The organism is Pseudomonas sp. GW456-L13, assembly GCF_017350115.1.
In the GTDB taxonomy this organism is placed as follows: Bacteria; Pseudomonadota; Gammaproteobacteria; order Pseudomonadales; family Pseudomonadaceae; genus Aquipseudomonas; species Aquipseudomonas jessenii.
Genome location: NZ_JACNAS010000001.1, coordinates 1,638,260 through 1,695,930 on the forward strand (window position 1 = coordinate 1,638,260; position 57,671 = coordinate 1,695,930).

Genomic DNA, 57,671 nt, shown 5'->3' on the forward strand with positions numbered 1-57,671 from the left:
TATAGAGGTGAATCTTGAGGCGCAATGGACCGGCACTGGACTGAATGGCATTCTCGATCAGATTGAGGATCGCACCGACCAGGGTGTCGCGATTGCACAGCAACTCCCCCGAATGACTGTCGCACTGCCAGCGGATCGGCAGATCCTGTACGTGGGTCAGTGCCGCCGCTTGCAACGATTGCATCAACTGAGCGGGCGTCACGCGATCGGTCAGCGGCAACTCGCCCCGGGCGAAAACCAGCATGTCGCGCACCTGGTGCTCCAGCTCGTGCAGGCGCTCCTTGAGGCGCCCGGCAAAGCGCTGCTGGGTAGCGACCGGCAGCTCTTGCTCGGTCAAATGACTGGCATACAGCAACGCGGCGGACAACGGCGTGCGTATCTGATGAGCCAACGAAGCGACCATGCGCCCCAACGACGACAGCCGCTCATGACGGGCCAGTTGATCCTGCAGGTGACGGGTTTCAGTCAGGTCGTTGAGCAACACCAACTGGCCAGGCTCGGCGTCCAGCGAGCGCGTGGCGATCGACAGGCGCCGACCATCCTTGAGGGAGACTTCATGACCATCGTCTTCGCGCGGCGCAAAACAGCGGGCAATGACGTGGCGCCACAATTCACCTTCCAGCGGCAACCCCAGCAACTCGCACGCCGCCGGATTGGCTTCGCGCACGATGCCCTGGGCGTCAATGACGATGACGCCGCCGGGCAAGAGATCAAGGAGGTTTTGCAGGCGGTTGGCCAGGCGTTCTTTTTCCGCCAGCTCCTGCATGCGCTGAGCACTGACCACTGCCAATTCACCCTTGAGCTCGGTTACCCGGGCTTCAAGCATGCTGTAGGAATCGGTCAACTGACTGGACATCTGGTTGAACAGCGCAAATGCCTGCTCAAGGCCAAGCCGGCTCGCCAGCTCTACGGACGACGGTTGTCCCGAAGCGTCAAGGACAGGAGACATCTGGGCGGCTTGGGGCATCGTGCTCTCTCGCTTGGCTGACCGTCAGTGAAACGGAACGTTGCGAGGGACGTAGCAATACCCGTGCCTAAAAAAAACTTCTTATAAATGAACGAGTTGAAAATCAGGCGTCAATCATCCGCCTGCTCGTCTCCATCACGACGGCTCATGCCGTACTTGCGCATCTTTTCCACCAGCGTGGTACGACGAATACGCAGGCGCTCGGCCGCGCGCGCCACAATGCCGTTGGCATCATCCAGCGCCTGCTGGATCAGCCCCTGCTCCAGACCACCGAGGTAGTCCTTCAGGTCCAGACCTTCCGGAGGCAACATGGCATTGGCGGTAAAGTCCTGGGTATGGCCGTTGATGGCCACGCGCTCTTCCAGATCGCTGCGCAGGCTGTCGACCATTTGCTCGTCTTCATCGTCGACGTAGCGGAATTTCTTCGGCAACTCGACCACGCCGATCACGCCGTATGGGTGCATGATCGCCATGCGCTCCACCAGGTTGGCCAATTCGCGGACGTTGCCCGGCCAGCCATGACGACACAGCGACATGATGGCCGCCGAGTTGAAACGGATCGAACCGCGCTTCTCGTGTTCCATGCGCGAGATCAGCTCGTTCATCAGCAGGGGAATGTCTTCGACGCGCTCACGCAGCGGCGCCATCTCGATCGGGAACACATTCAGGCGGTAGTACAAATCTTCGCGGAAGGTGCCGATCTCGATCATGCTTTCGAGATTCTTGTGGGTCGCCGCAATGATGCGCACGTCGACGCTCTGGGTCTTGTTGCTGCCCACGCGCTCGAAGGTGCGCTCCTGCAACACGCGCAGCAACTTGACCTGCATCGGCAGCGGCATGTCGCCGATTTCATCGAGGAACAGGGTGCCGCCGTTGGCCAGTTCGAATCGACCGGCGCGGCTGGTGATCGCCCCGGTGAAGGCGCCCTTCTCATGGCCGAACAATTCGCTTTCCAGCAACTCGGCCGGAATCGCCCCGCAGTTGACCGGCACGAACGGCGCTTCGCGGCGCTTGGAATGGTAATGCAGGTTGCGCGCAACCACTTCCTTGCCGGTGCCGGACTCACCGAGGATCAGCACGCTGGCATCGGTGTCGGCGACCTGCTGCATCATCTGGCGGACGTGTTGAATCGCCCGGCTGGTGCCGACAAGGCTGCGGAAAAGATTGGGTTCGCGATGACGACCGCGCTCGCGGGCCTGGTCGTACATCTCGCGATAGACCTGGGCACGGTGCAGCGAATCGAGCAATTTGCTGTAGCTGGGCGGCATTTCGAGGGTCGAAAGCACTCGCCGACGCTGGTCTTCCGGCAAGTCAATGGAAGAATTATCGCCCATTAACAAAACCGGAAGGAACTCATCCCATGTCGACAGTGTCTTAAGCAAGCCCAGAAGTGCACCAGGAGCATTGACCGTCCCGATGAGGACACAGATCACTTCACGACTTGACGACAAAGAGCCGACAGCCTGCTGCCAGTCATGGCTTCCGCAGGGTAAATTTTCTTCGCCGAGAAAATTCAAAATCACCGCCAGGTCGCGGCGGCGGACGCTATCGTCATCAATCAGCAGAATTTTGGTTTCACGCCACATGCAATAGCAACTTCCCTAGTCAACTCAATGCCCAAAATGCTGGGGCAAGCTAAACGCTTGCAGGCCTTGTATGCCTGAAGACGACTGAAATCTGGAACCAGCCACTAGTTAAGTCAAAAATCCGTGCACAGTCAAATTTATGGCGCACTTGTTTGGATTAACCGGGTTTTATTATCCAAACAGATGGTAAACCTTTGCCGCGTTCCGCGCTTGCTGGATCTGAGACATTTCATCGACTATCGCCTGCCTTTCACCCATCGCGACCTCAAGCAGCTGCTTGTAGACATACAGCAGCTCCTCAAGATTGCTGCGCAAAACCTCTTCATCCAGCGAAGCCTCGCTCATGACATCTTCCATGCAGGAACGGCAATCCAGGTCCAATTGACCGATGGCCTCCCAGTCACGCTCGGCCAAAGCACCGACCAGCGCTTCACGAGTTTGCTCTATCCGCTGCAATACAAGACTCATGGCGATCTCCCTTAGAACTGCGGACCTGGCTCAGCAATGCCGTCCCAGCCTTCTTTCACCGTGCGCAACAAGCTCGCGACCTCATCGAGAATCTCCGGATCGCTGCTGATGTTCGCCTCGGCCAGGCGCTTCATCATGTAGAGGTAAAGGCTGTCGAGTTCACCCACGGCATCGGCGCAGTTTTCAAGATCCAGGCCTTCACGCAAACCACCGATGATGCCGATCGCCTTGCTGATCGACACACACTTGCCGGGAATGTCCTTGCGGTCCAGGGCGCCTTTGGCCTGGGCAATACGGTCCAGGCCACCCCCCATGAGCATCTGCACCAAACGATGCGGACTTGCTTCTGACGTCTGGGCGTGCGCACCCACTTTCTGATACTGCCGAAGGGCTAACATTGGATTCATGTTCTACCTCATTACCACAAAGACTCGTATGACCAGTGTATCGTCCGCGAGCCAGAGAACTTTAGATCAAAAGACAAAAACCCGGCACACGCGAAAATGCGTAGCCGGGTTTTTATCGTCAGTTCATGACTAGCTGTTGGACTTCTGGGCGTTCAAGGAAGTGAAGAACGAGGTGATGTTACTCGCCGTCGCTTTCATCTGCCCGACCAAAAGGTCCATTGCGTTGTACTTGGCGGTCAACGTCTTGGTCATGTTGGCGACACGCAAGTCCAGCGCAGTCTGCTGATTTGAAAGGTTCTTGCTCACGGTCTGCAGGCTGGTATTGCGCTGGTCAAGCAACCCGCCCGTCTGCACATAAGGCTTGATTACAGTGCCCATGCGCGCCAGCAGGCCGTTGGTAGCATTGCTACCGTTGAACAACTGCTGCACCTGGCCGCTCATGCCGTTGATGGCCATCGTCTTGTTGAACGCCGTTGTATCGAACGCCAGGTTGCCAGTTTTCTCATTCGTCAGCACGCCGATCTGCGACAGAACGGCCAATGGACCGCCCGCCCCGGGAGCGGTCAGCACGCTGCGGATATCGGAGATCAGTGTGCGCGACATCGAATCACCGGTAAACGCCGCCTGAACAGTCAGGTTGCCATCGGCATCCGCTGTCGCCTTGGACAGGGAGTTGATGGTGTTCATCAGGGTGTTGTAGGAATCAACGAACGACTGGATCGACGTCTGCAAACCGGCGGTGTTGTTCGCGACGGTGACGGTCGCCGCAGCCGGCGGCGTACCCGGGCTCACGGATGTCAGGTTCAGGGTCAGGCCACTGACCGCGCCGGTAACCGTATTGCTCTTGCTGGTCACTGCCAGTCCATCGATGGTCAGCGATGCATCCACCGCAATCCCGTTGACAGCTCCTGAACTGGAGGCCGAAGGGTTGGTGCCCATCGGTTGGGTGCCGTCGATTTCAAGGCCGGCGATACCGCTGACCGTCAGGTCGGAACCCGCGCCGGTCTTGGTGGAGCTGATCACCAGACGCGATGCACCCGTGCTGTCGGTCACGATGTTGGCAGAAATACCATTACTCGCCTGTGCAGAGTTGATGGCGTCCCGGGTGCTCTGCAAGGTCGCATTGGCTGGAATCGTGACATCGTAATCAGTGCCATTCTGACTGATTTTCAAAGTACCACTCGGAATGGCACTGGCGGCACCGCCGGCAAAAGAAGCACTGGCTACTTTCGAGCTGGTGGCCAGCTTATTCACAACAACGCTGTAAGTACCGGCAACGGCGGTATTGTCGGAAGTTGCACCCAGGATCGACGGGGTACCCGAAGTTGCGGTATAGCCCGCAAACGCAGGATTGGTCTTGCTACCGAGATTGGTCAGCGCCGTCTGAAAGGCCGTCAGTGCGCTTTTCAAGGAACCGACACCGGAAATCTTCAGCGTGTTGGTTTTGGTCTGGGTATCGATCTGCGTCTGTTTCGCCGATTTGTCGGCGTTGACCAGCGCAGTAACGATCGCACCGATATCCAGGCCAGAGCCCAGGCCCGTACCCGGTAAAATTGGACTTGCCATTTTGCGTCTCCCTTCAGGTTGCTGCCACTCTTTTGACCTTTATCAGCGCCCAAAGAACGTACAAACACTATTCATGCCAGCTATCAAACTTTGGCATCGAACAATACATGGCTCGCATTGCTCAGGCTTTCCGCCAATTTGAGGGCCTCGGCGGAGGGGATCTGTCGCACGACTTCGCCCGTTTCGCTTGCAATCACTTTGACGACGACCTTTCCGGATTGCTCGTCTATCGAGAACTCCAGATTGCGCTTGATCGACTGTACAAACTTTTCGATCTGCTGCACCGCCTGCTTCAAGTGGGTGTCATCCGTATCCAGCTTCTTTTGCGCCACGGGAGTCTCGCTGGCGACTTTAGGCTTTTCCGGCGCTTTATCCGAAACGGTGCTCGCTGGCTGGGGAGCCGGATAAGACACGCCAAGCTTTACGCTCATCTCCATGCCCATCACCTCTTAACGTAAAAAGCGAGAGAGCGTGACAAGCACACTCCCCCGCCCAAACTCTTGCCGAAATTACTGAAGCAGCTTCAGTACAGCGGAAGGCAGTTGGTTGGCTTGAGCCAGAACCGAGGTAGAAGCCTGTTGCAGGGTTTGCTGCTTGGTCAGGTTCGCGGTTTCTGCGGCGAAGTCGGTGTCTTGTACACGGCCTTGTGCAGCAGTGGTGTTTTCCACGATGTTCTGCAGGTTGGAGATGGTGCTGGTCAGACGGTTCTGCGAAGCACCCAGGTTTGCGCGGGTGGCGTTGATCGATGCCAGAGCAGCGTCGATCGCGGTGATCGCGTTGTCGATGTTGGCAGACAGGGTAGCGGAAGTTGCACCAGTCAGAACAACAGTACCGCTGCCTACGGACAGGGATACGGCGTCGAACTTGGAGCTCAGTACCAGGTCGATGCGGTTAGCCGAACCAGTGTTGGCGCCAACTTGCAGTTGCATGGTACCAGCGGTACCGTCCAGCAGGTTTTTGCCGTTCAGATTGGTGGAAGCAGAGATACGAGTGATCTCGTCAGACATCTGAGCGAATTCGGAGTTGGTAGCGGTCTGGTCAGCAGTGCTGTTGGTGCCGTTACGTGCTTTAACAGCCAGTTCACGCATACGCTGCAGAATGTCGGTCGAAGCTTGCAGCGCGCCTTCAGCGGTCTGGGCAACGGAGATACCGTCGTTGGCGTTCTGCACTGCCTGATTGCCACCACGAATCTGTGCAGCCATGCGAGTTGCGATCTGCAGGCCAGCGGCGTCGTCTTTAGCGCTGTTGATTTTCAGGCCGGAAGACAGGCGAGCCATCGAAGTCGACAGAGCGTCGGTAGCACGGTTCAGGTTTTTCTGAACGTTCAGCGACGTGGTGTTGGTGTTTACTGTTAAAGCCATGACGAATTCCTCGTTGGTTGGGTACTGCGGCTTCCGGCCCTGGCAACCGCCGGGTATGGCCTAGAGAACCTTCGTATTAGTTATCGTCGGGTTGGCAGGTTGCTTGAGGGCTTTTTTTAAAAAAAATGCCATCACCCTGCCACCCCCGAGAAAACAAGGGCTTAGCGCCCCTCAACCGCGAAAAAATGACGCCATAAAACTGTCCGGCCCGAAAACGCCCGTGCCAAAGCTGTTGTTGCCCTCAGGCCGGCATGTTTTCGAGCAATTCGATCAACTCATATTCCATGAAATCGGCGAGCCCCAGCCAATCCTGGCGCTCCTGGCAGGCGAGCATTTGCCTGAGCAACGATGCCCACGCCTGTTGCACGTCCTGCGGCGCCTGCAAAAACAGGCGCTGCGCCTCATCGAACAGATCGACCATGTTCAACGCCGCTTCGACATCACGCCCCAAGCGAAACAAACCGGCGCATTGCCGGTATTCCTCGATACCTATCGCCTGATGCTTCATCGCACGAAATCCTGATTGAACTGCGTCCCGGCAATCATTGCCCCCGCCCGACTGCTGTTGAGGAAAAGGACCTGGGGATGCCTGGCAATGTAACGCTCCAGCTCGCACAGATAGCCGCGAAAATTCAACTGCGTCTTGACCTTCTGGCCATGACCATCGTGCACCCAGTATCTGGCCTGACTCACCGGCGGCCCCAGGTCACCATCGTTCCAGCCGGTGTGGGTCCGGTTCATTGGAAAGGCAAAGTCGGCACCGAAAAGCGTGATGCGCTGCGCGCCCATCTTCACCGCCAGATCCACGGCCGGGTGAATCACGCTGCCGCCCACGTTCAGCAGTGCACGGGGATGCTGTTCGCGCAACGAGGCGTAGATCGGGCTTGCGGAGTAACCACCGTAACGCTTGCCTTTCCAGGCATTGAGCATTTGTGGATCGCTCAATGGCAAGTACACCAGCGCAATATCCTCGGACGCATCACCGGGCAAGTGCAGCACGCTGATGCGCTGGTCGATGCTCACGACCAGGTCAGGCTTGATTCCGTGCTCGCGAAGGGGCTTGTAGGCCGTGTCCACACAGATGAACAGAGGTCGCGGGGATTGGTTGCGCACCGCTGCCAAGCGCTCGAAATTCCCTTCCAGGCTCGGCCCGGTGGCAATCACATAAACCTCGCGCCCGGGACAAGTGCCAAAGAGCCGAGCCACATCGTCATCGGCAAGCAGTAGTCCAAGGGTGTCCTGCAAGCGCTGCAGAATGACCGGCGACTGCGGGTCGAAATCACGATTGTTGAAACTCAAGTGCACTTCGCTGACCAGCCGATCACGAATCTTCGCACTGTGGTCATCGGCCAGCAGCATTTCGGCGGGCAAGGCAAAAAACGGCGTGAAGATGTCGGACAGATCGCCGGCGTAGAGCAATTGCACGCGCGGATCACCCAGCCATTGGCGTTGATCGATCAGCTCCAGCACCAACAGGAAAAGCGCGCCGTTGAGAATGTGGACATAGAGTTTTTCAAGCCCGGCGCGTTCCAGCAAAACCGCAGGCAAATCGCCGAAGCCGGTGCCGTAAACGTGCAGCTGTGGCTTGTCGAGCGGGAGACTGGCGGCCTGCAGGCGGGCCTCGCGCAGACGACCATGACGGCTGGTGAGCTGGATGCCACCCACACACAGCGTCGAGTCCCGCCCCTCGATCAGGTCGACCTCGACGGCCAGGCGGTCTTCCGTTTTCAATCGCGCATACAGCGACGGCCAGCGACGCTGGATAACCTGAGCATTGTCTTCAAAGCATTCGCTCATGCTACCTCGCATTCCTTACAAGCAAAAAAGCGCTCAAGGTTAACCCTTGAGCGCTTTTTTGTACCGGCCTTTTTATTAAAAGACGTTCACTCAAGGACGATAGATAATCGCCGAACCCCATGACAGCCCCACTCCGAAACCGCTGAGCGCAACGCGCTTCCATTCGGAATCGAGAATATGCTTTTCCAGCAGCAATGGAATGCTCGACGACACCGTGTTACCGGTCTCGACCATGTCCTTGATGAACTTCTGCGGGCACTCTTCGAAGCGCCGCGCAACTGCGTCGACAATCGCCGCGCTGCCTTGGTGAATGCAGAACGCATCGATGTCGTCAGCGCTCAATTGCGATTCGCCCAGCAACTCATGCAAATGCGCCGGCACCTTGAGCAGTGCGAAATTGAACACCTGGCGACCGTTCATGAAGAACACGCCGTCGGTGACTTTCAAATGTGGGGCGCCGGAACCATCGGTGCCGAACTTGGCCTTGCCCAGTGCCCAGGTCGGGTTCTCACCCATCCAGGTAGCCGTGGCCGCATCGCCGAACAGCATGGTGGTGTTGCGGTCTTCCGGGTCGACGATCTTCGAATACGGGTCGGCAGTGATCAGCAGGCCGTTCTTCAGGCCAGCGGCCTCCATGAAGCCCTTGATCGCATAAATGCCGTAGACGTAACCGGAACAACCCAGGGAAATATCGAACGCAGCGACGTTGGTCGGCAGGCCGAGTTTGTCCTGCACGATGGCCGCGGTATGCGGCAGGCCTTCTTCGTCACCGTTCTGGGTGACGACGATCAACGCATCGATGGACTCGCGTTTCAAATCGGGGTTGCTGGCAAACAGCGCATTGGCCGCTTCAACGCACAGATCGGAAGTTTCCTGATCAACGCCCTTGCGCGGCAGGAAAGCCGAACCAATCTTGCCCAGGATGAATTCTTCATCCTTCTCGAATTTTGCACCTTGTGCGTAATTGTCCACGCCGGCTACAGGAACGTAGCTCGCAATGCTCTTTATGCCAATCATTACGGCTTCCCAATAATAAACAGCCCAATACCACCACTCGCAGGAATCGAGGGGCGCCGACAAACCTGGATTTGCGTCGCCCCAAGGCGACGGCCGGGAAGCGTAGAGGGCCATCACTGAACCCGATAAAGGGTCAGGCGCCATCTTCCCGGTCAATACAATACAGTGAAGATGCCCGTTATGACTCGCAGGTCACGCTATTTTGCCGAATCAGCCCGGCAACGGGTCATTCGACCAACGACCAATCCAGTGCTGTTCCACGCTTGATGGCCTGACGGGCACGGCGTCCCAGGAGACTTTGCGCGTGTTTGGGCGCCAGCCCGAGACCCGGACGGATGGCTCTCAGATTTGTCCCGTCGAAGGGCTCGCCGGCCGCCATATCCCGGGTTACATACAACGATCTACGGTACACCAGGGATTGGCGCTCAGCCTCGGTGACACCGTAATGCACCTGCCCCATGGCTTGCCAGGCGCGCTCGGTTTCAATCACCAGGCTGGCCAGTTCGGAAGGCTCCAGCGAGAAACTGGCGTCGACGCCACCGGCCGCACGGTCGAGGGTGAAATGCTTTTCCACCACCGTTGCCCCCAATGCCACCGCCGCCACGGACACACCGACCCCCATGGAGTGATCGGACAGCCCCACCTGGCAATCGAACAACTCGCGCAAATGCGCGATCGTGCGCAGGTTGCTGTTCGCGGGTGATGCCGGATAGGTGCTGGTGCATTTGAGCAGCACCAGATCCTTGCACCCGGCCTCGCGGGCGGCGCGCACGGTTTCATCGAGCTCGGCGATGCTGGCCATGCCGGTGGAAATGATCAGCGGCTTGCCCGTCGCGGCCACCCGGCGTATCAGCGGCAGGTCGGTGTTTTCGAAACTGGCGATCTTGTAGGCCGGCACGTCGAGGCTTTCGAGGAAGTCCACGGCGCTCTCATCGAATGGCGTAGAGAACGCCAGCAGGCCCAGCTCCCTGGCGCGAGCGAAAATCGGCGCATGCCATTCCCAGGGCGTGTATGCCTTCTCGTACAGCGCGTACAACGAACTACCGGCCCACAGGCTGTTGGGGTCCTTGATGAAAAACTCACCCTCGGCCAGGTCCAGGGTCATGGTGTCGGCGGTGTAGGTCTGCAGTTTCAACGCATGGGCACCGGCCTTGGCCGCGGCCTCGACGATTTGCAGCGCCACGTCCAGGGACTGGTTATGGTTGCCGCTCATCTCGGCAATGATCAATGGCGGCGCATCGGCACCGATCAGGCGCTCGCCAATCTTGAAGCTAGTCATCTGCGTGATCCTTCAATACGCGCGTGAACGCGCAGGCACTCTGGGTAAAACCGGCTTCGCGAAAGACATTCAGCGACGGCTGGTTAGCGGGTAATACCTGGGCGGTGAGCGACTCAAGTTCTGGCCAGCGGGCCTTCACAAAGGCTTCTCCACGGTCCAGCAGCGCCCTGCCCCAGCCCAGGCCGAACCGGCCTTCGAACAGATAAATCGACACTTCGGCGGTAAAGCCACGCACGTCATAACGCAGCACACCGACCGGACCGTCATCGGCCTCGGCTATCAGCAGCAGCCGCCGGGGATTGCTCAGGGTCGCCGTCAGCCAGTTTTGATGCGCGGGCCACTCGATCACTCCGGTCTCCAGCGACCAGTGGCGCACGGCCTCGGTGTTGCGCCCGTCGAACAACAGCTGCGCATCACCCAGGGTCGCCGGACGTACCCTCAGCACCGCGCCGGCCAGCGCAGCCGCCACTCGCTGCGCCCCCCGGCCATCGACCAGTTGTCGCGATTGCCGCGCCAGGCTCTGGCGCAGACCCTGATTACCCGCGACAAAGCCGATGGCCAGGCGCAATTGCTCGACACTGACCTGCTCGCGCGCCCCCATGAACACATGGGCGCCCGCGGCCGCCATGACCTCGCCGTTGACCTGCTGGTTGTTCGATACGGCAATGCAAATCGTCGGCAGCCCCATGGCCGCCCGCTCCCAACTGGTGCCGCCACCCGCCCCGACAAACAGGTCGGCCTCGGTCATCAATCGATAAAAGTCACTGACAAAACTGTGCAGGCGCCAATGCGGGCGACTCACCGCCAACGCCTGCATCTGCGCCCAGGCCGGATTATCTGCTCCGGCGACAAAATCGACTTCCAGCTCAGCAAAGTCTGCCAGCGCCAGCATCGCATGATGGGTCTGCATTGCCGCGTCGAAACCGCCGAAATTTACCAGCACACGCCGGGCCTGAGGCTTGATTTCGATGGCCGGGCAACGGAACTCGTCGCGCAGCATGGCAAACCTTGGGCCGAACAAGGTCCGGCAGCCTGGCGCCAGCAGCGACGCATAAGCCTCTGGCGTTCCCGAGAGGTTCTGGTTCAGCAGCAAGTCGGCGCTGTAGGTCCGCGTGGCGAGGTCATCGACCACGGCGATCCGTGGCGCAAAGCGCCGGGCGGCCGTCTGCCAGCGATGATCGAGGCCGTAGTGGTCGACAATGATCCAGTCAAACGCCGGCTGGTGCTCCAGCAGCGGCTCGAGCGCGGCGATGTCCGTCTGCCATGGCAGCATGGACTCGATGGCTTGCTGCGGGTCTTCATCGCTGTAGCGCTCGGGCAGCGCGAAGGTTTCGAAACCTTCGGCCCGCAGTGCCTCCAGTCGATGCCCCGGTAACAGGCGACAGGCGAACGCCACATGACTGCCCTGCCTGCGCATCACTCGGGCCAGGCACAGGCAGCGCGCGATGTGGCCGCTGCCGATGGTTGGCGAGGCGTCAGAGCGAATCAGCACTCTCATTGCAGCTCACCCCCGGCCTTCAGCGCGGCATACAGGTATTCGGCGCGTTTCCAGTCCTGCGGTGTGTCGATGTCCTGCACCAGATGACGCGGCAGGATGACCGGCAGGCTGTACGGCGAATACAACACCTCGCCACGCAGCCAGGCATCGCTGCGGCCCCAGTAGAACTGTCCGGCATCCTGATAGGCGATCGACAAATCCTGGGAGCGGGTATCACGATACTGCGGATACAGCGCCGTTAATGCCCCCTGATCATCAAGGGTCAGGGCTCGCTGGACCGGGAATCCGAAGTCGCACACCGAGAAGGCGAATGACTTGTCGGGATGCTGTTCCAGCAGGCTCAGCCCCTGGGCAAGAAATCGCGATTGCAACAAAGGCGCGGTCGCGTAGATACAACAGGCGCGATCAAACTCGTCCCCTTGTTCGCGCAAGGCTTGCAGGGCATGGGCGATCACCGCCGCAGTGCCCGTGAAGTCGTCGGCCAGTGCCGCCGGGCGCATGAAGGGCACCTGGGCGCCGCAGTCCCGCGCCAGCCCGGCGATTTCCTCGTCGTCGGTGCTGACCACCACCCGGGAAAACAACCCGGATTCCAGAGCGACCTGAATCGATCGGGCAATCATCGGCACACCGGCAAACGGCTTGAGGTTCTTGCGGGGTATGCGTTTGCTGCCACCGCGGGCCGGAATAATGGCGACGTTGTTCAACGGCATTTTTCCAGGACAAACCAGGTGATGTCATCCACCGGGAATTGCCGATCGCGGTGGTAACCAAAACCGTAATCAACCAGTTGCAGGTCGTCATAGCGATCGAGCATTTCACCGGCGAAATCGCGTTTGAACAACTTGCCGCTGTTGCCGCGATACGGGACCTCGACCGGCGCCGGGTTGTAGTACTCGGCGATCAGTATGTAGCGCTGGCTCAGCTCATACAGTTGCGCGTACGCGACCGGCAGCAACTCCGGCGCCAGGTGAATCAGCACACCTTTGCTCAGGGTCAGGTCGAAGGTGCGTTCCCGTGGGAAGTCGAACAGCGAACCCTGCCAGATGTGTGCGATACCCAACGCCCGGGCCGCGGCACAAGCGCTGGCATTGATTTCCACGCCGAACAACTCGCAGCGCGGCAACAGCTGGTGCAGTGCCTGCAGGTTGTTGCCGGCATTGGTGCCCAGTTCTACCAGGCTGTCGATGTGCCCGACCCGTGTCAGTGCCTTGGCGAACAACGCCAGGTTGGCCGCCACCAGCGGCTGCCCGACATTGCGCTCAACATACTGGTTGCCGAATTCACCCTGCCAGAAGGTTTCCTGCTCGGTCAGTTCATGCATCACACATTTCCCACCCGCCGCAATGGCTGGATTATTTCGATCAGCTGCCGCATCTGCTCGACCACGTAGTCCTGTTGTTCATCACTGAGCAACGGATATAACGGCAGGCTGATGGCTTCGGCGTAGTAACGTTCTGCCTGCGGAAAATCACCTTCGACGAACCCTAGATCACGATAGTAAGGCTGCAAATGCACGGGAATGTAGTGCAGGTTCACACCGACCCCGGCCTCTCGCAACCCCTCGAACACCTCACGATGAGTGAGACCGATCTGATCGAGTTGCAGCCGCACCACATACAGATGCCATGACGACTCGGCCTCGGGTTGCGCACCAGGCAAGGTCAGCGGCAAATACGCCAGCAAGCGGTCATAACGAGCCGCCAGTTCACGCCGGCGCTCGATGAACTCATCCAGTTTGTTCAACTGCGACAAACCAAGGGCCGCTTGCAGGTCGGTAATGCGGTAATTGAAGCCCAGCTCCACCTGTTCGTAGTACCAAGGGCCGTGGCTGGGCCCGGTCATCTGCTGCGGATCCCGGGTCATGCCGTGGCTGCGCAAGCGTTGCAGACGCTCGGCCAGTTCCGGGCTGTTGGTCATCACCATGCCACCTTCGGCGCTGGTGATGATCTTCACCGGATGAAAACTGAACACGGTCATCGCGGCAAACTCGCCACAACCCACCGGCCGCCCGGCGTAGGACGCACCAGCGGCATGGGCCGCGTCTTCGATCACAGTAACGCCATATCGCCTGGCCAGTGCGGCAATCCTGCGCATGTCGCAGCTCTGCCCGGAGAACGCCACCGCCACCAGCACTTTCGGCAGCCGGCCTTCACGCTCGGCCCGCTCCAGCTTGACGGCCAGCGCAGCGGCATCGAGATTCCAGGTCAGCGGGTCGATGTCGACAAAATCCACCTCGGCACCGCAGTAGCGACCACAGTTGGCCGAGGCGAGAAAGGTGTTCGGTGTCGTCCACAGCCAATCGCCCGGGCCGAGCCCTGCCGCCAGGCAAGCGATGTGCAGGGCCGCCGTGGCATTGCACACCGCCACGGCAAAACCTGCCTCGCAGCGTTCGGCCATCGCTCGCTCAAAGCGCTCGATGGTCGGCCCCTGGGTCAGCCAGTCAGACTGCAATACACCGACCACGGCATCGATGTCCGCCTGATCAAGGCTTTGCCTAGCGTAAGGAATCATGCTGGCAACCAGACACGCACCAGCGCGTCCCGAATGATCCGACACCCGAACGAACCGGTCCCGCCTGCGATGAAAATCGATTTTCCGTTGAACATGCCTTGAATCCTTATACCTGTTCGCCAGGCCTAGCCGAGCATCTGCGCCCAGTTCACCGAAGCACTTTCGCCCAGGGCAAAGCCTTTGCCGCTCAAGGCCAGATTGGCGTTATAGGCCTGGTCCTGAGCAAAGGCTGGGGCCCACTTGTCACGCAGTGCATCGAGGGCTTGCGGCGCTTTTGGTACTTCACCCGAATGAATCACCTGTACCAGCGGCGTCCACACGGTGAGGTAACCGGCCTGACCGGCCCGCAGGCACAGGTCGACGTCGCTCAAGCCGTCGGCGAAGGTCACGCTGTCCAGACCGTCCAGCTCGTCGAACAACGCTTTACGCACCATCAGGCATACCATCGACACCGCCGAGTAGTTCTGCTCCAGCGCCAACCGGTGCAAGTAACCTTCGGCGTCGTGTTTTTCACCAACAAAGGCTGAACCCACACCACCGTTCATGCCGAGAATCAGACCGGCCTGAGTGACCTTGCCGTCGCGGTCGATCAACTTGGGACCGACCACGCCGACTTCCGGACGCTGGGCGTGATTGAGCAGCGACTCAAGCCAGTTCGGGTTGACCACTTCACTGTCGGCGGCCAACAGTATCAGGTACTCGCCCTGCGCCTGCTGGCTGGCCGCGTTGTACAACGCCGCATCGCTCATACGCTGATCGGTGCGCAGGACGCTGACTTTCGGATGCTGATAAGTACCGAGCCAGTCATTGACCTCGGCCGACTGATACTGGTTGATCGCAACCAACACTTCGTACTGGATGTAGCGGGTTCGCAGCAAGACCGCTTGCAGGCACTGCTGCAGGGCCGAAAGATTGTCCCCGGCCGGCACGATGATCGACACCAGCGGGCGTTCGGTGTGGCGGTAATCGATCTGCCAGGTGCCAGGTGCCGTCGAAGTGATCTTGGCCTTGTAGCCGCGATTGCCCAGGTGGCGCAACAACGCCAGGCGCTCATCGGCGTTTTCTTCCAGTACCGGCGCCCGGGCAATCACCAGCGGCTCATCCAGGTGGGCCAGCCCGTTGAGGCCACCCTGCTCGATGATGCGCAGCAGCAGGTCGAACTCAAGGGCCTTGCTGAAGTCAGGCTGGTAGCCACCGACTTCAAGGAACACTTCCCGACGGATCAGCCAGTGACGCGCCATCAAGGCCGGCAGGCTTTGCAGCAGATCAAGATTGAAGCCAGGACGGAATACGTCCACCAGTGCGCCTTCGCTGGTGCGCTGGATTTCGTCGGTGGCGACGGCGCGGCAATCCGCGGCAGACAACAGTTCCAAGCTGGCGCGCAACAGCCCGCCGGCAGTGAACTCGTCGCCGGCTTCGGCCAGCATCAACCAGTCGCAAGGCGACTGACGAGCACCCTGGTTCAGCTTGTCGACGTAGTTGCTTTGGGTAACCCGGACAAAGTGCAGAGTGTTCTGCGCCGTGGTCGCGGCCGGTGCTTCACCGGTGGTGAAGACCACAATCCTGAACGCCTTGCTGTGACCTTCGAGCAGGCTGTCGAGAGAGACTTGCAGCTTGTCGATATCGTTATCCAGGTCGAGCAGGAAAATCCCGAACTGAGGACCACCGTCGTTGGCCGCAAGGTGTCGGGCGATCGACTCAGCCTCTTGTTCATCAGGCTGGCGGGGGGAGAGCCATTTGAGCAGTCGACCGGAGAGCATCTTGTCGAACGTCGCACGATTACCCTCAACCGACACCGCCTCCAGACGTGCAGCCCAATCGCCCAGGGTCTGCGCTTCTTCGTCCTCACCCAACAGTTCCAGCTGGGCCACCAGACGCTTGACCACCGCGCGGTTGAAGATGTTGCTGTCGTGGGCTTGCCACAAACGGTCGACCACACTTTCCGGCGTGTCATTGTTGCGCGCCAGCATCAGGCTTTGCTGACGGGTCCAGATACCCTCCAGGCCTGCCAACTGAACGCGACCGGCCGGCATGGCGTGCAACAGGAACTCGAACTGGGTCAACTGATCGAAAAACGCCTGGTTGTAGAACGGCATTTCGACGTATTGCTTGGGGCCGAAACGGCGCACAGGGCCTTTCTCGACGCTCGTCCAGGCGGACTCGATAATCAGCTCGGTGGTCAGTGCGCGACCGGTGCGCAAGCTATCGGCCAAGGCCTCAAAGCTTTGCAGCGCGAACTGCCGGCCTTGCTCCGGGTCCTCGCTTTGAACTTGGGTCGGCAAGCCGAAGAGGAAAGCGGCAAAGGCTTCACGCTCGGCGACCGTCCTGGCATCCGTATGAGCCAGCGTGTGGAAGATTTCAGTGTTGTGATCCGAGTACCCGTAGTTCATTTCACGCACGACATACGGGATCGGCAGAATCCGCGCCTTGCCCCGCGCCAGCATGTAATAGGTGTGACCGATTTCCTGCCATTGGAAGGACGTATCCTGAGGCATCACCTGATACCAGTCACGTACCAGGTCGGTGCGCTGTACGGCATAGAAAGGCGGCAGGTACTGGTGCATGTAATCGAGCACACGCTCCTCGGCGTGCTCGGACGAATAGTCTTCACAGACCTTCTTGTCCCGCCGGAAGTAGCTGACGCTGTTGGGTTGCGACAGGTACATCATGCTGTAGCCGTGGCACAGGCCGTAATCGGGATTGGCCTGCATGAATGCCACGGCTGCGCGCAGGGCGTCGTGCACATGGAAGTCATCGTCGGCGGCGAACACCATGAACGGCGTGGTCACTTGTTCCACGCCAAAGGCCAGCTTGGCACGGACTCCCCAGTAGCCAAACTGCGGAACATGCTGGTAATCCACATTTTCAAACTGCCCGGCCAGGCTTGGCTGACCTTCAGTCGAAGAATCCAGCACCAGAATCCTGCAAGGCAAGCCGCTGTAGAAACGTGCGGCCCGGCGCAAAAATGCCGGCCGCTCGTGAGACATCAGCACCACGGTCAACTGTTCGTTGAGTGCCAACCCGTGTTCAGAATTGTTCTTGCCTTGCATACATTTCCCCACAACGGCGAATCGCCGAAAAAACCCAACGATGTCTTGTCGATTACCGCACGCGACGCAGATAGCCATCCGGCGCGACGGTGATCAGCAGCTTGCTGTGAATGGCCTGATCGATTTCAAAACCGTCGTTTTCTTCCAGGTAAGCCCATACCGCGGTCTTCGGGTTGTCGCCCTTGCCCCACGGACGGTCCGGGAACGCGTCTTCGGGCATGTCTTCAACCACGGTATCCATCACCACGCAGTAGCTGCCCACCGAGGTCATCGGCGCATAGGCCCGCAGCTCTTCCAGGACGTGCTCGTGGGTATGGTTGGAGTCCAGCACCACCAGCACTTTCTTGCCTTCGACGCGCTGACGGACCTGCTCGACGATTGCCGGATCAATGCTCGAACCCTGGATCATCTGGATCCGCTTGCTCATCGGGTGCGCTTCGATCGCCTCACGGTTGTGCTGGCGGATATCGATGTCGACGCCCAGCACTTCGCCATGGCCGATCAGTTCGAGCATCGAGGCGTAAAACACCAGCGAGCCGCCGTGGGCAATACCGGTCTCGACAATGATGTCCGGCCGCAGCGCCCAGATGATCTCCTGCATGGCGACCATGTCCTGGGGAAACTGAATGATCGGGCGGCCCATCCAGCTGAAGTTGTAGGTGTATTTATGCTTGGCGGTCGTGCCAACCCAGTCCAGCGACGTGGCTTGCAACGCTTTGTCCTGTTGCAGGCCTTCGATGTTCTCTTTTACTTCTTCACGAAACTGCTCATGAGGATTCATTACAGACTCTCCGGAAATTGGTGCGGTGGTTAATTGAAAACCCGACCGTCTTGAAAGGAAGCAGGATTGGTCTTGATGGTCCTGGCGGGACTGCCCACCACAACCGCATAGTCTGGAACGTCTTTGGTCACCACGGCGCCTGCACCGATGGTGACCCAACGACCGATGCGCAATCGCGGCAGGATCGTGGCGTTGGTGCCGATGAAGGTGCCGTCGCCGATCTCGACGCAACCGGCAATGCAGACACCCGGCGCCATGAATACCGAATGGCCGATCTGTCCCTCATGCCCGACGACGCTGCCGGCGCTGATGCTGGTGTTATCACCGAGGCTGACTTGCGCCTGCATGATCACGCCCTCTTGCAGATAAGTGCCGACGCCCATGGTGATCATCGTCAGATCGATGCCCGGGTGGATGAAGTTGCCCAGGGTGCCGCCGGCCTCGACGATTTCGCAGGTGGTCCGGTAACGCAGCGCCGTGGTGCCAGTGATCAGATTGACAAAGCGTGTATCGGGGCCTTTCAGCTCGGCCACCTTGTCGGTACCACCCACCACCGGCACGCCATAAAACAGCGTGCCTTGCTTCGCCGGATCGTTATCGAGAAAGGCGAACTGCACGTCCGGCTGGCTGCGTTGCAGGGTGTGGATCATCCGTACCGCTTCAGGATTGGCCGCTCCCAGCAGGTAAACCTTCATAGCCGCGTCCTTTTGAGTACCAGCGCGCGCAGCACCTCGATGACCCGTTGCTGATCGTCATCGGTCATGTCGTGATAACTCGGCAGATTGATCGCGCGCTCCGGCAGCGCATGCGCCACGGGCGAGTCAGCCGTCAGTTCGCTGAACATCGGCAAGGACGACAGCGGCCAGAAGAACACCCGCGCATCGATATCGGCGGCCTGGAAGGCTGCAATCAACATGTCCCGCGTGATCCCCAGCTCGCGGTCAAAGACGACGGTGGGCATCCAGTAACCGTTGCGTGCGTGTTCGGGCTCAGGGTTCATGGACAGGCCCGGCAGCAGGGCCAGCGCCTGGGCATAGTTGGCGAAGATCGCGCGCTTGCGTTCGATCAGCTCGTCGATACGTTCAACCTGCGCGCAACCGACGGCCGCTTGCAGGTTGCTCATTTTGTATTTGAAGCCCAGGAAATCCGGCCAGAACTGTTTGCTGCTGCCCGCTACCCGACCATGGTTGGACAGGGTCAATACCCGGTCATACAGGGCCTTGTCCGACGTCACGAAGATCCCGCCTTCGCCGGTGGTCATGGTCTTGGTGCCGTGAAAGGAAAACGCACCGAACGCGCCCAGTGAACCCGCCGCCTGACCGCGCCACTGCGAGCCGATCGCCTCGGCGGCGTCTTCGATGACCGGCAGGCCAAACTCGCGACCGATGGCCAGCAGCGCATCCATGTCGCAGAGATTGCCGTAGAGGTGCACCGCCAGAATCGCCTTGGTCCGTGGGGTAATTGCCCGGCGAACCTGCTGCGGGTCAAGGCACCAACTGTCGGCCAGCACGTCGACGAACACCGGTGTCGCACCCAGATAGGTGATGGGCGCAGCCGAGGCGATCCAGTTGGTATCGGCGAGGATCACCTCATCGCCGGCACCGATGCCCAGCGCCGCCATGCCCATGTGCAGTGCGCCGGTGCAACTGGACGTTGCAATCGCGTAGGTCGCACCCACGTGCTCGGCAAAGGACTTTTCGAAGCGGGTCAGGTACTCGTAGCAGCGCTCTCCCCAACCATGGCGGACGGCATCGAGTACGTAGTCGGCTTCCAGTTCACCGACACTGGGTTTGGTGTAATGAATTCGGCTCATCGAATGATCAACTCGGGAATGGCAATGACAAAACGACCGTCCCATGCACGAATGCCGGCAAAGGCCTGGGTGATCTCATCCAGCAGGTTCCACGGCAGCACCAGCACGTAGTCCGGTTTTTCGATGTCGATCTGTGCCGGCGACACGATCGGAATTCGGCTACCGGGCAGGTACTTGCCTTGCTTGTGCGGGTTGGCATCGGCCACCCAGGCCAGCAGGTCCGGCTTGACCCCGGCGTAGTTGAGCAGGGTGTTGCCCTTGGCGGCGGCGCCGTAGCCAACCACGCGCTTCCCATCGGCCTTGGCCTGCAACAGGAAGCGCAGCAGGTCATGCTTGATGCGCTCGGCGGCGGGCGCCAGGGTCGCGTAGTACTCAGGGGTTTTCACCCCGGCGGCGAGTTCAGCCTGCAGCTGTTGCCGAACCGTCGGTTGCACTTCGCGACGCTCGCCGTCCAGCCGCTGGACGAAGACCCGCAGCGAGCCGCCATGGGTCGGGAGCTGACTGACGTCGAACACTTGCAGGCCATTGCGCTCGCACAAGGTCTGCACAGCGGTCAGCGAGAGGTAGGAATAATGCTCGTGGTACAGCGTGTCGAACTGCTGGCCGGCCATCAGGGTCAGCAACTGCGGGAATTCGAAAGTCGCCACACCCGTCGGCTTGAGCAAGGTCGCAAAGCCGCCGAGGAAATCGTTGATATCCGGGACGTGGGCCAACACGTTGTTGGCGGCCATCAGGTCGGCGCCCCAGCCTTCGTTTTTCAATTGCGCGGCGGTGTCGCGACCGAAAAACAGCTCACGAATCTCCAAGCCTTTTTCCCGCGCCGCTTGCGCGGTGCTGCGGGTCGGCTCGACGCCCAGGCAAGGGATGCCGCGCCCGGCCACGTACTGCAACAGGTAACCGTCGTTGGCCGCGACTTCCACCACACGGCTGTCGGCGCTCAGGCCGAAGCGTTCGACCATCTCGGCCACATAACGCTCGGCATGGGCCAACCAGGTGCTGGAGAACGAACTGAAATAGGCGTACTCGGCATCGAACAGGCTGTCGGCGCTGGTGTAATCCTCGGTTTGCACCAGCCAGCACTGCTGGCACACGGCAACCTTCAACGGCACCCATTGTTCGGCCTGCTCCAGCTGATCGGCACGCACGTAAGCGTTGGACGGCGGCGAGGTGCCCAGGTCAATCAGCGGCAGGGCCAGCGCAGCGGCGCAACCACGGCAGTTCATAGACGCACTCCGGCAAAGTGTTCATCGAGCGCCGGATGGCTCGCATCGCGCACCGACAGATTATTGACAGGCAACGGCCAGGCAATCGCCAGCCGTGGATCGAGCACCGACAACCCGCCTTCATGTTCCGGCGTGTAGTCGTTGCTGTGCAGGTAAAGCAGCTCGGCATCGGCACACAGGGTCTGGAAGCCATGGGCGAACCCGGCAGGAATCAACAGGCTGCGGCCATCGCCGGCACGCAGGTGTTCGGCGTGCCAGTGCAGGAAAGTCTCGGAGTCGGGACGCAGATCCACCGCGACATCCCAGACTTCACCACGCAGGCAGGTGATCAATTTGGCTTCCGGTGCACGGGCATTCTGGTAATGCAGGCCACGCACGCTGCCGCGTTCGCGGGTGCAGGAGTGATTGATCTGGCGGATATGAAACGCCTGGCCAAACGCACCGAGGCTGCCTTCGCAAAACAACCGGGAAAAGTGCCCGCGCTCGTCCTCGAAACGTTTGTGCTGCACGCTGAACAATCCGTTCAGCGGCAACGTCTTCAGCAGAAATTCACTCACAGCGTGCCTCGGTACAGGTTCAATTGCGCCAGGCTGACGGCGCGCATGTCATCGCCGTTCTGCCACGCCAAATGCCAATCCAGGGTCTGGGTCAGGCACTGCTGCAACGACCAGCGCGGTTGCCAGCCCAGCAATTGACGGGCGCGGCTGCTGTCCAGGCGCAACAGGCCGGCCTCATGCATATCGCTCGGTTCGATGCGTAGCCCGCGTGCTTGCGGCCAGCGGCTGGCGAGCAGTTCGACCACTTCACCGACGCTGCGCATGTCCGCTTCACCGGGGCCGAAATTCCACGCCCCGGCGAATTGCGGGCCCTGCTCAAACAGGCCGGCCGCCAGTTGCAGATAGCCGGCCAGCGGTTCCAGCGCGTGCTGCCATGGGCGCACCGCCTGGGGATAGCGCAAGGTCACGGGCTCATCCGCCGACCACGCCCGCAGCACGTCGGGAATCAGCCGCTCCGGGGCGAAATCGCCACCGCCGAGCACATTGCCGGCGCGGGCCGTGGCCAACGCCAGACCATGCTCGCCATGCTTTTGCGGCGCAAAGAACGAGGCGGCATAGGATTGCGCCAGCAATTCGCAGCACGCCTTGCTGCTGCTGTAGGGATCATGACCGCCCAACGCTTCGTTTTCGCGGTACGGCCACAGCCATTCCTGATTGGCGTAGACCTTGTCGGTGGTCACCAGCACGCAGGCGCGCACGCCGCCCACCTGACGGATCGCCTCGAGCAGGTTGAGCGTGCCCATGACGTTACTGGAGTACGTGCCCAACGGGTCGCGATAACCTTCGCGCACCAGCGGCTGGGCCGCCAGGTGCAGAACGATCTGCGGCTGGGTTTCGGCGATCAGTTCCAGCAAGGCCCCCAGATCACGCAGGTCGCCGCGCTGATCATTGATGCCTTCGTGAACCCGGGCCAGTTCGAACAGGCTCGGCTCGGTGGACGGGTCGAGGGAAAACCCGCTGACCTCGGCACCCAGGCTTTGCAGCCACAACGTCAGCCAACTGCCCTTGAACCCGGTGTGGCCGGTGACCAGCACGCGCTTGCCACGCCAGAATTGCGGGCTCAATCCCATTGCTTCCATGGGGCCTCCCCGCTCTGCCACAGCGCTTCGAGGTGATTCTTGTCGCGCAGGGTATCCATCGGTTGCCAGAAACCGTCGTGCTGGAACGCCATGAGTTCGCCGCGCTCGGCCAGGCCGTCCAGCGGGCCGGACTCCCACGAGGTTTCATCGCCGTCGATCAACGGCAGCACTTTGGGCGACAGGACAAAGAACCCGCCATTGATCCAGCCACCGTCGCCGCGAGGTTTTTCAGTGAAGCCCAAGACCTTGTCGCCATCGCGATTGAGGGCGCCGTAGCGACCTGGTGGCTGTACCGCGGTGACGGTCGCCAGCTTTCCGTGCTTGAGATGGAAATCCACCAACGCACCGATATTGAGGTCCGACACGCCGTCGCCATAGGTAAAACAGAAGGCCTTTTCGTCTTCGAGGTAGCGTCGGGCGCGGCGCAAACGGCCACCGGTCATGGTCTCTTCGCCGGTGTCGATCAGCGTGACGCGCCATGGCTCGCTGTAGTTCTGGTGAACATCCATGCGGTTGTTGCGCATGTCGAACGTGACGTCGGAGGTGTGCAGGAAGTAGTTGGCGAAGAAGTCCTTGATCGCATAGCCCTTGTAGCCAAGACAGATCACGAAATCGTGGATTCCGTGAGCGGAGTACTGCTTCATGATGTGCCAGAGAATTGGCTTGCCGCCGACCTCGATCATCGGCTTGGGCTTGAGGTGCGACTCCTCGCTGATCCGCGTACCCAGGCCACCCGCCAAAATAACTGCCTTCATCCCCTTCCCTCTTGTTCGTCACAGGGCTCAGCCAAGCTGTATCAAGCTTTTGCAGGGCCATCTGGGTTAAACCTGCCGCCGTTCAGGACACGTCCGGACTCCCCGGAAGTGCTCGTTTTATGGCGATATAAGGGGGACTTGCAGGAAACGCGCCAGCTCTTTCAATCCGCTACCGGGCAATGCCTGGCGGGCATCTTCAACGCCGATTGCAAAACCTGGCGGCAAAAAAAAGGCAGGCGACTCAACGTCGCCTGCCTGGACGGGATGGATGCGCGAACGGTCAGTCCGCCAGCCAGCCATTTTCCCAGTAGCGCAAATTGTCGCCGCGCAGCACGTAGTCACGCAGCACGATCTCGCGCAACTCATCGCCCATGCGATAGCTGGCGTCCGGATCGGCCAGGTGCATGCGGATCGCCTGCAGCCATTCATCCGTGGAGTTGGTCTTGATCCGGGTGCACGGCAAGTATCCGCGATAGGCTTCGGTGTCGGTGCAGATCACCGGGTAACCGCACGCGCCATACTCCAGCAGCCGCAGGTTGCTCTTGCAGTCGTTGAAGATGTGGAACTCCAACGGCGCCAATGCCAGATCCAGGTTCAGGCTGGCCAGCTTGGCCGGGTACACATCCAGCCCGATCACCCCATGAAACTCATGCATGTACTGGCGCAAATCGTCCGGGCACATGCCGAAGAAGACCCAGTCGACTTCATTGGCCAATTCGCGGACCACATCGGCGATGACCGCCAGGTCACCGTGGTGGCTGGTGCCGCCACCCCAGCCGACCCGAGGCTTTTTCGAAGTGCGGCGCTGACTGCGCAGATCGGTCCACAAGTGCGACGCCAACATGTTGGGTACCACGCGGATGTCGTGATGCATGTCCGACAGCGCGTTACCCAGCGGTTCGGTGGAGACCACCACGCGATCGCACATGCCGATGGCGCGCCGGACCAGCGACTCCATTTCATCCTTGCCCGGCATATTGCGAATATGCGCATTACGGTGCGGGACGTTGATCACAAAGTCATCCAGCTCATAGATACGTCGCGCGCTGGAATATTTTTGCAGGCTCGGGATTTCGTTGATCGGACCTTCGGAATAGCGCCCCTGCAAGATGATCACGTCAGGCGAATGGCGCTCGACTTCGATGATGGTCGGCAGGTTGTAATGAATGCGCCCATGCGCCCTGCCGGCGGCCTCCAGTTCGATCAGCGGTTGCGTGACCCGATAATGGCCAATGGCGGATGCGTTGACCGGCAACGCGAGAATCTTCGGCAATTGCGCCTTGGAAAACGGACTCCAACCGGATCGCAAGCCGGGCTCGAGACTGAAGCTTGCCCCGCCCAACCCCTGCAACGCCAGGTTGGTGTTGTAGGCCGGATCACGGGCCACGATCGGCAGCCAGCGCTTATAGAAAACCTCCTGTTCCTGTTCGCTCCGGGCCTGGTCACCCTCTTGCGCAACCACCGCCGGCTGCGCGCCCAAGGCCAGTTGCGCGTGGGGCGTCCACACCACCAGATAACCTTCCTGGCCGACCCGCAGGCACAGGTCCACCTCGTTGAGGGAGTGCGCCAGGCCCTGCTCATCCAGGCCGCCGACCGCATCGAAGACCGCCTTGCGCACCATCAGGCAGTCGCCGCCGACGGCACTGAAATTGTGGGCGACCTGCAAGCGGTACATGTAGCCTGCCGCGTGCAGCATCTCGCCATGGAACGGCACGCCGGCGGGCCCTTGCAGCCCGAGAATCAGGCCGGCATGCAGCACGCGGCCATCGGGGTTGAACAGCTTGGCCCCCACCACACCGACTTCCGGACGTTGTGCATGATTAAGCAGTTCACCCAGCCATTGCGCCTGGGTGATCACCGTGTAGGGGTTGAGCATCAGGACATACTCGCCAGCGGCCTGCTGCACGGCGAAGTTGCGCACCGCCGCTGCATTGCCCTGCAACTCGTAACGCAACACCCGGACCCGGTCGCTGCCCAGTTGCGCCATGCCGGCGAACCAGTCAAGCGCCTCGGCGCTCTCGCTGCCATTGTCCACCAACAGCAACTCGTATTCACCGTACGCGGTTTTCTCCAGCAGGCTCTCGACACAGCGTTGCAACGCCAGGGTCTGGTCCTTGCTGACGATAACGATCGACACCAGCGGCCGATCTTCATGGTGATAGTCGACCCGATTGAGCAGTGCCGAACTGCCCTGGCGAATGCCGTGGGCGACACCCAGGCGCTGCAAGTGCGCCTCGAGTAACCGCGGATTGGTGTCCACCACTTGCGGCAGCGACAGCCATTTGGTCAGGTCGAACGCCGACTCCAGCAGAACCTCCGAAACGTGTCCGACCACCTGCGTACCGCCGCTCTCGACCATTCGCCACAACACATCGTGTGGCGCCAGTTCGCCGTACACCGAATCGAAACCGCCCAGCGCCAAGAACTGCTCGCGCTCGAATGCCAGCGCTCGCCCCACGTAGGGATAGCTGCGCATCAGGTCCAGGTTGAAGTCCGGCTTGAAGGCAGGCTCGGCCGACTCCCCCTGATGCAACCCACCTTCGTCGCTGTACAGACAGGTAATCGCGCGCGACAGCGCAATGCGTTCAGCCATGACCAGCAAGGCCGGCGCCACCAGCCGATCACCGGCACGCAGCAGATAGAACCAGCCAGTGCCTTCCAGTTGCGGTAACAAGGCGTTGATCTGCTGCTGCCAGTCGTCCTGCAACGGCAAACGGAACACGCGCTCGTCCAGCACGGCTTCTGTGCACGATGCCGACAGCACCAGCGTCAGTTCAGGGGCGTAATCCTGATCCGCCAGCGATTGCAGGGTGAGCTCCAACGCCGAACGGCTGCCGTGCTCATCGATGATGATCGGAACGATTTTGGGCTTTGTTGGCCACGCTTCCAACGTGTCCGCCAGCAGCTCGCGCTGACCGTCGGTGAGACGGCGGCACGCCAGCCACTGGGCATACAGTTGCGCGAAACTGACACTGGCGATGCCGACATGCCAGTCCTGGGTGGTCTGCTTGGTGCCCAGGGTCCGGCTCAGCGGCAACTCCTCCCAAACCCGCGGCGACTCGTCCACCCGGGTCAATGGCAGATAACGCACCCAGCCCTGGGCCGGCGCTGATTCGCCGCTACGTGCCTTGAGCATCTGCGACAGCCACTGCCGCTCGATTTCGGCTGCGTCCCTCATCGACTGTTGGCCGCTCAATCGTTCGGGGTACAGGCGTTCGACGCCGAGCACGTGATTGGACACCGCCAGGTTGCCGCGCCGCATCAGGCAGACATACAAGGCGAAGTCGAGGGTCGCGACGAAGCAATGGCCTGGCTGAGTCAGTGCCGGGAACAGTTCGAGCACGTCAGCCCGACGGAACATCGCGTTGCTGAAACCACCGAGGATGTTGACCGGGAAATTTTCGAAGATCGCCAGCAGGTCCTCCCCCTTGAACACCCCGCCCACAGGGGACAGCGGGGTATTTTCCAGGCGCGAAGGCAGAGGCATGTCGTCGGCATCCCAAAGCAGTCGCTGAGCGACGACCAGGTTGACGTCGGCACAATCGATGAGCATCTGCGCCTGACGCTCGATGCAGGCCGAGAACAACTGGTCGTCATCACAAAGAAATTTGATGTACTCGCCCCGCGCCTGCTCCAGGCAAGCCTGCAGGTTACCCACCAGCCCCAGGGTTCGCGGGTTACGCACATAACGTACGCTCGCCCCCTCCTCAACCAGCGAAGCCACGATGTCTTCGATTTCCTGGCCGCGACTGTCATCGCAAACGATGATCTCCAGATTGCCGTAGCTCTGGCTCACCGCCGTGTGCAAGGCACGACCGAAAAAGCGCGGATTGAAGGCGGGAATGACCAGGCTGACAAGCGGGAGTGAATTCACGGCGGGCTCACAGGCGGCGCGAGCCCGCCCTGAAAAGCGAGCCCTTTGTTACCGCAAAAAAAGACGATAAATACTGAAGGGACAAGGCCATCGGGCGCCTGCGCGCCCGACCACCGTCAGATCTTGTTGAACAGGCCCAACTGGGAAATCTTGCTGAACGCCAGCTGCGCAGCCTGCAACATGGTTTGCTGCAAGGTCAGGCGAGTCATGACTTCGGCCGGGTCCGAATCGCGAATTGACTTCTGGCTCTCGCTGTTCGCAAGGGTCAGGCTCTCGTTGGTCGCGGTCTGGTTATCCAGCGCCTGGCCGCGAGCACCGATCGTGGTGATGGCCGAACCGATCTGGTTGGCCGCACTGTCGATGTTGCCCATTCCCGACTCCATGGCCCCCAGAAACTTCTGCTTGGCCACTGCGTCGCCGTCGACTGGCGTGTTCAGCGCGGTGATCATCTGGCCCAGGGTGTCGAGCACGTTCTGGGTCTGATGGTTGTTGTTCTGGATCACGAACTGGTCGCCGGACGCTGGAGTGCCTCCGCCCAGGGCAAAGGTCACGCCCGCCGCGGTGGCGTTGCCGCCCGAAACCGTGCCCGACGAGACCGGCTTGCTGTCAGCGGTGACCGGGGCTGCATACAGGTCGAAATTGGTGGCGCTGGTGAACTTGAGGATCGCCCCGCCCGCCGGGAAGGCGTTGGTGTAAGCCGTCGGGTCGGTCACGCTGGAACCGGTGATGACCGCGGTCGACGGGTTACCGGCGCTGCGCGAGGTGTTGAAGGTATCCGACGTGGAAGACAGATTGAAACTGTGGCCGGCGATCACCGCATCCGGGTTGGTATCACCGGATTTGAGGTTGATGTTCAGCTTCAGGTCGACGCCACGGAAACTGACCGTCTGGTTGGCGCCGTTGGCATTGCTGATCAGACCGTTCTGGCTGGCTTCGGCGGTCACGTCGTTGCCCAGCGAGTCGGTGATCTTCAACTGGGTGCTGCTGAGGAAACTGACAGTGTAGGGCTGGCCGCCAGTGAACTTCGCGTTGTAGGTGGAGCTGGTGCCAACCGTACCGTTGGACAGCACCACGCGACCGTCATCCACCGCCGGAGCAGTCATGGTGGTCTGGGTGCGACTGGTATTGATGGTCTGCTGGAACGCATCCCAGCCAGTGGTGTTGGTCCCGACCGTCATGCCATCGCCAATACCAAGGTCGATGGTGGTCTGGTCACCGTTGTAGCTGTAGGTGCCGTCGGCGTTCTGCGAGTAAGGCGCGGTGTCGGTTTTCGAACCGGAGAACAGGTAGTTGCCGCTCGCGTCCTTGGAGTTCATCAGGCCCAGCACTTGTTGCTGGATCTGGCCCAGTTCCGACGCATAAGCCTTGCGGTCCGCGTCGGTGGCAATGCCGTTGCTGGCAGCGAGGGCCAGTTCCTTGACGCGCTGCAGAGCCGTACCGATGGAGTCGAGCGTGGTTTCCTGCAGGCTCAACGCATTTTTGGTGCTGCCGATGTTGGTTTTGTACTGATCAAGCATCGCGCTCTGCTGGCCCAGTTGCAGCAAACGACCGGCGCCGATCGGATCATCGGCGGCGGTATTGATGCGGACCAGGCTGCTGGCTTCGTTGCTGGTCGCGATGGCCTTGTTGAAGTTGCGCTGGTAGTTGGCAGCGGTGATTTCGTAATACTGGGCGGTGGAAATGCGCATGAATTACGACTCCTTAAAGGCTATTGATCAGCGTGGTGAAAATTTCCTGCGCAGCCTTGATGATCTGCGAAGACGCGGTGTAGTACTGCTGGTACTTGACCAGGTTGCCGGTTTCCTCATCCAGGTCGACCCCGGAGTTCGAATCCCGCGCCCCCTTGGCATTGGCCAGGATTGCCGTGGTGGCGTCGCTGTCGGACTTGCCCTGGGCAGCCTTGGCGCCGACGTTGGTCACCAGCTTGTTGTAGGCATCGGTCAGGCTGATGCCCTTGCTCGCCGTGCCGGTGTCTACGGTCTGTTTGGTTTGCAAACCCACCAGCGCTTGAGCATTGCGGTTGTCCGAAGACGCCGCGCCGGTCAGGTTGATGGTGAAGCTTTCGCCGCTGGCTGGCGTGGCGCCGACCGTGGTCTGCACAGTGAAGCTCTTCTGCACGGCTGGCGTGACGCTGTTGTCCATCACCGGCGCACCGCTGGCATCGACCATGCCCACTTTCAGGTTCAGGGTGTTGCTCTGGCCGGGAACGATGGTGCCGGTGCCGATCGAGTTGCCCTTGGCATCGACCATGTTGTAGGTCTGGCTACCGCCGCTGGCCGCCCCGAACACCAGTTTGACCGGCGTCGAGTTCTTGAGCGCGGTCTGCATTTCTGCCTGGGCCGCCGGGTTGTAGATATCGATGGTGCTGGTCAGCGTCGGCTGGGTGTAGGTGCCGGTGTTGTTGGCGCTGGTCACGCCGGTCAAGGGTGCGGCCGCGGCGATTTTTTTCGGGTCGGTAAGCACGGTCTGGATACCGGCCGCCGCGCCACGGGTCGGTGTCACCTTGAACGAGTCGCCAGCGCTCAACGCACCGCCGTTCAGGTTCAGGCTGAAGCCGTCGATCACCGGAGCCGGCGTCGTCGTGGTGCTGAACGAGCCCATGTCAGTGCCGTCCGAGCGCTTGACGGTGTAGTTGGTCGCGCTGGTGAACGTCACCTGATAGTCGCTGGCGGTCAGCTTGCCGGTGTCCTTGATGGTGACATCCAGGTTGCCGGAGCCGGCACTGTTGCCCGCTGCCGCAATGCTGCGCTGACTGATCAGGGCGGCACTGTTGATGTTGTTGAAGATCGCCGCGCCGAAGTCACCGTTCTTGTCGATGCCTTGCGCCTGCTGGCTGTTGATCTGGTCGGCCACCACCAGCGCCACGCGCCCCAGCTCATTGAGCGAAGGGTCGAGCACTTCCTTGCGGTAAGTCAGCAGACCACCGATTTCACCACCACTGATCACCGAGGTCACGTCGATGGTGCTGGAGCCACGGTTCAGCTGCAGCGCCATGCGCGACGGATCGTTCTGGCTCGGCACGGTTTGCAGTGAATTGGTGGTGTTGCCGACCACCAGGGGCTGGCCGCTGCCGATGTAGATGTCGTAGCTGCTGCCACGCTCGACCACTTGGGTACCGACCAGCTCGGACAGTTGCCGCACGGCTTCGTTGCGTGAGTCCAGCAGGTCGTTTGGCTGATTGGTGCCGGTGGAGAGCTCGGAAATCTTCTGGTTGAGCGTGGCAATAGTGGTAGACAGCTTGTTCACCTGATCCGCCATGTCGCCCAGGCTGCCGTTCAGGTTGGTGTTCTGGTCGTTCAACTGCTTGGCAATCGAATTGAAGCGGGCGGACAGGGCCTGGGCACCGGTCAGCACCGACTGGCGGGACGTGTCGTCGGTGGCCGAGGTCGAAACGCCCTGCATCGAGGTGAAGAACTTTTGCAGCACGCCGGTCAGCCCGGTGTTGGTATCGGAAAGCGTGGCGTCCAGCGGAGTGGCCTGAGCGTTGTACGACGCCGCTTCGCTGTTGAGCGAGGTGGCGGTACGCAACTGCGAATCGAGGTAGGCGTTGTACACGCGACGCACATCGGCCAGCGTTGTGCCGGTGCCGATGAACACATTGCCGTACTGAATCGAGCCTTTGGTGCTCTGCACAGATTGCTGGCGCGAGTACCCGGCGGTGTCGACGTTGGCAATGTTGTTGCCGGTCGTCACCAACGAGTTATGGCCAGCACTCAGCCCCGACATCCCGATATTGAGCAAACTCATGGTTCAGACCTTATACCTTGTGCCTATAAAGGCGTAGTTGAAACGCCCGCCGCAGCGTAGTTCTGGTAACTCGTCATCTGCTTGGCTATCTGCGAAATCTTGCTCGCGTAGTTCGGATCGGTTGCGTAACCGGCCTTCTGCAACTCGCGTACAAACTGTTCTGGGTTATCGGCCGACTTCACGACATCTTGATAGCGATTGTTGGTCTGCAGCAAAGTTACAAGGTCGTGGAAACTGTCCTCGTAGGAGTCGTAGGAGCGGAACTGCGCCGTCTCCTTGACCATCTGCCCGTTCCTGAATTCGCTGGTGATCGCCCGCGCCGAATTGCCCTGCCAACTATTGCCGGCCTTGATGCCGAACAGGTTGTGGCTGCTGCTGCCGTCCTGAGCACGCATGACCGACTTGCCCCAGCCGGTTTCCAGGGCCGCCTGCGCCACCAGGTAACGCGGATCGACACCAATGCGGGCCGCCGCTTCCTTGGCCATCGGCAACATGGTGTTGACGAACTGGTCGGCGGAACCGAAGGCTTTCTTCGCCGGCGCCAGCGGAATCTGCGCCATGGCGCGACCGTAGATCTGCATGCCGCCACCGGAGGTTTTCTGCGCGTTGGCCAGCCAGTCGCCGTTATACAAAGGACCGGCGCCAGTGCTTGTCGCGCGCTCAGGCAACGGTGTCTTGTTGATCGTCGTGACTGCGGCCGTCGCCGAAGGCACCAGCCCGGCCAACAGACGATCAGCCAGCTTCGGCGGCAACGCGAGGCGTCGCTGATTGATCAGAGCCATGTCATTGCGATGACCACCCTCGCCCGCCTCTTGCGGCGCATGGACCGATCGCGAAGCCCACAATGGACGCTGGCCATTGACCCGCGACAGCGGCCCATTGACAGCAACCGTGCCCGCCGCCACCGGCGTTTGCACGGCGGCCTTGGCAGCCTCTTGCTTGGCCAGCGATGCAGCAGCCGCCTCGCCCGGCGCCAATGGCTTGTTCTTCGACATCTGGCGCATCAGCACGTCCGCCAGGCCGATACCACCGCCCTCGCGGGACATGGAAACGGCCAGTTGCTGGTCGTACATTTCCTGGTACTGCTTGGCCGCCGGCGTGTTCATCGGATTGTCCTGCCCCAGCGCTTCGGTTGCCGAGCGCATGGACTTGAGCATCTCACCGAGGAACAGCGATTCGAACTCCTGCGCCACCTTGCGCATGTTGCCGTCGCTGTTCTTGTCGCCGACCTTGAGCTGATTCAGACGATTGAGGTCCGAATAGGAGCCCGAATCGCTGCTGCTGACCAGACCGCTCTTGCGCATATCCACGATGGCCGTCCTCAGATCACGATCAGATCGGCTTGCAGGGCGCCGGCCTGCTTCAGCGCTTCGAGGATGGCCATCAAGTCACCCGGTGCCGCGCCGACCTGGTTCACCGCCCGCACGATCTCGTCGAGGGTGGTACCAGGGCCGAACTTGAACATCGGCTTGGCTTCCTGCTGGGCGTTGACCTTCGAACGCGGCACCACCGCCGTCGTGCCATTGGACAGAGGGCCGGGCTGGCTGACGATCGGGTCTTCGGTAATGGTCACGGTCAGGCTGCCGTGGGTCACGGCAGCCGGGGAAACCTTGACGTTCTGGCCGATCACGATGGTGCCGGTACGGGAGTTGATGATGACTTTCGCGACTGCCTGGCCCGGATCAACTTCGAGGTTTTCCAGGATCGACAGGTAGTCGACGCGCTGGCTCGGATCGAGCGGCGCGGTGACGCGAATCGACCCGCCGTCGATGGCCTGGGCTACGCCAGGACCGAGCATGTTGTTGATCTTGTCGACGATGCGCTTGGCGGTGGTGAAGTCGGAACGGTTGAGGTTCAGTGTCAGGCTGTTGCCCTGGTTGAAACCGCTCGGCACCGCACGTTCCACCGACGCACCACCGGGGATGCGACCGGCCGACGGAACGTTGACGGTAATCTTCGAGCCGTCTCGCCCTTCCGCGTCGAAACCGCCGACCACCAGGTTGCCCTGGGCCACCGCATAGACGTTGCCATCGATACCCTTGAGTGGCGTCAGCAGCAAGGTGCCGCCACGCAGGCTCTTGGAGTTACCGATGGACGAAACGGTGATATCGACCTGCTGACCCGGCTTGGCGAACGCCGGCAAATCGGCGCTGATCGACACCGCGGCGACGTTCTTCAACTGCACGTTGCCCGAACCCGGCGGCACCTTGATGCCGAACTGCGAGAGCATGTTGTTGAAGGTCTGCAGGGTGAACGGGGTCTGCGTCGTCTGGTCGCCGGTGCCGTTCAGCCCGACCACCAGGCCGTAGCCGATCAATTGGTTGGAACGCACGCCGGAAATGCTGGCGATGTCCTTCAGGCGCTCGGCTTGAACGTTGAACGCTGCGGACATCAGGAACGCAGCCATCATGAGACTTCTGAAATTCAACGTAACCACCTAGAAAGGGAACAGCGGGCTGAGGAAGAAACGGTCGAACCAGCCTGGCTGACTCGCATCGGCAAACGAACCGGTGCCCGAGTAGGTGATGCGCGCATCGGCGACACGGGTCGACGGCACGGTGTTGTCGGTGGCGATGTCATCGGCGCGAACCAGGCCGGCAATCCGCACCAGTTCGTCACCGGTGTTGAGGGTCATCCACTTCTCGCCGCGTACCGCGATAATGCCGTTGGGCAACACATCGGCGACGGTGACAGTGATCGAACCGGTCAGGGTGTTGCCCTGAGCCGCCTTGCTGTCCCCCTTGGTCGCGCGGTCACCTTCGTAGCTGGCACTCAGGCTCAGGTCGCCATCGCTGAACGGGTTGTTGGTGGTGGCGCTGCTGCCGAACAGCGAACTCAGGCCGATGTTGGCCTTGCTGTTCTTGCCAATTTGCGAGTTGGCGTTTTTGCTGGCCTGGGTCCTTTCGTTCAGGGTGATGGTGATGATGTCACCGACCCGGAACGCCTTGCGGTCGCTGTAGAGGTTCTGTTCGAAACCGGCCTGATAGATCGAGCCATTGTTCGCGGCCGCCGGCAACGGCGTGCGCGGCAACACCGGAGCGTAGTAAGGGTCATTGGGCTTGGGCGTCGCAGGCACGCAACCTGCGAGCGCAGTGATCCCACTCAGTGCCAGAACAGATACATAGCGATTCATGACCCTACCTCACGGTGTTGCAGGCGACCCAATGGCCGCCACATAGACTTGATTACAGATTCTGCGTTACGAACGAGAGCATCTGGTCGGCGGTGGAGATCACCTTGGAGTTCATCTCGTAGGCGCGCTGGGTGGTGATCATGTTGACCATCTCCTCAACGGTGCTGACGTTGGACGTTTCCAGGGTGTTCTGCAGCGTGGAGCCGAAACCGTTCAGGCCCGGAGTGCCGACTTGCGGCGCGCCACTGGCGGCGGTTTCCAGGAACAGGTTGTTGCCCACCGCCTGCAGGCCGGCCGGGTTGATGAAGTCGGCGGTTTGCAGGTTGCCGATTACCTGGGCTGCCGGGTTGCCGGCAACGGTGATGGACACGGTGCCGTCGCGGCCGACCGTGAAGGTCTGCGCGTCGTTCGGAATGACAATGGCCGGCTCCAGGGCAAAGCCGCTGGCGTTGACGATCTGGCCATTGGAGTCCAGGTGGAACGTACCGTCACGGGTGTAGGACGTGGTGCCGTCCGGTTGCAGGATCTGGAAGAAACCACGGCCGTCGATGGCCATGTCCAGCGGCTGCTCGGTAGTTTGCAGGCTGCCGGCGGTGAAGTTTTTCTGGGTGCCAACGATGCGCACACCGGTACCCAGTTGCAGACCCGACGGCAGTTCGCTGTCCTGGGTCGACTGGGCGCCTGGCTGGCGCTTGATCTGGTAGAGCAGGTCCTGGAACTCGGCGCGGTCACGTTTGAAACCCGTGGTCGACACGTTGGCCAGGTTGTTGGAAATGGTGGTCAGGTTGGTGTCCTGGGCGGACAGACCTGTTTTGGCAACCCATAGAGCCGGAAGCATTCGATTCTCCTCGTGCGCCTGTTTTACGGCGCGACGTTCTGGTAATTAGCTGATCTGCAAGACCCGAGCCATGGCCTGGTCATCGTCTTTGGCGGTGTTCATCATCTTGATGTGCAGCTCGAACTGCTTGGCCAGGGCCAGAACGGAGGTCATCTCCTCCACGGCATTGACGTTGCTCGATTCGAGGAACCCGGACACCAGCTTGACGTCGGCATCGGCCTGCGCAGGCGCGCCGTCCTTGGTGTGGATCGAACCATCCAGGCCCTTGGTCATGTTCTTGAAGTCCGGGTTGACCAGCTTGATGCGGTCGACTTCCGCCATCACCCGGGGACCTTCGCCCATCGCGCGGATGCTGATGGTGCCGTCCTCGCCGACTTCGATCTGCTGCTCCGGCGGCACGGAAATCGGGCCGCCATTGCCCATGACCGGCATGCCGTTGCCGGCGCGCAGCACACCCAGGGCGTCAACGTTCAGGCTGCCGGTGCGCACGTAGCTTTCACCGCCATCGGGATTCTGTACGGCAATCCAGCCGTTGCCTTGCACGGCAACGTCGAGGTCGCGGCCGGTTTCCACCAGTGAGCCGGGGGAGAAATCCGTGGCCGGGCGTTCGGACATGGCAAACGCACGCGCCGGAAAGCTGTCACCGAACACCGGCATCGAACGGGCCTGCTCCAGGTCTTTCTGGAAGCCGTTGGTGGAGATGTTCGCGAGGTTGTTGGCATGAGCCTTTTGCGCCAGTGCATTCTGGCTGGCGCCGGTCATTGCCACATAAAGGTACTTGTCCACACTCTTTCCTCTGCCTGCCGGACGTTTGCCGCCCACTGCTGTGTTGCGCAGGCTGTAGCAATTTGCAGACCAACTTGCGCGCAGCGGCTCCAACCCCCTTTAAACAGGGGCTGGAGGCTAATCAGAAGGGAATCGAACGATGTATCGAAGACGAAAAACCGGCGCGGTTATGCCGCTTGGCGGCAATGCCGTGAAAAGCCGGCTACCAACCTTTCACGCCGCTCATGTCGGGCAATTTGTGGGCAATGCCTTTATGGCAATCGATACAGGTCGCCTGGCCGCTGGCCAATGAGGTGGAGTGCATGTTGGCGGCGCGTTTACCCTGGCGTGTGAAGTCCATGAACTCGAAGTTATGGCAGTTGCGACACTCCCGGGAATCGTTGGCCTTGAGCCGTGCCCACTCGTGTTCGGCCAGCTCCCGGCGCATGCCCAGAAACTTGTCCCGGGTACTGATCGTGCCGAACAGCTTGCCCCAGACCTCCTTGGAAGCCTGCATCTTGCGGGCGATCTTGTGCGTCCACTCGTGGGGGACGTGACAGTCCGGGCACGTGGCGCGCACGCCCGAGCGGTTGGTGTAGTGAATGGTTTCCTGCAACTCGACAAAAACGTTGTCGCGCATTTCATGGCAGGACGTGCAGAACTTCTCGGTGTTGGTCGCTTCCAGCGCGGTGTTGAACCCACCCCAGAAAATCACCCCGGCGATAAACCCGCCGAGGGTCAGGAAACCCAGGCTGTAATGCACACTGGGCCGACGCAGCACAGCCCAATAATCCTTGAGCAAGGCAAGCAAAGATTTCATGGCCTTTCCTCAAGGTTTCGGCTGGTGGTTGATTTCGTCTTGCAAGACCTGGTCGATGTTCTTGAAGCTGTTGCTCACCAGTGGCTTCACATCCTTTTGCGGCACGTGACACTGGTTGCAGAAGTATCGGCGCGGCGACACCGCCGCCAATGCCTGGCCGTCGCGGTCCATGTAGTGAGTGATGCTGATCATCGGCGCCTGGGTACGCGCACTGTTGGCGCGACTGTGGCAGGTCAGGCACTTGTTGCTGTTCATGTCGATGGCATACCCGCGAATGCTGTGGGGTATGGTGGGCGGTTGATCGGGGTAATTGCGCTCACGCTTGAGGTCCTTGTTCTCGTCTTCCGCGATGGGCGGTGCCGGCAGCTCCTGGGTCAGGGTCCCGCCGACTCGCCGCCCATCCGGTGCCGGCGCATCCAGTGGGTAACCGGGTTCTGCCGCAAATGTCGCGGGCAGCCACATCAGCAGCATGACAAGCAAGGACAGCGAACGATAATTCATGAAAGCTCTCCTTATGCCGTCTTGATCAACTCAATCCTGATCGCGCATTTCTTGTAATCGGTCTGTTTGGAGATCGGGTCCGTCGCATCAAGCGTGACTTTGTTGATCAGCTTGTTGGCATCGAAAAACGGCACGAACACCAGGCCTTGGGGCGGCTTGTTGCGCCCCCGGGTTTCAATCCGTGCACGCATCTCGCCGCGCCGACTGATCAGCTTTACTTCGCTGCCACGCCGGGCATTCAAGGCCTTGGCATCGGCCGGGTGCATGTAGACCAGCGCATCGGGGACCGCTTTATAAAGTTCTTCGACACGCTGGGTCATAGTCCCGGTGTGCCAATGCTCAAGCACCCGACCGGTGCTCAACCAGAACGGGAAGTCCGCGTCCGGGGCTTCCGCAGGAGGCTCGTAAGGCAGCGCGAAGATGATTGCCTTCTTATCGGGGTAGCCGTAGAACTGCACGCCACTGCCCTTCTCGACATACGGATCGTAACCTTCGCGGAAGCGCCAAAGCGTTTCCTTGCCTTCGACGACAGGCCAGCGCAACCCGCGCTCGGAGTGATAACGATCAAAGGGCGCCAAGTCATGACCATGTCCACGGCCGAACTGGGCATATTCTTCGAACAGGCCTTTTTGCAGGTAGAAACCGAAATCCCGGGCCTCGTCGTTCTGATAGCCCGCCGCCATTTGTTCAACAGGGAACTGATCGACCTGGCCATTCTTGAACAGCACCTCATACAGGGTCTTGCCCTTGTATTGCGGTGAGCCGTCCAACAGTTCCTGCGGCCAGACCTCGTCGGTTTTAAAGCGCTTGGAAAACTCGACCAATTGCCAAAGGTCCGACTTGGCGTCACCCGGCGCCGAGACCAGTTGATGCCAGAACTGCGTGCGCCGCTCCGCGTTGCCGTAAGCGCCCTCTTTCTCGACCCACATCGCCGTCGGCAAAATCAGATCGGCCGCCTGTGCCGAGACGGTGGGATACACATCCGACACCACCACGAAGTTCTCGGGGTTGCGCCACCCCGGCAGCACTTCCTGCATGATGTTGGGCCCGGCCTGCATGTTGTTGCTGGCCATCGTCCAATACACATTGAGCACGCCGTCCTTGAGCATGCGACTCTGCTGCACGGCATGGAACCCGACCTTTTCCTTGATGGTGCCCGCCGGGAGCTTCCAGATTTTTTCCGCGGTGGCGCGGTGCGCCGGATTGGTGACCACCAGGTCGGCCGGCAAACGATGGGAGAACGTGCCCACTTCACGTGCCGTCCCGCAGGCCGAAGGCTGGCCCGTCAGGGAGAAAGGACTGTTGCCCGGCTCGCTGATTTTCCCGGTCAGCAGGTGAATGTTGTAGATCAGGTTGTTGGCCCACACCCCCCGGGTGTGCTGGTTGAAGCCCATGGTCCAGAACGAAACCACCTTGCGCTTGGGGTCGGCGTACAGTTCGGCCAATGCCTTGAGGCGCTCGGTTGGCACACCGGTTTCTTTCGCGGTGCGCTCAAGGGTGTAGGGTTTTACAAAAGCGGCGAATTGCTCGAAGTCGATGTCGGTCCAGGTGTTCGCCTTGTCGGCATTTTTGGCTTTCATCTCCAGCGGATTATCGGCACGCAAACCGTAGCCGATGTCATCCGTGCCTTTGGCGAACTTCGTGTGTTTGCTGACGAAGTCTTTGTTGACCGAGCCGCTTTCAATGATGTGATTGGCGATGTAGTTGAGAATGAGCAGGTCCGTCTGCGGCTTGAACACCATCGGAATATCGGCCAGTTCAAAACTGCGATGTTCGAAAGTAGAGAGCACGGCCACTTTCACATTCGGCTGGCTTAGACGGCGATCGGTGACCCGACTCCACAGAATCGGATGCATTTCCGCCATGTTCGAACCCCACAAGACGAATGCATCGGTGACTTCGATATCGTCATAACAGCCCATTGGCTCATCGATACCGAACGTGCGCATAAAGCCCATGACCGCCGAGGCCATGCAATGGCGTGCATTGGGATCGATGTTGTTCGAGCGAAACCCCGCCTTCATCAATTTGTTGGCCGCGTACCCTTCCCAGATCGTCCACTGTCCGGAACCGAACATGGCGATAGACTCCCCGCCCTTGTTCTTCAGCGCCTCCTTGTACTTCAACTCCATCACGTCGAACGCCTGTTTCCAGGACACCGGGTGAAACTCGCCTTGTTTGTCATATTGCCCATTGGTCATGCGCAACAGCGGCTGAGTCAGCCGATCAACGCCGTACATGATCTTGGACAAAAAGTAGCCTTTGACACAGTTCAACCCGCGATTGACCTCGGCTTTTACGTCGCCGTGAGTTGCAACAACCCTGTTGTCCTTGGTCGCCACCATGACGCTGCAACCGGTGCCGCAAAAACGACAGGGCGCCTTGTTCCAGTCCAGGGCGACCATGTCTTGTTCGGTAATCAGGTTGCTGGCAGAGGTAAACACCGGGAGGCCCGCAGCCGCTGCCGCGATCCCGGCAGCCTGGACTTTGACAAACTCTCGCCGCGTCATAGGCATGTGCTTTCTCCCGTTACATCGAGAATCTCGTGATAAACCAGGGCGGCATTGAGCACGCCTGGCAAGCGATTGATCTGATCGATTCGCTGAAGAATCTGGCTTTCGTGATCGGTTTCCAGCACAACCACCAGTTTGCCGGCAGGGCTTTCCTGATGAAGTTCAACGCCCTTGAGCAAACGCAAGTTGGCTTTCACCGCCTCGAACAGGGCCGGACGGGCATGTACTACCAGACTGGCAATGTGCAGCGTCTTTCCCATGTCCCGTACTCCCTGCTGAATTAGAGATAGAAGGCGATCAGTTGGGGGGGCCTGGCGGACCGAGGAGCATTTGCAGGAACCAGACAAAAAAACCGTAACCACCGACTATCGCCACCGATAACAGTGGAAACAGAACAATGATCAGGAAATAGAAGAGGCGAGTTTCTTTGCGAACTCGCTGGGTAGAGTCATCCATTGATGGCATGGTCAGCACTCCTGCCAAACTTTGAGAGGAGCCTAGATGGCTTCCTCTCTAAGTTCCATGATTCAGATCAATAGCAGAAGCTTTAGCGCTTTAAATACGAACTGACAGCACTGGATAAATATTGACACTCGAGAAGAGTTATTATTTGAGTGAGTTTTTAACGCTCCAGTTTGCCTATTTCATATTCACGCAACTTGTTGGCAATCGTTGTGTGGGAAACACCCAGTCGCTTGCCGAGCAATCGGCTGCTGGCATGTTCCGAATAAAGCCGTTCCAGCACCGCCTTCTCGAAACGCCCGACGATCTCGTCCAACCCACCCTCCAGCGAAAAATCGCCAAGGGGCTGACGCACGCCATAATCCGGCAGACGAATATGCTCGGCCTTGACCGTGCCGCCGTCGCATAGGGAAACCGCCTGGAACAGCACGTTCTCCAGTTGCCGCACGTTACCCGGCCAATGGTAATGGCTGAGCCGCTCCATGGCCGCCGGCGCCAGCTTTGGCAACGAGCAGCCGATCTGCCGACTGGCCTGATCGAGGAAGTGCTCCACCAGCGGCGTCAAGCCGTCGAGGCATTCGCGCAACGGCGGGATGTGCAGCGACAACACATTCAAGCGGTGGTAGAGGTCCTGGCGGAACTCACCGCGAGCGCACAATTCGGACAGGTCGACCTGGGTCGCGCAGATCACTCGCACGTCGAGGTAGACCTCTTCATCACTGCCCACACGACGGAAGCAACCGTCCTGCAAAAAACGCAGCAATTTCACCTGCAAACGCGGGCTCATTTCCCCGACGCCATCGAGAAACAGCGTGCCGCCCGCCGTCAGCTCCAGCAGCCCGAGCTTGCCTTCGGCCCGCGCCCCTTCAAAGGCACCCGGGCCGTAACCGAACAATTCCGTCTCGGCCATGGACTCCGGCAGACCGGCGCAATTGAGCGCCATCAACGGCGACTGCCCTCGAGGGCTGGCCAAGTGGCAAGCCCGCGCCAGCAACTCTTTGCCGGTGCCGGTTTCCCCTTCGATCAACAGCGGTGCATCCAATGGCGCCATGCGCCGCGCTTCGCGCACCACGGCGGCCATGACTTTCGAGCTTTGGAAGATGCTGTCGAAGCCGCGCAACTCCTGCTTGCGCACGTTGTAGATGCGCTCGCCCACCCGGTCGGCGCGGTGCAATGTCAGCACCGCACCGGCCATGGCCTCGCTGTCGTCATGCTCCGATTGCAGCGGCGCGATGTCGGCCAGGAACACATCCCCCTTGACCTTGACCCGCAGCCCGTTGATCCGCGACTTGTTGGCGCGCACCAGTTCCGGCAAATCGAAATCCTCGGCGTACCGCGACAGGGGAATCCCCGGTACCTCGTCGACGCGCACCCCGAGCAACTGCGCCGCCGCACGGTTGGCCGCGACAATGGAACCGCCCATGTCGATCGACAGCACCGGAAACTCCAGCGCACCGAGCAGTGCATTGAGTTCCATGTGCCGACGCTCGCTGGGCATCAGCCCTACACGCTTGACGCCAAAGACCCCGGCAATCGCTTCGAATTTCGGACGCAAGGCCTGGAACTGAATGTTGATCAGGTTTGGGCAATGCAGGTAGATGGCATTGCCATGCTCCCCCCCCACCTCACCGCGGGCCACGTTGATCCCGTACTCCACCAACAGGTTGAGAATGTCGCGCAGGATGCCGATGCGGTTCTGGCAGTGGACTTTGATACGCATATTAAAGGCCCGAAAATGCAGTGAGTGAGGTTGAGGTCCTGTGGGAGCGGGCTTGCTCGCGAAAGCGTCGGCATAGCCAACATTGATGTATCAGACAGACCGCTTTCGCGAGCAAGCCCGCTCCCACAGGGGTATTGCGGTGCGCGTTCGATCGCATTTTTCTTTCGAGGCACCCAGATAGTCGTCAAGATTATGTGACAGGCAAAGCGTTTTTCAAACCAGGAAATCCCAGTAGCTGCGCGACCGCGACCAATTCGTAACGAAAATTTTACGAATGTCGAGGGATTTTCCTGCGCGTAACGCCCCGCAGCTGCTGCAACAGTGCAATTCATGGGGTATTTCTAGGTCCATAGCAGTACATAACAAGAACGAAATCCCCTAGCAGGAGAGCAGCATGAAGCAGACGCAATACGTGGCTCGCGAGCCCGATGCGCAAGGTTTTATCGACTACCCCGCCGAAGAACACGCGGTGTGGAACACGCTGATCACTCGTCAACTGAAAGTGATCGAAGGGCGTGCGTGCCAGGAGTACCTGGACGGTATCGAAAAACTCGGTCTGCCCCACGACCGCATTCCTCAACTCGGCGAAATCAACAAGGTCCTCGCTGAAACCACCGGCTGGCAGGTTGCCCGGGTTCCCGCACTGATTCCCTTCCAGACCTTTTTCGAATTGCTGGCCAGCAAGCAGTTTCCGGTGGCGACCTTCATTCGTACCCGCGAAGAACTGGACTACCTGCAAGAGCCGGACATTTTCCACGAGATCTTCGGTCACTGCCCGCTGCTGACCAACCCGTGGTTCGCCGAATTCACCCACACCTACGGCAAGCTCGGCCTCAAGGCGTCCAAGGAAGAACGCGTGTACCTGGCGCGCCTGTACTGGATGACCATCGAGTTCGGCCTGCTCGACACCCCGCAAGGCCAGCGCATCTACGGCGGCGGCATCCTGTCCTCACCGAAAGAGACTGTCTACAGCCTGTCGAACGAGCCTGAACACCAAGCCTTCGACCCGCTGGAATGCATGCGCACGCCTTACCGCATCGACATCCTGCAACCCCTGTATTTCGTTCTGCCGAACCTCAAGCGCCTGTTCGACCTGGCCCACGAAGACATCATGGGCATGGTCAAGCAAGCGATGCAGATGGGTCTGCACACGCCGAAATTTCCGCCAAAGGCCGCGTGAACCGCGACTTTTGCTGACAAGTGAGTCTGTCAGTCACCGTCGCTTTGGTTTAGCGTGACGGCACTGTCGACCGATATAAAAACACTCGATTACAGGAAACACACCATGTCCACTTTGAACCAAGCCCATTGCGAAGCCTGCCGCGCCGACGCCCCACAAGTCAGCGACGAAGAACTGCCGATCCTGATCAAGCAGATCCCGGACTGGAACATCGAAGTACGTGACAGCGTCATGCAGCTGGAAAAGGTCTTCCTGTTCAAGAACTTCAAGCACGCTCTGGCGTTCACCAACGCCGTCGGCGAAATCTCCGAGGCCGAAGGCCATCACCCGGGCCTGCTGACCGAGTGGGGCAAAGTGACCGTGACCTGGTGGAGCCACTCGATCAAGGGCCTGCACCGCAACGATTTCATCATGGCCGCGCGCACTGACGAAGTGGCGAAGGACGCTGAGGGGCGCAAGTAATGCATTTCGACGCCATCGGTCGAGTGCCTGGCGACCCGATTCTGGGCTTGATGGAGGCCTACGCGCAGGACCCGAACCCGCGCAAATTCGATTTGGGCGTGGGTGTCTACAAGGACGCCCAGGGCCTGACGCCGATTCTCGAGTCAGTGAAGCTTGCCGAGCAGCGCCTGGTGGATCACCAGTCCACCAAGACCTACATCGGTGGTCACGGCGAACCGGCGTTCGGCAAAGCGATCAATGAACTGGTGCTCGGTGCCGACTCGAAGCTGATCAGCGCACAACGCGCCGGCGCCACCCAGACTCCGGGCGGCACCGGGGCTTTGCGCCTGAGCGCGGACTTTATCGCCCAGTGCCTGCCAGGGCGTGGCGTGTGGTTGAGCAACCCGACCTGGCCGATCCACGAAACGATTTTTGCGGCAGCCAAGGTCAAGGTCAGCCACTACCCGTACGTGGGCAGCGACAACCGTCTCGACGTCGATGGCATGCTGGCGGCGCTCAATGAAGCGCCCAAGGGTGACGTGGTCTTGCTGCACGCCTGCTGCCACAACCCGACGGGTTTCGACCTGTCCCAGGATGACTGGCAACGGGTGCTGGAGGTCGTACGCAAGCGTGAATTGCTGCCGCTGATCGACTTCGCGTATCAAGGATTCGGCGATGGGCTGGAACAGGATGCCTGGTCGACCCGGCTGTTCGCCGCCGAGTTGCCGGAACTGTTGATCACCAGTTCCTGCTCAAAGAATTTCGGCCTGTACCGCGACCGCACCGGCGCGCTGATTGTCTGCGCGAAAACCGCCGACAAGCTGGTGGATATCCGCAGCCAACTGGCCAACATCGCCCGCAACCTGTGGTCGACGCCGCCGGATCATGGCGCTGCCGTTGTAGCGACCATCCTCGGTGATCCAGAGCTGAAACGCCTGTGGGCCGACGAAGTTGAAGCGATGCGCCTGCGTATCGCCCAACTGCGCAGCGGTTTGGTGGAAGCGCTGGAGCCTCACGGTTTGCGCGAGCGCTTTGCCCATATTGGCGTGCAACGCGGAATGTTCTCCTACACCGGCCTGTCGCCTGAGCAAGTGAAGAACCTGCGCGATCATCACAGCGTTTACATGGTCAGCTCGGGCCGGGCCAACGTGGCCGGCATTGATGCCACGCGCCTGGACTTGCTGGCCGAGGCGATTGCCAGCGTCTGCAAGTAACCCTCGGGCACTGCAATCCCCCTGTGGGAGCGAGCTTGCTCGCGATAGCGGTCTATCAGTCAACATCATCGTTGAATGACACTCCGCAATCGCGAGCAAGCTCGCTCCCACATTTGCTTCTGCGTAATTGTTACTTATCTGTCTATACAACCCCATCCGTCGAAACAAATGGATATAAAAGTCCGTTTGTCATTTTCAGTGCTGTATCCTGCCCAGGCTTTTTTAAAGCGCGGATCTACCAGATCTATCAACAGACTTAGCGAGGAGCGCAACCATGCACGAGATTCCTAATCTCCCCTTCCCAAGCCTGCACGTACCTGAGCAGACGACCACGCAGCAAGCCGGAGCCCAACAGCCCGAGCCGAAAGAAGCCACTGACAGCCGCCAGGCTGACAGAGAAGACTGAAACACCCGCCGTACAGACCGTGTGGAAAGCGCTACCATGCGCTTTCCACACTGCCTGAAACGAGAACTTTCCATGACCGATGAATTCAGCGAAGCGCAGGCCAGCGTCCTGATCGGCACCGCCGAGAAAATGATCGAGATCTGGAATCGCCTCTCTCCCGAGAAACAAGCCGCTTTGCTCGCCCGCTTCGGCACCCAGGAAAATGCGCTGGCCGCCCTGGTCACCACGCAACTGGTCGCTCCCGTCAAAGCTGAATGACACCGCCCGGTAAATAGTTTTACTTTTTCACAACCGACGACCGTCCACACCGCTATCATAAGCAGCCTATCTATCCTGCTTTACCGTGGACCTTTCCCCATGCCTGAAAACCAGCGCCCCCTGGCGGTCACGCTGCAAGTCGTTTCCATCGTCCTTTTCACCTTCATTGGCTACCTGAACATCGGCATCCCCCTGGCCGTATTGCCCGGCTACGTCCACAGCGACCTGGGTTTCGGCGCGGTGATCGCGGGTCTGGTGATCAGCGTGCAATACCTGGCCACCCTGCTCAGCCGCCCCTATGCCGGGAAGATCATCGACAACAAGGGCAGCAAACTGGCTGTGATGTATGGTCTGGCCGGTTGCGGTTTGAGCGGTGTGTTCATGCTGGTCTCGGCCTGGACCCAGAGCCTGCCGACCTTGAGCCTGATCAGCCTGTTGATCGGCCGTCTGGTGCTCGGCAGCGCCGAAAGCCTGGTGGGCTCGGGCTCGATTGGCTGGGGCATCGGCCGGGTCGGTGCGGCGAACACCGCCAAGGTCATCTCCTGGAACGGTATCGCCAGCTATGGCGCACTGGCTGTCGGCGCGCCCCTGGGCGTGCTGCTCGTCCATCAACTGGGCTTGTGGAGCATGGGGGTGAGCATTGTATTGCTGGCCGTTCTCGGCCTGCTGCTGGCCTGGCCGAAAACCGCCGCACCGATTGTTGCCGGTGAGCGCCTGCCGTTCATGCATGTGCTGGGGCGAGTGTTCCCCCACGGTTGCGGCCTGGCCCTGGGCTCCATCGGCTTCGGCACCATCGCCACCTTCATCACCTTGTATTACGCCACGCAACACTGGGACAACGCGGTGCTGTGCCTAAGCCTGTTCGGCGCCAGCTTCATCGGCGCGCGCTTGCTGTTCGGCAACCTGATCAACCGCCTCGGCGGCTTTCGCGTGGCCATTGCCTGCCTGTCAGTGGAAACCCTGGGATTGCTCTTGCTGTGGCTGGCACCGGATGCTCATTGGGCACTGGCGGGTGCGGCGCTGAGCGGCTTCGGCTTTTCGCTGGTGTTTCCGGCACTGGGCGTGGAGGCGGTCAACCTGGTCCCGGCCTCCAGCCGTGGTGCAGCGGTCGGCGCCTATTCGCTGTTCATCGACTTGTCGCTGGGGATCACCGGGCCGCTGGCAGGGGCGATTGCTGCCGGGTTCGGGTTCGCTTCGATCTTCCTGTTCGCCGCCCTCGCCGCGCTCAGCGGTTTGATGCTGAGCCTATACCTGTACCGGCAGGCGCCGAAGCAACGCGAAGCGCGGGACGCCCGCTAGAAGTCGACCTTGCCGCGCCCGGCCTTGATGTTACCGCGCTTGCTCTTGGATTCGAGGCGACGGGTCTTCGAGCCGAGGGTCGGCTTGGTCGGACGGCGCTTTTTCTCGACCTTGGTGGCACTGAGGATCAACTCGGTCAACCGCAACAGCGCATCGGCGCGGTTCTGCTCCTGCGTCCGGTACTGCTGGGCCTTGATGATCAACACACCGTCGCTGGTGATGCGACTGTCGCGCAGCGCCAGCAGCCGCTCCTTGTAGAACTCGGGCAAAGACGACGCAGGAATGTCGAAGCGCAGGTGCACGGCGCTGGAAACCTTGTTGACGTTCTGCCCACCCGCGCCCTGGGCGCGAATGGCCGTCAACTCGATCTCGGCATCCGGCAGCTGCACGTTGTTGGAAATCACCAGCATGGAAAAGCGTCCGTATTCAGAGTGTGCAGGATACCGCGAATAGATGGGAGGAATCCGGACCTTGTGGGAGCGAGCTTGCTCGCGAATGCGGAGTGTCAGTCGACTTGAATGCTGACGGTTAAACCGCTTTCGTCGGAACGCCGCCCGGAGCAAGCCCGCTCCCACAAAGGGATTTATGTGAACCCCGAAAAAAAACAAACCCGGCACATGGCCGGGTTCGTTGTTTCTGCGTTCTGCGTTTACTTCGCCGCAGAGCCGGCAACCTGCAGTGCATGTTGCGCACTGCGCTTGTTCTTGATGCCGTAGCAGACCCACATGAACACGAGCCACACTGGAATCGCGTACACCGATGTCTGGATCCCCGGAATCAACAACATCACACCAAGGATGAACAATACGAACGCCAGGCAGATGTAGTTGCCGTACGGATACCACAAGGCCTTGAACAGCGGCGTCTGTTTTGTCTTGTTCATGTGCTGGCGGAACTTGAAGTGCGAGTAGCTGATCATCGCCCAGTTGATCACCAGGGTGGCCACCACCAGCGACATCAGCAGTTCCAGCGCGCTGTGCGGAATCAGGTAATTCAGCAGTACCGCGATCAGAGTCACGGCGGCCGAGGCCAGGATCGAGCGCACCGGCACACCGCGCTTGTCGATCTTCGCCAATGCCTTTGGCGCATCGCCTTGCTCGGCCATGCCCAGCAGCATGCGGCTGTTGCAGTAGGTGCCGCTGTTGTACACCGACAGCGCAGCGGTCAGGACCACGAAGTTGAGGATGTGCGCAGCGGTATTGCTGCCCAGCATCGAGAACACTTGCACGAACGGGCTGCCGCTATAGGAATCACCGGAAGCGTTCAGGGTGGTCAGCAAGCTGTCCCACGGCGTCAACGACAGCAGGATCACCAATGCACCGATGTAGAAAATCAGGATCCGGTAGATCACCTGGTTGATCGCTTTCGGAATCACGGTTTTTGGCTTGTCGGCTTCGGCAGCGGTGAAACCGAGCATTTCCAGGCCACCGAAGGAAAACATGATGAAAGCCATGGCCATCACCAGACCCGTGACACCGTTCGGGAAGAAGCCACCGTGGGACCACAGGTTGCTGACCGCAGCTTGCGGGCCGCCATTGCCACTGACCAGCAGGTAGCTGCCCAGAGCAATCATGCCGACGATCGCCACGACCTTGATGATCGCAAACCAGAACTCGGCCTCGCCAAAGACTTTGACGTTGGCCAGGTTGATGGCGTTGATCAGCACGAAGAAGGCAGCTGCGGAGGCCCAGGTCGGGATGTCCGGCGCCCAGTAGTGGATGTATTTGCCGACCGCTGTCAGCTCGGACATACCCACCAGAATGTACAGAATCCAGCAGTTCCAGCCCGACAGGAAGCCGGCAAAGCCACCCCAGTACTTGTGCGCGAAGTGGCTGAAGGAGCCGGCCACCGGATCTTCGACGATCATTTCACCCAGTTGGCGCATGATCATGAAGGCGATGAAGCCGCAGATGGCGTAGCCGAGGATCATCGACGGGCCGGCGGATTTCAGCACCCCGGCCGAGCCGAGGAACAAGCCGGTACCGATCGCGCCACCGAGGGCGATCAATTGAATGTGGCGATTTTTCAGGCCGCGTTTCAGCTCGCCTGATTGCGGGTTTTGTCCACTCATGAAAAGGGTCTCACGCAAGGTTTGATGATGTTCAGTAGACGTTGCTGCTCAAGAAAGGCGTTAAGCGGCACCGATCAAACCCCAGCGCAGGCACCAGGAGTTCAGCGTAATTACAACGGTCATGCGTCACCTGTTTGTTTTTATCTGTGACGAAATCGAACCCGACACGCTCGTGACGCGACGGAGTGAACAAGGCGGATAGCCTTGAGGTTTGCGCAGATGCGCAGGAGGTCACAGGTAAAACGCGGCGCATTGTACACCTGTAACCCCCTGCTGCCAGACCCGCTGGACAAGCGTGTCTATGGCCGGGATTGCCTGTGTCCGCCCCGAGAGGCTCGGGCGGCTGCAAAAAATGGGTCAGATCCTTGCGGATCATCGACGCAGACGGCGCCAAACACGCCACTCGCGGAGAGATGAAAACGGATTGCGGCGTTCATTGCGCCTCCTTTTTGTTATGCACCTGCACGACAGGCATGGCGCGCATAACACCCTGCATGGAGCGGTGAAACAAGCGGGCCAGAGGGTCGGAAGGAGGAAGGAAGACGCTGAAGCGTAAGCGTTTTCTTACGGTATCCAGGGGATGGCGATTCCACGGGGTTAATCCGTGGTTTTTGTCAGGATTTCTTTACATGGCGTAAACCATGATTTCCATATTGGAGGTCTCAGCGCGACGACTGACGCCATCGCGAGCAAGCTCGCTCCCACATTTTAATCGCGATTCTCCGAGCAAACTCATCACCCTGTGGGAGCGAGCTTGCTCGCGATGGCGCCCTCAAAAACAATACGGACATAAAGCCAGACGAAAAAAAACGCCAACCCGAAGGTTGGCGTTTTTCACTTGCCGCTAACAGCTTACCGCTGCCTCACTCCGGCTTGCGGCGACCGAAGCCTGGACGCTGGCCGGAACCGGCCGGTGCGCCACGGCGCTTGCCCGATGGCGTATCACCGTCGACCAGCTTGATCCCCGGACGCTTCGGCGCAGGCTTGGCCGGGCGCTTGGTGTCGGCCGGGCGATCGGCTACCGGCGTACCACGACCTTCGCCACGCTCGGTACGGCCGTTGGCCGGACGTGGCGTACGTGGACCGCGTTCGCCGTCCTGACGGGCAGCAGGCTTGCGCCCTGGACGCTCGCCTTCGATCTGCGGCTCGCGGCTGGCACGAGGCGCGGCAGGTGCGGCGGCTGCACCAGTGGCTGGACGCAGGGTACGAACGCGTTCGGTCTTGGCCATCGGACGCGACGACTTGCGCTGCATCCGGTCAAGCTTGTCCTTGCTCTTGGCGTTCATCTGCGGCATCGCGACCGGCGTCAGGCCGACCTCGGCACTCAGGATGTCGACTTCGTACTGGCTCATTTCGCGCCAGCGGCCCATCGGCAGATCGGAGTTGAGGAACACCGGGCCGAAACGCACGCGCTTCAGACGGCTGACCACCAGGCCCTGGGATTCCCACAGGCGACGAACTTCGCGGTTACGACCTTCCATCACCACGCAGTGATACCAGTGGTTGAAACCTTCACCGCCTGGCGCCTGCTTGATGTCGGTGAACTTGGCCGGGCCGTCTTCAAGGACAACGCCAGCCTTCAGACGCTCGATCATCTCGTCATCGACTTCGCCACGCACACGTACCGCATATTCACGGTCCATTTCGTAGGAAGGGTGCATCAGGCGGTTGGCCAGTTCACCGTCGGTGGTGAACATCAGCAGACCGGTGGTGTTGATGTCCAGACGACCGATGTTGATCCAGCGGCCTTCTTTCGGGCGCGGCATCTTGTCGAACACGGTCGGACGGCCTTCCGGGTCAACGCGGGTGCAGATCTCGCCGTCGGGCTTGTTGTACATGATTACGCGGCGCACCGACTCGGCGGCCTCTTCGCGCTTGATCACCTTGCCATCGATGGTGATGGCGTCGTGCATGTCGACACGCTGGCCAAGGGTGGCGTCTTTGCCGTTGACCTTGATGCGGCCGTGGCTGATCCAGGCTTCCACGTCACGGCGCGAGCCGACGCCGATACGGGCGAGGACTTTCTGCAGTTTTTCGCCTGCTGGGCCGATTGGCTGATCGTCTTGCTGGTCTTTGATACTCATCTGGGCACCTCCCGGTGTGGTCTGAAAACTGGGTACTTGGGCGAAGGGATCGCCGAAGGGTCGCGAATCATACGCGCATGAGGGCGTTTGCGCATCAGAGACTAGCTGATCAAGGCAAGGTTATTTGCTTTTCCGCCGACCGGTGACACGCAACTTGATCATTCGGCGATCACAACCCCCTGTAGGAGCGAGCTTGCTCGCGAAAAACCCAATGGCGCCACGGGCATCCGGATGTGCGCGTCATCGTTCACGACCATCGCGAGCAAGCTCGCTCCTACAGGATCGGTGTCAGTCCTCGAACTGGCGCCGTTCGGCCTCGATGGCTTCGGCCAGGGCCTGGGCTTCGGCTTCTTCATCCGACAGTTCGGGCTCGGGCTTCGACTGTTCGAGGGCAGCCACGGCGGCCAGGAGTTTTTCCCGGGCTTCGGCGACACCGAGGATGTCGTCTTCTTGCTCCGGTTCAATTTCCGGTTCAGGCTCGGGCTGTGCCGCTTCGACTTCTGGCTCGATAACCGACTGTTCCGGATCGAATTCAGGCGACGCCCCATCACGCAGCAAATCGTCGAAATCGGTCTTGATCCCCTCCTCCATGCTGTCCAGTTCCAGCAGCAGCGTGTGGAAACTGGTTTCTTCCTTGGGCTCTTCCGGTTCGGCACTGGCGTCGGCCAGTTCCTGCAGGGCTGCCGGTACCGGGGCATCATCGAAGTCGAGCACCGGATCCGGTTCCAGCTCGCGCAGTTCCGCCAGCGGTGGCAGGTCGTCGAGGTTCTTCAGGTTGAAGTGATCGAGGAACGCCTTGGTGGTGGCGAACATCGCCGGCTTACCGGGCACATCGCGGTAGCCGACGATGCGGATCCACTCGCGCTCCATCAAGGTCTTGACGATATTGCTGTTGACCGCCACGCCCCGCACGTCTTCGATTTCACCGCGGGTGATCGGCTGGCGATAGGCAATCAGTGCCATGGTTTCCAGCATGGCCCGGGAGTAACGCTGCGGGCGCTCTTCCCACAGACGCCCGACCCAAGGCGCAAATTTCTCGCGAATTTGCAGGCGATACCCCGAGGCCACTTCCTTGAGTTCAAACGCGCGGCCATCGCAGGACTTGGCGAGAATCGTCAGGGCCTTCTTGAAGACCGGTGGCTCCGGGCGTTCGCCTTCTTCAAAGAGTTCGAACAGGCTTTCCAAAGATTGCGGCTTTCCCGAGGCCAACAGAAAGGCTTCAAGCAAGGGTGCCAGATCACGGGGTTCAGTCAGGTTCATGTTTCGACTCGTTATTCGGCTCGGGCTCGCACGTGGATCGCGGCAAATGGCTCATTCTGCACCAGCTCGACCAGGGATTCCTTGACCAATTCAAGGATCGCCATAAAGGTCACCACCACCCCCAGGCGCCCTTCTTCAGCGGTGAACAGCTCGACAAACGGTACGAAACCGCCGCCCTTGAGGCGCTCCAGCACATCGCTCATGCGTTCGCGGGTCGACAGCGCTTCGCGGCTGACCTGATGGCTTTCGAACATGTCGCCACGGCGCAACACCTCGGCCATGGACAACAGCAGCTCTGACAAGCGCACATCCGGCAACAGCTTGCGTGCCCGGGCCTCCGGGGCGTCAAGCCTGGGCACCACCACATCGCGACCGACGCGACTCAGGCCGTCGATGCCTTCGGCGGCAGCCTTGAAACGCTCGTATTCCTGCAAGCGGCGGATCAGTTCGGCGCGCGGGTCTTCCTCTTCGTCTTCGACGGTTTCGGCCCGTGGCAACAGCATCCGCGACTTGATCTCGGCCAGCATCGCCGCCATCACCAGGTATTCGGCGGCCAGCTCCAGGCGCACCGACTGCATCAATTCGACGTAGCCCATGTACTGGCGAGTGATTTCCGCCACCGGGATGTCGAGGATGTTGATGTTCTGTTTGCGGATCAGGTACAGCAGCAGGTCGAGCGGGCCTTCGAACGCCTCGAGAAAGACTTCGAGGGCATCCGGCGGGATATACAGGTCCAGCGGCATTTCCATGACCGCCTGGCCATAGACCATGGCGAAGGGCAGTTCCTGCTGGGCTCCGGCCTGACTGTCGACGGGTTCTACTGCGGACATCTAGGCCTCGACCATGAACGGCGCAGGGTCGCCGCAACCAACGCGAATGACTTCCGGCTCGCCGTCGGCGAGGCTGATCACGGTGGACGCCTTGATCCCGCCGAAACCGCCGTCGATGATCAGATCGACCTGATGTTCGAGCAACTGGCGCATTTCGTGCGGATCGCTCAACGGATCTTCATCGCCTGGCATGATCAGGGTTACGCTCATCAACGGTTCGCCCAGCTCAGCCAGCAGCGCCAGGGCAATCGGGTGGCTCGGCACACGCAGGCCGATGGTGCGTTTCTTCGGGTGCAACAACAGCCGCGGCACTTCGCGGGTGGCGTTGAGAATGAAGGTATACGGCCCCGGCAGATGGGCCTTGAGAATGCGGAAAGTGCCGGTGTCGATCTTGGCGAACAGCCCCAGTTGCGACAGGTCGCTGCAAATCAGCGCGAAGTTGTGCTTTTCATCCAGCTGCCGCAGACGCCGAACGCGCTCCACGGCTACCTTGTCGCCGATCTGGCAACCTATGGCGTAGGAAGAGTCCGTGGGATAAATCACCACCCCGCCCTTGCGGATGATCTCGACCGCCTGTTTGATCAGGCGCGCTTGCGGGTTTTCCGGATGAATCTGGAAAAATTGACTCACATTCTCTACCTGTTCAGACGGCGGCAATAATTGGGTCATGTTTGAATCGACACCATAGCGGTGGCAGATCCTCCGGGAGTGGCCGGTATTCACCGATCTCCGACCAGCCTCCGGGGCCATGAAAATCACTGCCGGCACTGACCAGCAGACCGAACTCGCGGGCCAGAATGGCCAGGCTGCCCACTTGCTCGGCAGGCTGGTAACCATTGACCACTTCGATGGCGTGGCCCCCTGCTTGAATATAGTCGGCAATCAGGCGACGTCGCTTGCTGCGCGTGAATTCGTAGTGCCAGGGGTGTGCCAGACTCACCCAGGCCTTGGCCGCGCGCAGGGTTTCGACGGTTTCCTCCAGGGTCGGCCAGTGTTGCTTGACGTCGCCCAGCTTGCCGGCGCCCAGCCATTTGCGGAACGCCTCGGCGCGATCCTTGACGAAACCTTCACGCACCATCCAGTCGGCGAAATGCGGGCGGGCCGGCGCGTTACCGCTGTCGCCCAGCTCCTGCTGGATCTCCCGGGCGCCTTCAAGCGCCCCCGGCATGCCTTTGAGCGCCAGTTTGCGGCTGATTTCCTCGGAGCGTAGCCAGCGGCCATCATGCAATCTGGCGATGGCCTCGACCAACGGCGCGGCGTTGACGTCAAAACCGTAGCCCAGGATATGAATGGTCGCGCCGCCCCAGGTGCAGGACAATTCGACGCCGTTGACCAGTTGCATCCCCAGCGCGGTAGCCGCGTGCCGGGCCTCGTCGAGGCCCTCGAGGGTGTCGTGATCGGTCAAGGCCAGGACTCGCACGCCTTTCTCGAACGCCCGCGCCACCAGAACCGCAGGCGCCAGGGCGCCATCGGAGGCCGTGCTATGGCAGTGCAAATCAACATTCACAGGGCTTTGTAACCTCAAATAAGCTGGCGCTATCGCGCGCCCATATGTTTGTTATTATGCCGCCACATCCTGCTTCTGGCTGCCACTGTGAAACAATTCATCGATTTCATCCCGCTACTGCTGTTTTTCATCGTCTTCAAAATCGACCCACAGGTCGTCGACATCGCCGGTCATGAGATCACTGTAGGCGGTATTTACAGCGCCACCGCGATGCTGATCGTCAGTTCCCTGGTGGTCTACGGCACACTGTTCATCAAGCAGCGCAAGCTGGAGAAGAGCCAGTGGCTGACCCTGATCGCCTGCCTGGTCTTCGGCAGCCTGACGCTCGCGTTCCACAGCGAGACGTTCCTTAAGTGGAAAGCCCCGGTGGTCAACTGGCTGTTCGCCCTTGCGTTCATCGGCAGCCACTTCGTCGGTGACAGCCTGCTGATCAAACGCATCATGGGCCACGCGCTGACCTTGCCGGAGCCGGTCTGGACGCGCCTGAACATCGCCTGGATCGCCTTCTTCCTGTTTTGCGGTGCCGCCAACCTGTTTGTCGCGTTCACCTTCCAGAGCTACTGGGTCGACTTCAAGGTCTTCGGCAGCCTGGGCATGACTTTGCTGTTCCTGATCGGCCAGGGCATCTACCTGTCCCGTCATCTGCACGATGCCGACACCACAACGCCAAAAACCGAGGACTGACATGCTTTACGCAATCATTGCCACAGACGTCGCCAACTCCCTGGAAGCCCGCCTGGCCGCTCGGCCTGCACACCTCGAGCGCCTGCAAGTGCTCAAGGGCGAAGGTCGCATCGTACTGGCCGGCCCACATCCGGCGATCGACAGCAATGATCCGGGCGCGGCGGGTTTCACCGGCAGCCTGATCGTCGCCGAATTCGACTCCCTGAGCGCCGCCCAGGCCTGGGCCGACGCTGATCCGTACATCGCCGCAGGCGTCTACGCCAACGTTCTGGTGAAGCCGTTCAAGCAAGTCCTGCCGTAACTTTCTTCTCGCAATGCCCCACGCGGTGAACCATATCGGTTCATCGCGTTCTCAATCGCTCATTATTCTCGTTTGCCGGCCGACAACTTTCCCAATACTCGTATTGGAACCAGGAGTCGCCATGCGCAAGGGTCCGTTGTGCCTGATGTTGGTCACGTTGTCGATCGTGGCGCCCGCCCACGGTGAAGAAAACGCCGAGGGGGGCAACTCGACGCCGCTTTCCTTGAGCGCCGGAAGCCAGATCACCGAGCTGCAGCAACGCTTGAAAGAAAGCGAACGGCAACGGGAAGAACTGAACAAACAATTGCAAACTGCCGATGGCGAACGCGAAAGCCCGCTCCTAGCCCGGTTGCGCCAGGAGAACCAGCGTTTGAAGCTGCAACTCAAGGAAGCCCAGGCCAGCAGTCCGCTGCCGCGCCTGCTGACCGACCAGCAACAATGGTTCGTCATTGGCGCCGGGGTAGCGCTATTGGCTCTGCTCTGCGGTATCTTCGCCAGTGGAGCAAGTCGAAAACGTCGACAATGGCTAAATTGAGTGAGTCATGAGCGAGCTGTTACTTATTGATGATGACCAGGAGCTGTGTGAGCTCCTGAGCAGTTGGCTGAGCCAGGAAGGGTTTCAGGTTCGGGCCTGTCACGACGGCCAGAGCGCACGCCGCGCGCTGGCTGAAACCGCCCCGGCGGCCGTGGTGCTGGATGTGATGTTGCCCGATGGCAGCGGCCTGGAACTGCTCAAGCAGTTGCGCAGCGATCACCCGGATTTGCCCGTACTGATGCTCTCGGCCCGGGGCGAACCGCTGGACCGTATCCTCGGCCTGGAACTCGGCGCCGACGATTACCTGGCCAAGCCCTGCGACCCACGGGAACTGACCGCCCGCTTGCGCGCAGTCCTGCGCCGTAGCCACCCGGCGGCGGTGTCCAGCCAGTTGGAACTGGGCGACCTGTGTTTCAGCCCGGTGCGCGGCGTGGTCAGCATCGACGAACAGGAATTCACCCTCACCGTCTCCGAAAGCCGCCTGCTGGAAGCCTTGCTCAAGCAACCGGGCGAGCCCCTGGACAAACAGGAACTGGCGCAGATCGCCCTCGGCCGCAAGCTGACCCTGTACGACCGCAGCCTGGACATGCACGTCAGCAACCTGCGCAAGAAGATCGGCCCACACCCCGATGGCCGCCCGCGTATCGTCGCCCTGCGCAGCCGCGGTTACTACTACAGCCTGTAGGAGCAGCCGGTCGACGCTCGATTGCTCGCGATGGTCTCACAGTCAACGCGCTTTTCCAGACAGCACGCGTAATCGTTCAACTCCATCGCGAGCGAGCTCGCTCCTACAGTCAGGCACCTGGACGTTTTGTCAGGTCGGCGCAAAATCATCTTTACCCAAGCTTTACGTACCGCTGACCGTCGCTGACCTTGATCTGCGTAATCTGTACTCATCCGGAACGTACCGGGAACGAGACAAGGAGATACACCATGCGCAAGACTCTTATCGCTCTGATGTTCGCTGCTGCCCTGCCGACCGTTGCCATGGCCATGCCTGAAGGCACGGGCCCCATGGGTGGGTCGATGGACGGCTCGCGCCACGGCGGTCAGATGCACGGCATGCACGGCAAAGGCCCGTACAGTGAACTGGACCTGAGCCGCGAACAGCGCGAGCAGATCCGCAAGATCATGGGCGAGCAGATGCACGAGCGTAAGCAACTGGTCGACAAGTACCTGGAGAAACTCTCGCCAGCCGACCAGAAAGCCATGGAGGACGAGATGGCCGCCAACCACAAGAAAGCGGAAGCGGATGTGCGCGCCTTGCTGAAACCGGATCAACAGAAGAAATTCGACGAGATCCAGAAAAAACAGGCTGAACGTCGCGCCGAGTGGGCCGAGTTCAAGGCCTGGAAAGCGCAACAACCGCAAAAGGCGCAATAATGCGCTGACCCCGGACCCGACGGCTGAACACCGTTGGGTCTGATGCTTTTGATCTACTGTAGGAGCGAGCCTGCTCGCGATGGACGTCAACGATAACGCGCGGCATCAGGCAGCCCGTGTTATCTATGCG

The 57,671-nt window shown here is 60.3% G+C and carries 54 protein-coding genes (1 of these 54 cut by a window edge); 10 read left to right on the forward strand and 44 right to left on the reverse strand.

Going from position 1 to position 57,671, the window contains the following annotated elements:
* The 37 genes from J4D25_RS07450 to J4D25_RS07630 form a co-directional block, all read right to left on the reverse strand.
* On the reverse strand, positions 1-949 hold the 5' portion of the coding sequence (locus J4D25_RS07450; RefSeq protein ID WP_198530269.1) for a PAS domain-containing sensor histidine kinase. Its footprint begins 245 nt before the window's first position; only the first 949 of its 1,194 coding nucleotides appear in the window; it begins with the start codon at positions 947-949; its stop codon lies off the left edge, out of view.
* Between the two features lie 128 nt (positions 950-1,077).
* Positions 1,078-2,553, reverse strand: a complete 1,476-nt coding sequence (locus J4D25_RS07455) for a sigma-54 dependent transcriptional regulator (RefSeq protein WP_046037712.1) — start codon at positions 2,551-2,553, stop codon at positions 1,078-1,080.
* 171 nt (positions 2,554-2,724) lie between these two features.
* Positions 2,725-3,021, reverse strand: coding sequence for a hypothetical protein (locus tag J4D25_RS07460; RefSeq protein WP_056721566.1), 297 nt, complete (start codon positions 3,019-3,021; stop codon positions 2,725-2,727).
* A gap of 11 nt (positions 3,022-3,032) precedes the next feature.
* Positions 3,033-3,428: a flagellar export chaperone FliS gene (fliS, locus tag J4D25_RS07465; protein WP_057715892.1), complete on the reverse strand. Its 396-nt coding sequence runs from the start codon at positions 3,426-3,428 to the stop codon at positions 3,033-3,035.
* A gap of 129 nt (positions 3,429-3,557) precedes the next feature.
* Positions 3,558-4,994: a flagellar filament capping protein FliD gene (gene fliD, locus J4D25_RS07470; protein ID WP_057715893.1), complete on the reverse strand. Its 1,437-nt coding sequence runs from the start codon at positions 4,992-4,994 to the stop codon at positions 3,558-3,560.
* An 83-nt stretch (positions 4,995-5,077) separates the two neighbouring features.
* Positions 5,078-5,431 (reverse strand): flagellar protein FlaG, encoded by a 354-nt coding sequence (locus J4D25_RS07475; RefSeq protein ID WP_057715894.1) that lies wholly within the window; start codon positions 5,429-5,431, stop codon positions 5,078-5,080.
* 72 nt (positions 5,432-5,503) lie between these two features.
* Entirely contained in the window at positions 5,504-6,355 is an 852-nt protein-coding gene (locus J4D25_RS07480; protein ID WP_057715895.1) for a flagellin domain-containing protein, read from the reverse strand.
* 241 nt (positions 6,356-6,596) lie between these two features.
* Positions 6,597-6,863, reverse strand: coding sequence for a hypothetical protein (locus tag J4D25_RS07485; protein ID WP_057715896.1), 267 nt, complete (start codon positions 6,861-6,863; stop codon positions 6,597-6,599).
* Positions 6,860-8,152, reverse strand: a complete 1,293-nt coding sequence (locus J4D25_RS07490) for a motility associated factor glycosyltransferase family protein (RefSeq protein WP_057715897.1) — start codon at positions 8,150-8,152, stop codon at positions 6,860-6,862. The genes J4D25_RS07485 and J4D25_RS07490 overlap by 4 nt, the downstream gene beginning before the upstream one ends.
* Positions 8,153-8,242: 90 nt before the next feature.
* Positions 8,243-9,169: a ketoacyl-ACP synthase III gene (locus J4D25_RS07495; protein WP_056721553.1), complete on the reverse strand. Its 927-nt coding sequence runs from the start codon at positions 9,167-9,169 to the stop codon at positions 8,243-8,245.
* Between the two features lie 226 nt (positions 9,170-9,395).
* A complete protein-coding gene (gene pseI, locus J4D25_RS07500; RefSeq protein ID WP_057715898.1) occupies positions 9,396-10,448 on the reverse strand; it encodes a pseudaminic acid synthase in 1,053 nt (350 codons plus the stop codon).
* A complete protein-coding gene (pseG, locus tag J4D25_RS07505; protein WP_057715899.1) occupies positions 10,441-11,946 on the reverse strand; it encodes a UDP-2,4-diacetamido-2,4,6-trideoxy-beta-L-altropyranose hydrolase in 1,506 nt (501 codons plus the stop codon). Before pseG ends, pseI begins: the two co-directional genes overlap by 8 nt.
* Complete coding sequence (gene pseF / locus J4D25_RS07510) at positions 11,943-12,650, reverse strand: pseudaminic acid cytidylyltransferase (protein ID WP_057716652.1); 708 nt, start codon at positions 12,648-12,650, stop codon at positions 11,943-11,945. The genes pseG and pseF overlap by 4 nt, the downstream gene beginning before the upstream one ends.
* Positions 12,647-13,267, reverse strand: coding sequence for a pseudaminic acid biosynthesis-associated methylase (locus J4D25_RS07515; RefSeq protein ID WP_057715900.1), 621 nt, complete (start codon positions 13,265-13,267; stop codon positions 12,647-12,649). Before J4D25_RS07515 ends, pseF begins: the two co-directional genes overlap by 4 nt.
* Entirely contained in the window at positions 13,267-14,457 is a 1,191-nt protein-coding gene (gene pseC, locus J4D25_RS07520) for a UDP-4-amino-4,6-dideoxy-N-acetyl-beta-L-altrosamine transaminase (RefSeq protein WP_057715901.1), read from the reverse strand. The genes J4D25_RS07515 and pseC overlap by 1 nt, the downstream gene beginning before the upstream one ends.
* Positions 14,458-14,582: 125 nt before the next feature.
* Positions 14,583-17,507, reverse strand: coding sequence for a TIGR00180 family glycosyltransferase (locus tag J4D25_RS07525; RefSeq protein ID WP_057715902.1), 2,925 nt, complete (start codon positions 17,505-17,507; stop codon positions 14,583-14,585).
* A 52-nt stretch (positions 17,508-17,559) separates the two neighbouring features.
* The gene (locus J4D25_RS07530) at positions 17,560-18,288 is read right to left on the reverse strand and encodes a cephalosporin hydroxylase family protein (protein WP_057715903.1); all 729 of its coding nucleotides are present in this window, start codon (positions 18,286-18,288) and stop codon (positions 17,560-17,562) included.
* A 29-nt stretch (positions 18,289-18,317) separates the two neighbouring features.
* Positions 18,318-18,983 (reverse strand): acetyltransferase, encoded by a 666-nt coding sequence (locus J4D25_RS07535; protein WP_057715904.1) that lies wholly within the window; start codon positions 18,981-18,983, stop codon positions 18,318-18,320.
* Positions 18,980-20,101, reverse strand: coding sequence for a DegT/DnrJ/EryC1/StrS aminotransferase family protein (locus tag J4D25_RS07540; protein WP_057715905.1), 1,122 nt, complete (start codon positions 20,099-20,101; stop codon positions 18,980-18,982). The genes J4D25_RS07535 and J4D25_RS07540 overlap by 4 nt, the downstream gene beginning before the upstream one ends.
* Positions 20,098-21,324: a class I SAM-dependent methyltransferase gene (locus J4D25_RS07545; protein WP_057715906.1), complete on the reverse strand. Its 1,227-nt coding sequence runs from the start codon at positions 21,322-21,324 to the stop codon at positions 20,098-20,100. The genes J4D25_RS07540 and J4D25_RS07545 overlap by 4 nt, the downstream gene beginning before the upstream one ends.
* Complete coding sequence (locus J4D25_RS07550) at positions 21,321-21,881, reverse strand: dTDP-4-dehydrorhamnose 3,5-epimerase family protein (RefSeq protein ID WP_057715907.1); 561 nt, start codon at positions 21,879-21,881, stop codon at positions 21,321-21,323. The genes J4D25_RS07545 and J4D25_RS07550 overlap by 4 nt, the downstream gene beginning before the upstream one ends.
* Positions 21,878-22,960, reverse strand: coding sequence for a CDP-glucose 4,6-dehydratase (gene rfbG, locus J4D25_RS07555; protein WP_057715908.1), 1,083 nt, complete (start codon positions 22,958-22,960; stop codon positions 21,878-21,880). Before rfbG ends, J4D25_RS07550 begins: the two co-directional genes overlap by 4 nt.
* Positions 22,942-23,715 carry a glucose-1-phosphate cytidylyltransferase gene (rfbF, locus tag J4D25_RS07560; protein WP_057715909.1) on the reverse strand — a complete coding sequence of 258 codons (774 nt, stop codon included), beginning with the start codon at positions 23,713-23,715 and terminating at the stop codon, positions 22,942-22,944. The genes rfbG and rfbF overlap by 19 nt, the downstream gene beginning before the upstream one ends.
* 280 nt (positions 23,716-23,995) lie before the next feature.
* Positions 23,996-27,589, reverse strand: a complete 3,594-nt coding sequence (locus J4D25_RS07565) for a glycosyltransferase (RefSeq protein ID WP_057715910.1) — start codon at positions 27,587-27,589, stop codon at positions 23,996-23,998.
* Positions 27,590-27,705: 116 nt separating this feature from the next.
* The gene (locus tag J4D25_RS07570; protein ID WP_057715911.1) at positions 27,706-29,277 is read right to left on the reverse strand and encodes a flagellar hook-associated protein 3; all 1,572 of its coding nucleotides are present in this window, start codon (positions 29,275-29,277) and stop codon (positions 27,706-27,708) included.
* A gap of 13 nt (positions 29,278-29,290) precedes the next feature.
* Positions 29,291-31,336, reverse strand: coding sequence for a flagellar hook-associated protein FlgK (gene flgK, locus J4D25_RS07575; RefSeq protein ID WP_057715912.1), 2,046 nt, complete (start codon positions 31,334-31,336; stop codon positions 29,291-29,293).
* 23 nt (positions 31,337-31,359) lie between these two features.
* Positions 31,360-32,646, reverse strand: a complete 1,287-nt coding sequence (gene flgJ, locus J4D25_RS07580; RefSeq protein ID WP_057715913.1) for a flagellar assembly peptidoglycan hydrolase FlgJ — start codon at positions 32,644-32,646, stop codon at positions 31,360-31,362.
* An 11-nt stretch (positions 32,647-32,657) separates the two neighbouring features.
* Positions 32,658-33,746 carry a flagellar basal body P-ring protein FlgI gene (locus tag J4D25_RS07585; RefSeq protein WP_057715914.1) on the reverse strand — a complete coding sequence of 363 codons (1,089 nt, stop codon included), beginning with the start codon at positions 33,744-33,746 and terminating at the stop codon, positions 32,658-32,660.
* Positions 33,747-33,773: 27 nt separating this feature from the next.
* Positions 33,774-34,469: a flagellar basal body L-ring protein FlgH gene (gene flgH / locus J4D25_RS07590; RefSeq protein ID WP_057715915.1), complete on the reverse strand. Its 696-nt coding sequence runs from the start codon at positions 34,467-34,469 to the stop codon at positions 33,774-33,776.
* Between the two features lie 52 nt (positions 34,470-34,521).
* Entirely contained in the window at positions 34,522-35,307 is a 786-nt protein-coding gene (gene flgG / locus J4D25_RS07595) for a flagellar basal-body rod protein FlgG (protein ID WP_057715916.1), read from the reverse strand.
* A gap of 45 nt (positions 35,308-35,352) precedes the next feature.
* A complete protein-coding gene (locus J4D25_RS07600) occupies positions 35,353-36,093 on the reverse strand; it encodes a flagellar basal body rod protein FlgF (RefSeq protein WP_057715917.1) in 741 nt (246 codons plus the stop codon).
* 202 nt (positions 36,094-36,295) lie between these two features.
* On the reverse strand, positions 36,296-36,892 hold the full coding sequence (locus J4D25_RS07605) for a cytochrome c3 family protein (protein WP_057715918.1): 597 nt from the start codon (positions 36,890-36,892) through the stop codon (positions 36,296-36,298).
* Positions 36,893-36,901: 9 nt separating this feature from the next.
* Complete coding sequence (locus J4D25_RS07610) at positions 36,902-37,363, reverse strand: nitrate reductase cytochrome c-type subunit (protein ID WP_371319448.1); 462 nt, start codon at positions 37,361-37,363, stop codon at positions 36,902-36,904.
* A 41-nt stretch (positions 37,364-37,404) separates the two neighbouring features.
* Complete coding sequence (gene napA, locus J4D25_RS07615; protein ID WP_057715920.1) at positions 37,405-39,909, reverse strand: nitrate reductase catalytic subunit NapA; 2,505 nt, start codon at positions 39,907-39,909, stop codon at positions 37,405-37,407.
* Complete coding sequence (locus J4D25_RS07620; RefSeq protein WP_057715921.1) at positions 39,900-40,166, reverse strand: chaperone NapD; 267 nt, start codon at positions 40,164-40,166, stop codon at positions 39,900-39,902. The genes napA and J4D25_RS07620 overlap by 10 nt, the downstream gene beginning before the upstream one ends.
* A 37-nt stretch (positions 40,167-40,203) precedes the next feature.
* A complete protein-coding gene (locus J4D25_RS07625) occupies positions 40,204-40,371 on the reverse strand; it encodes a periplasmic nitrate reductase, NapE protein (RefSeq protein WP_173677902.1) in 168 nt (55 codons plus the stop codon).
* A gap of 157 nt (positions 40,372-40,528) precedes the next feature.
* On the reverse strand, positions 40,529-42,088 hold the full coding sequence (locus J4D25_RS07630; protein ID WP_057715922.1) for a sigma-54-dependent transcriptional regulator: 1,560 nt from the start codon (positions 42,086-42,088) through the stop codon (positions 40,529-40,531).
* A gap of 394 nt (positions 42,089-42,482) precedes the next feature.
* Here J4D25_RS07630 and phhA point away from each other — a divergent pair, with 394 nt between their 5' ends.
* From phhA to J4D25_RS07655, 5 genes are all read left to right on the forward strand, one after another.
* A complete protein-coding gene (phhA, locus tag J4D25_RS07635) occupies positions 42,483-43,268 on the forward strand; it encodes a phenylalanine 4-monooxygenase (RefSeq protein WP_057715923.1) in 786 nt (261 codons plus the stop codon).
* A gap of 105 nt (positions 43,269-43,373) precedes the next feature.
* Complete coding sequence (locus tag J4D25_RS07640) at positions 43,374-43,730, forward strand: 4a-hydroxytetrahydrobiopterin dehydratase (protein ID WP_007938547.1); 357 nt, start codon at positions 43,374-43,376, stop codon at positions 43,728-43,730.
* Positions 43,730-44,923: an amino acid aminotransferase gene (locus tag J4D25_RS07645; RefSeq protein WP_057715924.1), complete on the forward strand. Its 1,194-nt coding sequence runs from the start codon at positions 43,730-43,732 to the stop codon at positions 44,921-44,923. The genes J4D25_RS07640 and J4D25_RS07645 overlap by 1 nt, the downstream gene beginning before the upstream one ends.
* 478 nt (positions 44,924-45,401) lie before the next feature.
* Positions 45,402-45,587, forward strand: coding sequence for a hypothetical protein (locus J4D25_RS07650; protein ID WP_057715925.1), 186 nt, complete (start codon positions 45,402-45,404; stop codon positions 45,585-45,587).
* A 99-nt stretch (positions 45,588-45,686) separates the two neighbouring features.
* Positions 45,687-46,886, forward strand: coding sequence for an MFS transporter (locus tag J4D25_RS07655; protein WP_057715926.1), 1,200 nt, complete (start codon positions 45,687-45,689; stop codon positions 46,884-46,886).
* Here J4D25_RS07655 and arfB read toward each other — a convergent pair.
* The 7 genes from arfB to J4D25_RS07690 form a co-directional block, all read right to left on the reverse strand.
* Positions 46,883-47,296 (reverse strand): alternative ribosome rescue aminoacyl-tRNA hydrolase ArfB, encoded by a 414-nt coding sequence (arfB, locus tag J4D25_RS07660; protein WP_057715927.1) that lies wholly within the window; start codon positions 47,294-47,296, stop codon positions 46,883-46,885. The two genes, J4D25_RS07655 and arfB, sit on opposite strands and share 4 nt — an antisense overlap.
* A gap of 239 nt (positions 47,297-47,535) precedes the next feature.
* A complete protein-coding gene (locus tag J4D25_RS07665) occupies positions 47,536-48,957 on the reverse strand; it encodes an amino acid permease (RefSeq protein WP_057715928.1) in 1,422 nt (473 codons plus the stop codon).
* Positions 48,958-49,820: 863 nt separating this feature from the next.
* A complete protein-coding gene (gene rluB / locus J4D25_RS07670; RefSeq protein WP_057715929.1) occupies positions 49,821-51,041 on the reverse strand; it encodes a 23S rRNA pseudouridine(2605) synthase RluB in 1,221 nt (406 codons plus the stop codon).
* Positions 51,042-51,329: 288 nt separating this feature from the next.
* A complete protein-coding gene (gene scpB, locus J4D25_RS07675; protein WP_057715930.1) occupies positions 51,330-52,301 on the reverse strand; it encodes an SMC-Scp complex subunit ScpB in 972 nt (323 codons plus the stop codon).
* Between the two features lie 11 nt (positions 52,302-52,312).
* Positions 52,313-53,071, reverse strand: coding sequence for a ScpA family protein (locus J4D25_RS07680; protein ID WP_181456712.1), 759 nt, complete (start codon positions 53,069-53,071; stop codon positions 52,313-52,315).
* Positions 53,072-53,131: 60 nt separating this feature from the next.
* Positions 53,132-53,761 (reverse strand): L-threonylcarbamoyladenylate synthase, encoded by a 630-nt coding sequence (locus J4D25_RS07685; RefSeq protein ID WP_032829738.1) that lies wholly within the window; start codon positions 53,759-53,761, stop codon positions 53,132-53,134.
* A gap of 13 nt (positions 53,762-53,774) precedes the next feature.
* Positions 53,775-54,638 (reverse strand): PHP domain-containing protein, encoded by an 864-nt coding sequence (locus J4D25_RS07690; protein WP_057715932.1) that lies wholly within the window; start codon positions 54,636-54,638, stop codon positions 53,775-53,777.
* Between the two features lie 87 nt (positions 54,639-54,725).
* Here J4D25_RS07690 and J4D25_RS07695 point away from each other — a divergent pair, with 87 nt between their 5' ends.
* The 5 genes from J4D25_RS07695 (at position 54,726) to J4D25_RS07715 (ending at position 57,541) form a co-directional block, all read left to right on the forward strand.
* Positions 54,726-55,322: a septation protein A gene (locus tag J4D25_RS07695; RefSeq protein WP_057715933.1), complete on the forward strand. Its 597-nt coding sequence runs from the start codon at positions 54,726-54,728 to the stop codon at positions 55,320-55,322.
* A 1-nt stretch (position 55,323) separates the two neighbouring features.
* Complete coding sequence (locus J4D25_RS07700; protein ID WP_057715934.1) at positions 55,324-55,623, forward strand: YciI family protein; 300 nt, start codon at positions 55,324-55,326, stop codon at positions 55,621-55,623.
* Positions 55,624-55,744: 121 nt separating this feature from the next.
* On the forward strand, positions 55,745-56,158 hold the full coding sequence (locus tag J4D25_RS07705; RefSeq protein ID WP_057715935.1) for a hypothetical protein: 414 nt from the start codon (positions 55,745-55,747) through the stop codon (positions 56,156-56,158).
* Between the two features lie 7 nt (positions 56,159-56,165).
* Positions 56,166-56,843 (forward strand): response regulator transcription factor, encoded by a 678-nt coding sequence (locus J4D25_RS07710; RefSeq protein WP_007975295.1) that lies wholly within the window; start codon positions 56,166-56,168, stop codon positions 56,841-56,843.
* A 248-nt stretch (positions 56,844-57,091) separates the two neighbouring features.
* Entirely contained in the window at positions 57,092-57,541 is a 450-nt protein-coding gene (locus J4D25_RS07715; RefSeq protein WP_057715936.1) for a Spy/CpxP family protein refolding chaperone, read from the forward strand.
* Positions 57,542-57,671: the final 130 nt, after the last annotated feature.

Excerpts from the sequence above, each read along its gene's own strand:
- J4D25_RS07455 (WP_046037712.1), bottom strand. The coding sequence starts at position 2,553 with ATGTGGCGTGAAACCAAAATTCTGCTGATTGATGACGATAGCGTCCGC.
- J4D25_RS07460 (WP_056721566.1), bottom strand. The coding sequence starts at position 3,021 with ATGAGTCTTGTATTGCAGCGGATAGAGCAAACTCGTGAAGCGCTGGTC.
- fliS (WP_057715892.1), bottom strand. The coding sequence starts at position 3,428 with ATGAATCCAATGTTAGCCCTTCGGCAGTATCAGAAAGTGGGTGCGCAC.
- fliD (WP_057715893.1), bottom strand. The coding sequence starts at position 4,994 with ATGGCAAGTCCAATTTTACCGGGTACGGGCCTGGGCTCTGGCCTGGAT.
- J4D25_RS07475 (WP_057715894.1), bottom strand. The coding sequence starts at position 5,431 with ATGGAGATGAGCGTAAAGCTTGGCGTGTCTTATCCGGCTCCCCAGCCA.
- J4D25_RS07480 (WP_057715895.1), bottom strand. The coding sequence starts at position 6,355 with ATGGCTTTAACAGTAAACACCAACACCACGTCGCTGAACGTTCAGAAA.
- J4D25_RS07485 (WP_057715896.1), bottom strand. The coding sequence starts at position 6,863 with ATGAAGCATCAGGCGATAGGTATCGAGGAATACCGGCAATGCGCCGGT.
- J4D25_RS07490 (WP_057715897.1), bottom strand. The coding sequence starts at position 8,152 with ATGAGCGAATGCTTTGAAGACAATGCTCAGGTTATCCAGCGTCGCTGG.
- J4D25_RS07495 (WP_056721553.1), bottom strand. The coding sequence starts at position 9,169 with ATGATTGGCATAAAGAGCATTGCGAGCTACGTTCCTGTAGCCGGCGTG.
- pseI (WP_057715898.1), bottom strand. The coding sequence starts at position 10,448 with ATGACTAGCTTCAAGATTGGCGAGCGCCTGATCGGTGCCGATGCGCCG.
- pseG (WP_057715899.1), bottom strand. The coding sequence starts at position 11,946 with ATGAGAGTGCTGATTCGCTCTGACGCCTCGCCAACCATCGGCAGCGGC.
- J4D25_RS07515 (WP_057715900.1), bottom strand. The coding sequence starts at position 13,267 with ATGCATGAACTGACCGAGCAGGAAACCTTCTGGCAGGGTGAATTCGGC.
- pseC (WP_057715901.1), bottom strand. The coding sequence starts at position 14,457 with ATGATTCCTTACGCTAGGCAAAGCCTTGATCAGGCGGACATCGATGCC.
- J4D25_RS07525 (WP_057715902.1), bottom strand. The coding sequence starts at position 17,507 with ATGCAAGGCAAGAACAATTCTGAACACGGGTTGGCACTCAACGAACAG.
- J4D25_RS07530 (WP_057715903.1), bottom strand. The coding sequence starts at position 18,288 with ATGAATCCTCATGAGCAGTTTCGTGAAGAAGTAAAAGAGAACATCGAA.
- J4D25_RS07535 (WP_057715904.1), bottom strand. The coding sequence starts at position 18,983 with ATGAAGGTTTACCTGCTGGGAGCGGCCAATCCTGAAGCGGTACGGATG.
- J4D25_RS07540 (WP_057715905.1), bottom strand. The coding sequence starts at position 20,101 with ATGAGCCGAATTCATTACACCAAACCCAGTGTCGGTGAACTGGAAGCC.
- J4D25_RS07545 (WP_057715906.1), bottom strand. The coding sequence starts at position 21,324 with ATGAACTGCCGTGGTTGCGCCGCTGCGCTGGCCCTGCCGCTGATTGAC.
- rfbG (WP_057715908.1), bottom strand. The coding sequence starts at position 22,960 with ATGGAAGCAATGGGATTGAGCCCGCAATTCTGGCGTGGCAAGCGCGTG.
- rfbF (WP_057715909.1), bottom strand. The coding sequence starts at position 23,715 with ATGAAGGCAGTTATTTTGGCGGGTGGCCTGGGTACGCGGATCAGCGAG.
- J4D25_RS07570 (WP_057715911.1), bottom strand. The coding sequence starts at position 29,277 with ATGCGCATTTCCACCGCCCAGTATTACGAAATCACCGCTGCCAACTAC.
- flgK (WP_057715912.1), bottom strand. The coding sequence starts at position 31,336 with ATGAGTTTGCTCAATATCGGGATGTCGGGGCTGAGTGCTGGCCATAAC.
- J4D25_RS07585 (WP_057715914.1), bottom strand. The coding sequence starts at position 33,746 with ATGATGGCTGCGTTCCTGATGTCCGCAGCGTTCAACGTTCAAGCCGAG.
- flgH (WP_057715915.1), bottom strand. The coding sequence starts at position 34,469 with ATGAATCGCTATGTATCTGTTCTGGCACTGAGTGGGATCACTGCGCTC.
- flgG (WP_057715916.1), bottom strand. The coding sequence starts at position 35,307 with ATGCTTCCGGCTCTATGGGTTGCCAAAACAGGTCTGTCCGCCCAGGAC.
- J4D25_RS07605 (WP_057715918.1), bottom strand. The coding sequence starts at position 36,892 with ATGAAATCTTTGCTTGCCTTGCTCAAGGATTATTGGGCTGTGCTGCGT.
- J4D25_RS07610 (WP_371319448.1), bottom strand. The coding sequence starts at position 37,363 with ATGCTGCTGATGTGGCTGCCCGCGACATTTGCGGCAGAACCCGGTTAC.
- napA (WP_057715920.1), bottom strand. The coding sequence starts at position 39,909 with ATGCCTATGACGCGGCGAGAGTTTGTCAAAGTCCAGGCTGCCGGGATC.
- J4D25_RS07620 (WP_057715921.1), bottom strand. The coding sequence starts at position 40,166 with ATGGGAAAGACGCTGCACATTGCCAGTCTGGTAGTACATGCCCGTCCG.
- J4D25_RS07625 (WP_173677902.1), bottom strand. The coding sequence starts at position 40,371 with ATGCCATCAATGGATGACTCTACCCAGCGAGTTCGCAAAGAAACTCGC.
- J4D25_RS07630 (WP_057715922.1), bottom strand. The coding sequence starts at position 42,088 with ATGCGTATCAAAGTCCACTGCCAGAACCGCATCGGCATCCTGCGCGAC.
- phhA (WP_057715923.1), top strand. The coding sequence starts at position 42,483 with ATGAAGCAGACGCAATACGTGGCTCGCGAGCCCGATGCGCAAGGTTTT.
- J4D25_RS07640 (WP_007938547.1), top strand. The coding sequence starts at position 43,374 with ATGTCCACTTTGAACCAAGCCCATTGCGAAGCCTGCCGCGCCGACGCC.
- J4D25_RS07645 (WP_057715924.1), top strand. The coding sequence starts at position 43,730 with ATGCATTTCGACGCCATCGGTCGAGTGCCTGGCGACCCGATTCTGGGC.
- J4D25_RS07650 (WP_057715925.1), top strand. The coding sequence starts at position 45,402 with ATGACCGATGAATTCAGCGAAGCGCAGGCCAGCGTCCTGATCGGCACC.
- J4D25_RS07655 (WP_057715926.1), top strand. The coding sequence starts at position 45,687 with ATGCCTGAAAACCAGCGCCCCCTGGCGGTCACGCTGCAAGTCGTTTCC.
- arfB (WP_057715927.1), bottom strand. The coding sequence starts at position 47,296 with ATGCTGGTGATTTCCAACAACGTGCAGCTGCCGGATGCCGAGATCGAG.
- J4D25_RS07665 (WP_057715928.1), bottom strand. The coding sequence starts at position 48,957 with ATGAGTGGACAAAACCCGCAATCAGGCGAGCTGAAACGCGGCCTGAAA.
- rluB (WP_057715929.1), bottom strand. The coding sequence starts at position 51,041 with ATGAGTATCAAAGACCAGCAAGACGATCAGCCAATCGGCCCAGCAGGC.
- scpB (WP_057715930.1), bottom strand. The coding sequence starts at position 52,301 with ATGAACCTGACTGAACCCCGTGATCTGGCACCCTTGCTTGAAGCCTTT.
- J4D25_RS07680 (WP_181456712.1), bottom strand. The coding sequence starts at position 53,071 with ATGGTCTATGGCCAGGCGGTCATGGAAATGCCGCTGGACCTGTATATC.
- J4D25_RS07700 (WP_057715934.1), top strand. The coding sequence starts at position 55,324 with ATGCTTTACGCAATCATTGCCACAGACGTCGCCAACTCCCTGGAAGCC.
- J4D25_RS07705 (WP_057715935.1), top strand. The coding sequence starts at position 55,745 with ATGCGCAAGGGTCCGTTGTGCCTGATGTTGGTCACGTTGTCGATCGTG.
- J4D25_RS07710 (WP_007975295.1), top strand. The coding sequence starts at position 56,166 with ATGAGCGAGCTGTTACTTATTGATGATGACCAGGAGCTGTGTGAGCTC.
- J4D25_RS07715 (WP_057715936.1), top strand. The coding sequence starts at position 57,092 with ATGCGCAAGACTCTTATCGCTCTGATGTTCGCTGCTGCCCTGCCGACC.